The sequence below is a fragment of the Pseudoduganella sp. GW821-FHT12E03 genome, assembly GCF_058807115.1.
Map to the genome: position 1 here is coordinate 283,502 of NZ_JBXAQJ010000006.1, position 55,624 is coordinate 339,125.

The window sequence follows — 55,624 nt, forward strand, 5'->3', positions numbered from 1 at the left end:
GCCAGTCCGACCAGTTCCACGGCAGCTTGCTGGTAAAGGGTTCGGCCGGGATATCTTCGAAGAAGGAAAAGATCTTCACCATTTCCATTTGCACTTGCGGGTCCGAGTGCACCGGCGCCACGGAAAAGCCGCAATTGCCCATGATGCAGGTGGTGACGCCATAGCCCGGCAGCGGGTCCAGGTCCGGCTGCCACCACATGGTGCCATCATAGTGCGTGTGCGATTCGATAAAACCCGGCGTCACGCAGCAGCCCTGCGCATCGATCACTCTTTCGCCCTGCCGCGGCAAATCGCGCCCGATTTCCGCAATGATGCCGGCCCGTACCCGCACGTCCGCCACATACCCTGCATCGCCCGTGCCATCGATGACCACCCCGCCCCGAATCAGAAAGTCCGTCATGTTGCTGTCTCCTCGTTGGTTGTTGCCGCTGTTTTGATGAAGTGCCAGGCCATGGTATTTCGGCCACTTTTTCCGTGGTAAATTGCTTGAAAAGGATCACGGATTGATCCTTATTTGTTCACGACATGAAAAAACGCGGGGAGGAGTCGCAGATGGTGCAGCAGGAAAGCCACAGTCAGATGCCGTTACTGGTCAGTTCCCTGAAGCGCATGCTGCGCATGCGCGGCATTGGTTACCGGGATATCGCACACACGCTGGGCGTCAGCGAACCGACCATCAAGCGCTGGTTTGCCGGCAAGGCATTGACGGTGGAACGGCTGGAGCGGCTGTGCGCCTGTGCCGACGTCAGCCTGATCGAGCTGGTGGAATTCGCCACCCGCGACGCCGATGCCCGCCTGCGGCAACTGACCCTGACGCAGGAACAGGGATTGGCGGAAGACCATGAACTGGCGTTCATCTTCGTCATCATCCTGCGCGGCTGGTCGCCCGCCGAACTGTGGGCCGAACAGGGACTCGATCCCGCCACCCTGGTGCGCTTCCTGGCGCGGCTGGACAAGCTGCGGGTGATCGACCTGCTGCCCGGCAATGAAGTGCGGCTGCTCACGGTGCGCAATGTCGAATGGCGCAAGGATGGCCCGATGCGCACGCAAATGGCGCAATGGCTGAAAGCCCGCTACTTCGCCCACGACAGCGCCAGCGCGCCGTGGAGCGCGGAAATGGTGAAACTGTCCGATGCGTCGCTGAACCGCATCGATGACATGAGCCGAGAATTCATGCGCAACATCCGCCTGCTGGGCGAAGTGGACCGCGCCACGTCGGCCGACCAGAAGGCGTGGTATACGGTGCTGGTGTCAGCCGACCAGGTGGACATGCGGGGTTTCCACCAAAAGCTGAAAATCAAGTCCTAGCCACGCTGATGGATCAGATGGCAACAAGGCCAACGTAGGGCGGTAAGCCGCAGGCTTGCCGCCATTGCCTGCGGACCAGTGCTGCGTATATCAGCGGCAGCGCATGCACGGCGGCTGCCGCCACGCGGAATCCGCCCTACGCGGCTGCCGCCAGGTCCGGCGACATCACCAGCGCCTGGTCCGGCGCCCACACCTGCCGGAAGAATGCGCTGCGTTTGGCCAGTCCCGCATAGCGCGCCGGGGCATGGGTACACTCGGGGCACCAGTGGCCGCCCATCAGCACCAGGTTCGGGCTGGCGCGGAAGCGGTGGCCCTGGCCGCAATCCCAGTTGCGCGGAGTGTCCCAATCCCCTTTCGCCATGTCCGCATCGGCCAGCTGGCCGCCACGGAACGCGGCCGCGTCGCGCAAGTCCGCCAGCGATAACGCTTCGCGCGGCTGGGTTTCATCGTAGCCATGCGACAGCAGCAGCGGCGTGGCGGACGGACGGGTCAACGCCACGTCGCCCCACCCGCCGATGCGGCTGTGCGCGGCGCGGGAACCGAAATACGCGCCGATATGCTCATCGTCGCCATGCGCCAGCCAGTGCAGCGGCCCGCCGGGCCCCGCCGCCAGCGCGCCAATGCGTTTTTTCACCGCACCCGGAAAATAGCCGCCCAGCTTGATGTAGAACGGCACCGAGGCCGCCATTTGCAGCATGAAGTCGTCCAGCGACTCGCTGCGGAATGGCACTAGTTCATGCAGGCGGTCGGAGTCCGCATACCACTGGCCGTGAAAATTGCGCAGCGCGAACCAGTCCGGGTCGAACACCTTGCGGAAGTCCGGGGTGCCGGTGGCGTTGAACATCTTCGCCATGAATTCATGGTTCACCACGCGGCAACTGGCGCCGCCGCCCACGTTATAGATACGGTTCCAGAACGCTTCCGGCACCGCGTCTTCGCAAACGTTGGCCAGCAACCGTCCCGAGTCGCGCGCGGTGACCCATTCCAGTACGCCATTCAACGGATTGTGGAACAGGATGGGGTCGAAAATACGCCACAGGTTCACGTGCGCCATCCCGGTCTGGCGCAGCGAGACCCAGTACTTCAAACCGGAATCGACGACGATGCTCTCGGCAATGTTCTTGCTGACGGCATAGTTATCGAACATGCTGATCTTGACCGGGTCTCCGACACGGCCCCAGTGAATCGGCGCCATCCGGTTGCCGGTCTGCGCCACGGTGCCGATGTACACCAGTTTCACGCGGTCCGGATCGGGCTGCGCCTTGATCGCCTGCACGATATTGCGGATCGAACCGACATTGACCTTGGTGGTCAGCGCCGGCTGGTGGTCGGCCATCGGCGACACCATGCCGCCCACGTGCAGCACCACATCCGCGCCATTCACGCACGGCAGCACATCCTCATAACGGGTCAAGTCGCCCCAAATAACTTCGACATCGCCGCGCTTCTGGTAGGGGGCGATGCGCTCGCGGTCGCCCGGCGTGGGGAGCACCAGCGCCACGATCCGGTAGCGGTCGCGCCGCTGGCGGAAAAACTCCAGGGCGGCCATGCCCATGTTGCCGGTGGCGCCGGTTAAGAAGATAGTTTTCTTGCTGTTCATGTGGTGTGCTCCGGATGGGCGACGTGCATGCGGGGAGATTACGGGTTGCAGGCACAGTAGCACCGCGCCCCCCTCCCCGGCATCATGCAAACAGACTAGGAGCCCGAGACGGCGTGCACCGGTGGCTGCACCACCGGCTGTGGCGATGTTTGCTGGCCGGTTTGCGCCGAGGCCAGTGTGCAGACCGCGTTGTCGAACACGGCGCGGTTGCGGCCCTGTTCCTTGGCCCGGTACAGCGCCGCGTCGGCGGCCCGCACCAGGCAGTCCGGCGTATCGCCCGCGCCGGGAATGATGACTGCCACGCCAATGCTGACGGTAACGTAGCCGAATTCCGACAACTGGTGCGGGATGGCCAGCGATTGCAAGGAATTGCTGATTTTTGTGGCCAGGTTGCGCGCATGGCGCTCATCGCAATTGGGGGCGATAAAGGCGAATTCCTCGCCGCCATAACGCGCGCCCAGGTCGCCCGCGCGCCGCATGCAGCCAGCCAGCACCAGCGCCAGGCGGCGCAGGCAGTCGTCGCCGGCCTGGTGGCCGTAATGGTCGTTGAATTTCTTGAACCAGTCGACATCGAGCAAGGCCAGTACCAGTGGCGTGCGCAGGCGCGCCGCCCGGCTCCATTCGGACGCCAGCGCTTCGTCGAAGCGGCGGCGGTTGGCAATGCCGGTCAAGCCATCGGTGGCGCTCAACTCGGCCAGTTTGCGGTTCAACACTTCCAGTTCGCAGGTATGCAAGTCCGCTTCCCGCACGCGGCGCGACAGCTGCACTCCCATGTCATTGAAGCTCAGGGCCACATAACGCAATTCATCTTTGCTGGCCAGCAGGATCGGCGTCACGAAGTCGCCATGCGCCATGCGGTCGGCGCCATCGCGCAGCGATTTGATCGACGACATCACCGCCAGGCAGGCGCCGGTCGCCAGGTAGATGAACAGGATCATGAAGGCCGGTCCCGCCAGCACGGCGCTGCGGAAAAACTGTTGCTCCACCTGGCTGATGCGCGCGGCCAGCAATTCATCGAGCAGCGGCAGCAACACGTCGCGGGTCTGGTCGAAACCGCGGTCGATCGCCGCCGTGGTCTTGTCGACATAATGCACGGGATCGGCCGCATAGCGGCCGCCAAGGATATCGTCCTCCACTTCCGCCAGCACTTCCTTCAGCGCTTCGCTGAACTGGCGGGAAAACCTGGCGATGCGCTCCGCCACTTGCGGGTTGGTCTTTTCCGCCTTGCGCAGCACGGCTTCCAGCTCATCGAGCCGGGCCTGCAGCACCGCCACTTCGCCGATGAATTGCCGCTGTCCTTCCGGTGTGATTTTCTTTGCCGCCAGCACTTCGGCGCCATGGGCGCGGATCCGTCCCACCATGTCCAGCGCTTTGGGCAATTTGTCGGTGGCCGCCAGCATCAGGTAATAACTGTTGGCGTCCGGATCGAGCACCAGGAAACTGGTGTCGCCAACCTGTTCAATCACCGCCATCAATTCCCGCGACAGCGCCGCATGGGCGTCGCGGCTGGCGGAAGCGCCGGCCTGCAAGGCCCGCCAGCGGTCTTGTACGGCGGCCCAGTGGGTCGCGATATCGAGCTTGGCGCCATGCGTGGCGACGGCTTGATTGGCCGCCGCCAGCGCCCGTTGCACATCCTGCAAATTATCCCGGCGCCGCGTCTCCAGTTGCGGCGCGCCGCCTGCCACGGCCGCCAGCAAGCCCTGGTGCTGTTGCACGGCCTGCAGCAAGGTCAGCAGAGGCAGATCCGCCGCCAGACCGGCCTGCTCCTGGCGGGCAATATCGGCGGCACGCTGCAAGTTCATGGTCAGCGCATAAAACAGGTAGGCAATCGCGATCCCGCCCAGCAGGCCGATCGCGGCAAACTTATAGGGGTAACGCAAGCGGTGCATTAAGTTCACCGCGGGCGTCAGCAACATGCGCAGGAATTTCATGGCCAGCCCGGCTCTTACAAGCGTATCCGCTGATTCTACGCTTGTATGGCTGGGTTGGCTCAGGTAAAAATTTTACTGCTGAAACAATTACTTGCCTGAAACGGAGGGCCGGCATACCGGCCGGCCCCGCCTGGATGTGTCAGCGTGGCGCCAGCCGGTAGGAAGCGCCGCTGCGGGTGGCGAACGTGGTCAGGTAATAGCGCTGGCCATCCTGCACCACCGTGCGGACCGACGCCTTCGCGCCCTGGACGGTCAGCGGCACGCGCGTGCGCACCACCGCCCGCTTGCCGCCTTTCGACACCAGCACGGCGTGCGCCAGCCGGCCGTCGCGCCAACTGAGCGACACCTCGAACGCGCCGCGCGCCAGCAAGCCGTGCACGTCGCCGTCGCGCCACGCGGCCGGCAGCGCCGGCAACAGGTGGATGTCGTCAAGGTGGCTTTGCAGTAGCATTTCCGCCACGCCGGCGGTGCCGCCGAAATTGCCGTCGATCTGGAACGGCGGGTGGGTATCGAACAGATTGTTCAAGGTCGAATGCTTCAGCAATTCCTGGTACACCTTGTACGCATGGTCGCTATCGAGCAGGCGCGCCCAGAAGTTCACTTTCCACGCCTTGCTCCAGCCGGTGCCGTCATCGCCCCGCACTTCCAATGTCTTGCGCGCCGCTTGCGCATAGCGCGCATCGAGCAGCGGCGAAATCTGGCGCCCCGGGTGCAGCGCGAACAGGTGCGAGACATGGCGGTGACGCGGGTCTTCATCGTCCCAGTCCTCCTGCCATTCGACCAGGTTGCCGCGCCGGCCGATCTGCAACGGCTTTAACTGCGCCCGCTTCTGCTCCAGCAGGCGCGCGTAATCGTGGTCGACGCCCAGGATGCGCGACGCTTCGATCACGTTGGTAAACAGGTCCCAGATGATTTCCATGTCCATGGCCGACGCCACGGTCACCGTGCCTTTGAATCCTTTCGGGTGCAGGTAGACGTTTTCCGGCGACGTCGATGGCGCCGTCACCAGCCGGCCATTGTGCTGCACCAGCCAGTCCAGGCAGAAAGCAGCCGCGCCCTTCATCAGCGGATAGGCCACGCCGCGCAGATACGCGACATCGCCGGTGTAGCGGTATTGCTCATACAGGTGCTGCGCCAGCCACGGACTGCCCAGCGCCCAGTTGGCCCAGTTCGGGTCGCCCTCGCCGGCGCCGACCGGATTAGTTTTTGCCCACAGGTCGCTGTTGTGGTGCACCGCCCAGCCCCGCATGCCGTAGTAATGGCGCGCCGTTTGTTCGCCATGGCGCGCCATGCGGCCGATATGGTCGACCAGCGGCTGCGCCATCTCGGCCAGGTTGGCCGGACCGGCCAGCCAGTAATTCATCTGCAGGTTGATATTGGTGGTGTAGTTGCTGCGCCACGGCGGCAGCAGCAACTGGTTCCAGATACCCTGCAAATTGGCCGGCATGCCACCGGGGCGCGACGATGAAATCAGCAGGTAGCGACCAAACTGGAAATACAGCGCCTCCAGTTGCGGGTCCGGCGCCCCTTCCTTGTAGCGCCGCAGGCGTTCGTCGACCGGCAGCGCGGGCGCCGCCGCGCCGCCCAGCGCCAGGCCGACGCGGTCGAAGTAGCGCCGGTAATCGGCCACGTGGCGCGCTTTCAGCTCGTCATAGCCTTTGCCCCGCACGCCATCGAGCGCGGCCTGCACGGCTGCGGTTTCATCGCGGCCGTCCTTGTCGGGGCAAGTGTCGACACCGTTGAAACTGGTGGCGGCCGCCACCGCCAGCGTGACCTCGGTGGCGCCGTGTACCCGCAGCGCATCGCCGCTGGCGGACAGTTCGCCATCGTGCGACAACACCTTGCCGCGCCACTCGAAACGCATGCCGTAGCACTTCCGCGCATCCGTGAAGGCAACCGGCTTGTTGCGGTAATCGTCATTGCCGACGCGCGCCTTGCCGCGCAACACCAGTTCGCTGGCGCCGTTGACGGCCACCTGGTGCGCCAGTTCATGCGCCTGGCGCAGCGTGATATCAAGCGCACCGGCCTTGCTGGCGGTCAGGCGGATCACGATCACCTGGTCCGGCGCCGACGCGAACACTTCGCGCTGGTAATGCACGCCATTGACATCGAACGAGGTGGTGGTCACCGCGTTGCCGATATCGAGCGCGCGGCGGTATCCGGTGACATCGCCGGTGAATGCCTGCTGCAGCCGCAGGTCACCCAGTGGCTGGTACAGTTGCGTATCTGGGCCCTGCATTTTTTTCAGCAGCGGGACGACGCCGTCGACATCGTCGGCAAACAGGCGCTCGCGCACCGGCTGCAAATACTGTTTCGCCTGCGGATTGGGTTGCAGGTCGGGTGGGCCACCGGTCCACAGGGTCTGCTCGTTCAGCTGGATCAACTCATCGCCGGCGCGGCCATACACCATCGCGCCCAGCCTTCCATTACCGACCGGCAGCGCCTCGTTCCACTCGGCGGCGGGCCTGGCATACCAGAAGCCCAGGTCCGCCTGCGGTCCGGCCAGCGCGGACGTGGATGGCAGGACCGCTGCTGCGGCGGCGATGCGGACGATGACGGTGATCCATTTCATATTGTTCCTGTCGGCGGATGTGGGTTCGCCGAGTGTACGAGGGGTACGGATACGAAACAAATATGATTTATGGACTTTTCTATATCATTTTTGAATAGCTGGATCCGGCTCGATCGCCGAGCCACATGGCCGGGTTATTTGACTGAGACCGACAGCATCTATAACACCGATATTTTTGCAAGAAATCTCTCATATCCTCCCAGAGGAGGACCGCATTTCCAATGCAGAACACTACCTTCCGAGATCTTAGAACCTATGAAATATTTTTTAACTGAAAATACGTTGCGAGAGAAATAAAATACAGCGCCAAGAAAAATAGGCCTATTTTAAAAAACTTAGATTGACTTTTTGCTGGATTGGCAACTTGGGGCGAAGTTATCGATGGCCAAGTTTCATTAGTTGCGTCCTCGAGCAAAAAAGCCAATCCCTTCAAACATCTAACGCCATACATTATTGAAGCAATAAACATTAAAAGTGCCATGAGCAAAATAGCTCCTTGAGCGCCTTGAATCCAATTTTCACTCGATACATTTGGAAATAGTTTCTCCTTAAAAGTAAGAGCCAAAGCAACAATTCCAGTTCCCAGGTTTATTAATTGCTTTACTGACTCAGACGCAAGCGAATATTGTTGCTTAATTTGCTCAGACATAATAAATCACCCCCATTGGCAAAATTTTTGAGTGAAATGTAGTGTATATCTTGAAAATTTAATAGATTCTTCATTTCTCTGAAACTCTGCATTTCCCATATGGGACAAATTTTCATCGAAAACCATATACCTTGCCCCTTCCCGTAAGGAAAAGAACCCTTTTATTGGGTCACTACCGTAACGAGGTGTAAACGTGTAACTATTGTTAGCACGTATAACTATCCGATCACCTTGTTTTGAACAATATTGCACAAACCTCATGGTAGTTAGAGGACTCTGCTGCATTTGAGCTGAAACATTGCTGATCTGAATCTGAAGCAAGAGCGCAAGAATGGCCAATTTTTTCATGTCTGCCACCTCAAGTATGGAAGGGATTGATTGGCTCAACGAGCATATCAGTCAGTTGGTTGACAACAATTTATGCCCGTTACTAATACCTAAGTAGTGCCATGGTCCCATGGCACCACTCTCTGAAATATTAGTGCCAGCTGGAAATATCATGCCCTGAAAGCTTGTGTTCCAATCGCGTAAGGCAGACCGAATCAGCTTCCTACCAACATATCCACCGATGCCTCCCAAGCAAGAACACGCGGCATCGAACGCGCCAGCAAGTCCCTGTAGAGACTATGCGCGTAAGCGATGTCCTTACCACATTCGCACGCGCATAGCGAGACCATTCGTGGTTCAATCTCTAGGAACAAGTAACTTGCAACCGCCGCTGCTCCCGGTGCATCCGCAAGACATCTGGCGAACTCGCCCGCAACACGGCATCAAGGTGGAGCGACGACAGCACAGGACCGGTCGAGGCATTCAGATGCGTAACCGCCATCTCTAAATTACTCATCAACTTGTCCTTCTGGGCTGCCTCGTTCAAACCCGTCTACCAGGCCATCAACGCCGATGTGACTGCCGCAGCCCTGGATGACTTTTCGGCTGGCCCATGGGGCACCAAATTCCCGACCGTGACGGCCATGTGGAAGCGCCAGTGGGAGCAGGTGATTCCGTTCTTTGCCTACCCACCGGAAGTGCGCACCGTCATTTACAAGACCAACGCCATCGAAAGCTTGCACATGCAACTGCGTGAAGCCGTCAAGAACCGGGGCCATTTCCCCAGTGACGATGCGACCACTGTCCGGCGACAATTAGAAACGCCGGCGTTTCTAATTGTCGCCGGACAACCACTTAGCATTCGTTGATTTAGTTATAGTCATCTGCCGTCCTGATACATGGTTTTGACCTTTACGTGGCGTCAGCAGAATAGTACAGTCATCAAGCAATCGACAACAAATCTCATCCCCAGCCTGTAACCCGGCTGACTCCAAGATAGCCTTCGGAATTCTTACCCCTGACGAGTCACCCCAGTGTGTCAGCCCTGCCATGACGTCCTCCAGTGAAAAGTATATGCAAGGTGTGCACTGCGAAATTGGCTCAACCCAGCTGCATCTGACACGCTAAAACTGGCAGGGGTACGTTTGCGCAGCGGCATTTAGGCACACAGTCCGCAGTGTGCGTTGCCACTTCGCAACAATATTAATTTTAAAGTTACTGGATCCGTTACTCAGCCAGCCCCTTGATTACGCGCTCTTCTTTAAAGTGCACTTACTAAGCAACCTTTTAGATGTGGGAATATGGCAGGCTACACATTTCTCAGCTGAAATCATTCAATGCTCGAGCCCAACTTCTCCGAATCTCAGCTTCAGGCCGCTGCAAACCTGGCGTTTGCGAACGAAGTACGCCAAAGAGCCGGTTGCTTCCCGTTCCCATTTGTTCCTTCGCTACCAGCCGAATTTCTACTGGGCTGGGATACGGCATTTGATCTGGAGTGGGTGCGTCATCGATTAGCAGGGCCTTTCGCCGACCTTCACAAGGGATGTAATTTCTTCCTTCAGTACAAGTTGTCGGGAATGGTAGAGCGCGCGGGCAGGTCAAAGGAGTGGGATTCCTGGCAATCCCCTTACTTTCGATTTCGTATCCCCCACAGAAAAAAGGTCAAGGATCGCCTCGTAAATGACTTTCATCAGTGGGAACGGTTGAAGGAGATTGCTGTCGCTGGCGTACCTACTTGCTATGCAACAAATACCATGCTGGAGGAGTCCGAGCTACGGCAATTATTTGAAAGTGGGATGCTCCTGAATCGGGTCGTACTTCTTGATGTCGCATCTGTCAACAGTAAGCACGTCCATGCATCGTTCGCAGATCCGTATACAAGCTTCATGCTTCATAGCGTACCCGAAGAGGTCAGCCTTATCACGCTCGCTGGGTTCATGGACAAACTCTCCAATACTGCCTACAAATCGTATGAAGCAGGGCTAGAAGAACTAACTATGATAGCCGCCCGACTCTCCGAAGAGGATCACACCGGCACTGATACTCCAGGTATCCGGCAACAGCTTTCGGATTTTCAGCAGCAATTCGTTACATACACAGGGCGGCGCCCCTCGGGACTACCGCTGCTGAAACGAGCTATCCTTGAAGCATTTTTTATGCGGCGTTTTGGCCTGATGCCCTATTGGTACCTAACCAGTCGTTACCCGACGTGATCCAACCGCAGTGGAGCTTCCGCCCAGTACAGGTTATTTTCGTCAACGAACTTTTTCGGCTTGCCAATGACGACAAGCGCTTTGATGGTTTTATCCGTCAGTTTGACGATATTTTTTGGTGGCGCCGTACTCATATCGCTAACAATACCGTCGCACTTTCATTGGATTAACATGTTTAATAGTGTCTAGCCAAAAATCTAAGTTATTGATCTAGATAAGTATTTATTAGTACGATTTATTTAGCTGACACCGACAGCATCCGCTCCACATACCGCGCAATCAAATCCACTTCCAGATTGACCCGGCTGCCCGCCTTCAAGTGCTTCAGGGTGGTCACGGAAATCGTATGCGGGATCAGGTTGATAGAGAACTGGCTGACCAGCGCATCGCCTTCGCCGAGGTCGTCGACGCGGTTGACCGTCAGCGACACGCCGTTGACGACGATCGAACCCTTGAAGGCCAGGTATTTCGCCAGGCTTTTCGGCGCTTCGATCACCAGTTCCCACGACTCGCCCACCGGCTCGAACTTGCGCACCACGCCCAGACCATCCACGTGGCCCGACACCAGGTGGCCGCCGAGGCGCTCGGCCAGGGTCAGGGCTTTTTCCAGGTTGACTTCATTCTGGCCATCCAGGCCCACGGTGCAATTAAGGCTTTCGCGCGAAACATCGACCTTGAACGCGGTGTCGGTCTTTTCAATCACCGTCATGCAGGCGCCGTTCAGCGCAATCGAGTCGCCCAGCGCGACATCGGCCAGCGGCAAGCCGCCCGCATCGACCGACAGGCGCACGCCCGCGTCGAGGCCACCGGCCAAAGGCTGTACATCCGTGATTTTGCCGACAGCGGCAACGATACCTGTAAACATAAGGAGTCTTTCTGATTAAGAGGTGAATCTTGCAAGGATACGCAAATCGTCGCCGACTTGCGTGACCTGGTGGAATTTCAGGGCGTGTTTGCCGGACAGTTCGGTCAACGCCGGCAGGGCAAACATGCCTTGCGCGTCGCCCAGCAAGGAGGGCGCGAGGTACACCAGTAATTCATCGACGCAGCCTTCGCGGATCAGCGAACCATTGAGTTTGCCACCGGCCTCCACGTGCAATTCATTGATCTGGCGGCGGCCCAGTTCACGCATCAGTTCCGGCAAATCGACTTTGCCGTGCGGGTTCGGCAGCGTGATGATTTCCGCCCCCACCGCGCGCAACGCGGCTTCCTTGTCCGGATCGTGGATGGCCGCCACCACCCAGGTGCCGCCGCCTTCCAGCACCCGCGCCTGTGGGCTGATATCGAGCCGGCTGTCGACCACGATCCGGCGCGGCTGGCGCGGCGTATCGACGGCGCGCACCGTCAGTTGCGGATCGTCCGCCTTCACGGTGCCGATGCCGGTCAGGATCGCGCAGGTGCGGGCGCGCCACGCGTGGCCATCGGCGCGCGCTTCCGGGCCGGTGATCCACTGGCTCTGGCCATTGTGCAGCGCCGTCATGCCATCGAGGCTGGCGGCGGTCTTCATGCGCACCCAGGGCAAGCCGCGCGTCATGCGCGAAAAGAAGCCGATGTTCAGTTCATAGGCTTGCTCAGCCATCAGGCCGGTCGCCACTGCAATGCCGGCGGCGGCCAGCTTGGCCATCCCCTGCCCCGCCACCAGCGGATTCGGATCTTCCATCGCCGCCACCACACGCCCCAGGCCCGCGCGCACCAGCGCATCCGAGCACGGCGGCGTGCGGCCATGGTGGTTGCACGGCTCCAAGGTCACATACGCGGTCGCGCCGCGCACATCGTGGCCACGCGCCTGCGCGTCTTTCATGGCCTGGATTTCCGCATGGTCCTGGCCGGCCGCCTGCGTGACACCGGCGCCGATGACGTTGCCGTCCCTGACGATCACGCAACCAATGCGGGGGTTGGGCGACGTCGTATACAGTCCCTTCGCGGCCCATTCCAGGGCCAGTTTCATGCCATCGGCGTCGTTCGTCATATCCACGTTGTTCCTTTATCCTGTGCAGGCGCTGCCGTCCTTCTTCGGGTCGCACACACGCGTCCTGCCCAGCATGTTAATCCGTACCAGGTATTGCTGCGGTCCCGCTTCCACCGTCAAGGTGCCCCAGCGGGCGGTCTGGCTTTTATCTGCACGGCAACTTCGCCCTGCGGAATTATATGCAATATAGCTCTGGCTGGCGCTGCCTGTGAATTTCATATGGATATGGATGCCATCGGCCAGCGCGCCTTGCTCGAAGATGATTTCATCGTCCGCTCCCGGCTTGCCATCGCCATCGCGGTCGGAAAACATGATCCAGCCCTGCTCCCAGCCGCCCGCCCGGGGCGCCAGCACCACCACGCCGCCGCGCGCGATGGCCAGCGAGCGGGTGGTATCCAGCGCGGCATGCAAGTCCGCCACCGTGGTGCGCAATTGTTGGCGTTGCAACAGCGCGCGGCCCGCAGGCAAGGCGCCACACAGCAGGATGGCGGCAATCGCCAGCGCCACCATCAATTCCAGCAGCGAGCGCCCCCGCTGCCTGTTGCCGCGATTGCAGGGCCGATGCCGATAGCCGGTCAGGGATGCCATGATCAGTCACCTCCAGCAATTCGGCGATGGGCCGGTCGCCAGCCGCAATCCTGTACTGGTCAGTATCAGGTTTTCACAGGCATCGTCGCGGAACTTGCCGTCCACCCGTGACGTACCGGGCCGGGCAATCAATTGCACGCAATCGGTGATGGCGGCATCGTCACACGCCTTGCCTTCCACCTCATAGGCGCTGGTCGACGCGCTGGCGCCGCTCCACCAGTTGAAGCTGCGCGCATCGTCGCCGCTGGCGTCCGCATCGAAGGCGATATAGCTGCCACGGCGGCTGTAATAGCGTTCCTGCTGCTGCATCAGCAAATGCAGCACCGCTTGCGCTTCCGTGCGGCGGGCCCGTACGGCGAATTCCGTGTAGGCGGGATAGGCGGCGGCACACAAAATCATCGCCAGCACCAGCACGATCAGCAATTCAAGCAGCGTAAAGCCATTGGACCGGTTGGCCCCATTGGATGATGGCATGGCCGTCTCCTATGGTTTGGCGGCGCGCCGCAGTTCGCGGTAGTTGGCAATCTCGCGCCAGGCGACGCGGGCGCCCTTCGCTGCCGCACCACCGGCAACACCAGGCTTCGGTGCGGGCCGGTAAGAGCTTTGCAGCACGACTTCCGTACCTTCCCGCGCACCGAAGCCGATGGCCGTCACGCGGTATACATGCTCCGATCCGGCCGGCGCACCGGACGGCAGCGGCAACTGTTCAATCACATAGCGCGGCTTGCGGAATGGCAGGAAACCTTCACCGGTTTCCATCTCCGCACCGGTATACAAGCCGAACGGCACGGAGCGGGATGCCGCGCTGTCATCGGCGAGATCGACTTCTTGCCAGGCGGGCGCCGTATCCGCGTCGTCCGCCGCGCACAGGCCCAGGTCCGGGGCGGAAGCGCCATTGCCACACGCTTCCACATACGCGCCGCTGGCTGCCAGCAGCGCATCGCGGGCCGCATCGCTTGCGCCGCCAGCCAGTTCCCGCTCGGCATCGGCCAGCGCATCTTCCGCCGCCTGCATGGCAACGTCACGGTCACGCAAACCGCGCGCGGAACGCTCCCCCTGAATCGCCAGGCGCGCCCCCGAGACGCCCATCAACAACAGCATCACCATCACCAGCAACGCCGCCATCAGCACCATGCCTTGCTGAGGCGTTACCAGGACCGCCGCTTTGATCATGCCCATCATGCACCTCCTAGTTGCGAACGAAGACCGTGGCGCCAACCACGCGCCGCACCCGCTGCCGCTGCAGCACCGGCAGCACCTTTTCATCGAACACCACCCCCGCGTCGCGGCCACCCGCGATGGCGGTATAGCCACTGCCAAACAAGTCATGACTGGATGCCGGCGCGCCGGGATCGGAATGCCACTCGCCATGCAGCAGCAACGCCATGCGCACGCTGGCCACGCGGCTCCAGCCCTTGCCGCCCGCGGCATCGAGCGCGGTGACCTCCGTGGCGTTGAGATAGCGGTTCGGCACACCGTCAGCAGGATCGTCCGTGTCGATGCCGTACAGGATTTGCAGGGAATCGACGCCGCGTACGATGGCGTCCGCGCCCCAGCCGCTGCTGCCCTTGTATTTGCAGCGCAATTCGCCTTCGCCATCGGCCCCGGTGGCCACGTGGAAGATGCTCCAGCCTTCGTCGCCCGCGCCGATGGCAAAGCCCGCGCAATCGGTCATGCTGCCATCACCGCTGCCAGCGCCGGCGCCGGCATGGCGCACGGCCAGCACGTCGCTGCCATTGACGGCGGCCGGCCAGGGCCCGTCAATGCCGTGGCTGTTTTGCGCCACGCCGGACGCATCGAGACCGGTAATGGCGGCGGGCCATGGCAGCGGCGCGCCGGCGCCCGCATAACCGGCCTGGCGCACGGCCCGCGCCATCATGGCCAGCGCCTGCCGCCCGCTGTCATCGAGCCGCGCGCCTGCGCCGTGGTGCGAATAGGCGGCATGGGCGCCCGCCAGCATGGCCGATGCGGCCAGCGCCAGCAGCGCACCAATGGCCAGCGACAGCATCAATTCCACCAGGCCGAAGCCGCGTGCGTTCATGGCGCCACTCCCGCCAGCGCCAGCGCAACACCCGGCGCATGGTCGCCCGCATCGGTATCAGGCCGTCCGTCAGGCAGCCGCCCGCGCCAACCGATCTTGATGACGAGGGGCGCATCCGCCCCACCGTCGCATGCCCAGCGCAAACGGCCGCCTTGCCACATGTGCCGGTCGCGGCAAATACGCACGCGCCCGGAGGGCAGCGCTTGCGCCACTTGCTGTTTCAGTTCGGCGAGGTCGGCCTGGGCCAGTTGCGCACTGTCACAAGGGGATGTACCGCAAGCAAAGGAAGGATCGGGAACAGGTTCGCGCTGCGCGTCGTAATCAAAGCCGGCATACACGGCATCGGCCTGCGCCGCGTTGGCGCGCAGCCGTCCGGCAAAATCCGCCGCCAGACGCGACGACGACGTCAGCCATTGCGACTCCAGCCGCACGCGCTGCGCCGTCAATTGCATCGCGCCCGCGCCGAGCACGCCGAGCGCCAGCACCACCAGCGCCACCAGCACTTCCGGCAGCGTAAAACCTTGCACATGTCGGGAATGCATAGTCGCCCTCCGCGTCAGGTTCGAAGAACCCGACGTTACGCGCCGAGGCGGTGGACGGCATGCGGAAGATCAAGGCCGGGCGGGGCCGGCCAGACAAATTGCGGCGAGTTTTGCCCTGCTCACAGGCCGGACAAATTGAAGTGTGATCAGGAAAGATTGGCCGGCGGCTTGTCGTGGTCGGCGTGCCCGGCTTCTTCGATGGCATCCTGGAACTCGGCCAGGCATTCGAAATTCTTGTAGACGGACGCGAAGCGAATGTACGCCACCGTATCGAGCGCCTTCAGTTGCTGCATCACCAGTTCGCCAATCGCGTGCGAATCGATTTCACGCTGGCCGGACGTCAGCAGTTTTTCTTCAATGGCCAGCACGGCCAGGTCCACCGCTTCGGCCGAGACCGGCCGCTTGCGCAAGGCCAGCGCCAGGCTGCCGCGCAATTTGGTGGCCGAGTAGTCGGCGCGGCTGCCGTTTTTCTTGACCACGTACGGCATCGTCAGTTCGATCCGTTCGTACGTCGTAAAGCGCTTGTCGCACTTGCCGCAACGCCGGCGGCGGCGGATCGCATCGCCCTCTTCCGACATGCGGGTGTCGAGGACGTGGATTTCTTCATGCTGACAAAACGGACATTTCATTAGGCAAGTGACTTATTAATGTGGATGCCCGGCCTGAAGGCCCGGCACCCATAGGTAAATTTAAAATTAAAAAGCGCCGCCCCAAAGGGACGGCGCTCTCGATGTTACCAAAGCAGGTGATTATGCGTAAACCGGGAACGCGTCCGCCAGTACTTTTACGGCTGCCTTCACGCGCTCGATGGTGGCGGCGTCATGCGGGTTGTCCAGCACGTCGGCGATCAGATTGCCAACTTGCTCAGCCTGCTCTTCCTTGAAGCCGCGGGTGGTCATCGCTGGCGAGCCCAGACGGATACCGGACGTCACGAATGGCTTCTGCGGATCGTTCGGGATACCGTTCTTGTTGCAGGTGATGTGCGCGGTGCCCAGGATGGCTTCGGCTTCTTTGCCGGTCAGGTTCTTCGGACGCAGGTCCACCAGGAACACGTGCGACTCGGTGCCGCCCGACACGATGCGCAGGCCGCGCTTGATCAGGGTCTTCGCCAGCACGTCGGCGTTTTTCACCACTTGTTTCTGGTACTCAACGAACGCAGGCTGCAGTGCTTCCTGGAAAGCAACCGCTTTACCGGCGATCACGTGCATCAGCGGGCCGCCCTGGATACCTGGGAAGATAGCCGAGTTGATGATTTTTTCGTGTTCGGCTTTCATCAGGATGATGCCGCCACGTGGGCCGCGCAGCGATTTGTGCGTGGTCGAGGTGACGAAGTCAGCGTGAGGAACCGGGTTCGGGTACAGGCCGGCGGCGATCAGGCCGGCGTAGTGGGCCATGTCCACCATGAAGTACGCGCCAACGGCTTTGGCCACGGCGGCGAAACGCTCGAAGTCGATTTTTTTCGAGAAGGCCGACGCGCCGGCGATGATCAGCTTAGGCTTGTGTTCCTTGGCCAGCGCTTCCATCGCCGCGTAATCGATGTCTTCTTCCGGGGTCAGGCCGTACGACACGACGTTGAACCATTTGCCGGACATGTTCAGTGGCATGCCGTGGGTCAGGTGGCCGCCTTCGGCCAGCGACATGCCCATGATGGTGTCGCCTGGTTTCAGCACGGCGAAGAACACGCCCTGGTTGGCCTGGGAACCGGAGTTCGGCTGCACGTTGGCCGCTTCCGCGCCAAACAGTTTTTTCACGCGGTCGATCGCCAGTTGCTCCACCACGTCGACGTGTTCGCAGCCGCCGTAGTAGCGCTTGCCTGGGTAGCCTTCAGCGTATTTGTTGGTCAGCTGCGAGCCTTGCGCTTGCATCACGGCTGGGGACGTGTAGTTTTCGGAAGCGATCAGCTCGATGTGGTCGTGCTGGCGGACGTTTTCATCCTGGATGGCGGAAAACAATTCCGGGTCGATGCTGGCGAGGGTGTGATCTTTGGCGAACATGAAAAAAACTCCGTGAGAGTAGTTACTGGCAGGTTAGGATCGAATGAGGAAAGCCGGAACAACGGGACAGGCAGCCTCGGTCGTGCAATTCCACTTCGGCTGCCCAGGCGAACGGCTATTGTATTTTGTGCAGTCTCACGCTCCCCGGTGGATGCCCACCTTTCGTAGAAGATCCGCGGGTATCCGCGATCATTCAACTTTTCGCCAGTCACGTGAGACGTAAATGGAAGCCAGATTGTAGGGCAAGACCGGCCTCAGGGCAAGGAAACCCATGACAAGATATCAAGAAGCACGACCGTTCCATGCCAAAAAGGGGCTGTTAGGCTAGAATCTTTGCAATTGCGTTAATATCGGCACAATTGCACGATTGTTATGTGCAGTAGCCGCAACATAAGGAAATTCCATGATCGTCTTCATCACCGGCGCCAGCGCCGGCTTTGGCGCCGCGATGGCGCGCGTCTTTGCAAGTAACGGCCACAAGGTCATCGTCAGCGCGCGCCGCGTCGACCGCCTGCAAGCGCTGGCCACCGAACTGGGCCCGAGCATCCTGCCGATCCAGCTCGACGTCAGCGACAAGGCCGCGATTGCCGCCGCACTGGCCGCCCTGCCCGCCGAATGGCAAGCCATCGATGTGCTGGTCAATAACGCCGGTCTGGCGCTGGGTGTGGCGCCGGCGCATGAAGCGTCGCTCGACGACTGGGAAACCATGATCGACACCAATTGCAAGGGGCTGGTGGCGGTGACCCGCGCCATCCTGCCGGACATGGTCAAACGCGGCAGCGGCACCGTGATCAACATCGGTTCCACCGCCGGCGCTTACCCATATCCGGGTGGCAACGTGTATGGCGCCACCAAGGCGTTTGTGGAACAGTTCACCTTGAACCTGCGCGCCGACCTGGTGGGCACCGGCGTGCGCGCGACTAACCTGGCGCCCGGCCTGTGCGGCGGCACCGAGTTTTCCAATGTACGACTGAAGGACGATACGGCCGCCTCCAAGGTGTACGAAGGCACGGTGCCACTGACCCCGGACGACATCGCCAATACCGCGTATTGGATCGCCACCCTGCCACCGCACATCAACATCAACCAGATTGAAATGATGCCGACTTGCCAGGGCTTTTCACCGTTTACCATCAAGCGCAATCCGGCCTAAGGGCTTTACTTATTTTTTCAACAACTCCCGCTAACACCGCCGAATTGTTGGCATTGACGGGAAATTCGTAAGCGGATGTTACAAGTGTTGGTAATTTGACTCGAATCCGCTCTACTGGGCGCGGTGCAATGCCGCGCCTGTGATTTTCCGTGACTTTTCTCCCTGTTTTGCGCAACCACGCCCGCGATTTCGCGTAGAATGTTGCCCATTCTCATTAGTAGTCAAATTAACATGCCATCAGACTTTATCTGGAATGTCCGTGTCTATTACGAGGACACCGATGCCGGTGGCATTGTCTATTATGCAAACTATCTGAAGTTCTTTGAACGCGCCCGCACGGAATGGCTGCGCGCCATCGGCGCCAACCAGCACCAGCTGTTACAAGAATATGACGCAATGTTCGTTGTAAAGAGCGTCAGCGCTGACTATCATGCGCCTGCGAAGCTGGACGATGTACTAAAATTAACGCTGAGAATCGAAAAACTGGGCCGCGCCTCCATCCAGTTCGTGCAGGAAGCCTGGAACGGTGAACAATTGCTCAATTCGGCGCGCGTCAAGGTCGGCTGCGTCGATTCTTCCCTGCGCCCGCGCGCCGTGCCGGAAACGGTAGCGTCGCGCATGCGCGGCGCCGCCTGACTCAGCGCCTGAATCAGTACCACCTGAACCGATAATAATGAACGTCACTCAAGACCTGTCCTTTTTCGCCCTCATCGCCAATGCGCATTTGATCGTGCAATTGATCATGGCGCTGCTGGTGGCCATTTCGCTGATCAGCTGGACCTATATTTTCCGCAAGATGTTTGCCGTCCATGCCGCCCGCAAGCAGACGGGCGAATTCGAGCGCACCTTCTGGGCCGGCGGCAACCTGCACGCCCTGCACCAGAGCGCCGGCAGCAACCGCGAACAGAGCGGCGCCCTGGCGCGTATCTTCGAGGCGGGCATGGGCGAATTCATCAAGGGCAAAGCCGCGTTTGCCGCCAGCCGCGAACAACTGGACGTCGGCGTGGTGCTCGACGGCGCCCGCCGCGCCATGCGCGCCGCGTTCCAGCGTGAAATGGATGCACTCGACAGCCACTTGGCGTTCCTGGCGTCGGTCGGCTCGGTCTCGCCGTACATCGGCCTGCTCGGCACCGTGTGGGGCATCATGAATGCGTTCCGCGGCTTGGCCAACGTCCAGCAAGCCACTCTGGCGGCCGTCGCGCCCGGCATTGCCGAAGCGCTGATCGCCACCGCCATCGGCCTGTTCGCGGCGATTCCCGCCGTGGTGGCGTACAACCGCTTTTCGCACGACATCGACCGCCTGGCCATCCGCTTCGAAAGCTTTGTCGAAGAGTTTTCCAACATCCTGCAGCGCCAGTCGCGCTAACCGGCCATGGGATCCTCCTTTACCAGCAGCATGCGCGGCAGCCGGGGCGGCCGCAAGCTGAAGTCAGAAATCAACGTCGTGCCGTATATCGACGTGATGCTGGTGCTGCTCATTATCTTCATGGTGATGCCGTCGTCGAACAATCCGTCACAGGTGGAATTGCCGCAGGCGGAGCGGTCGACGCGCCCGCCGGACAGCTACATCCAGATCATCATCAAACCAAACAGTGCGATTTCCATCGGCATCCAGGGCAAGGGCCATGAGGCGCCGGAAACCGTGCCGAGCCGCGATGCCGTGGTGAAGAAACTCAAAGCGATGCATGACCAGTTTCCGGATTATCCCGTCATGATCGCCGGTGACAAGGAAAGCAAATACGACGACGTGATCCAGCTGATTTCCGAGTCGAAGAAGATGGGTATCAGCCGGGTGGGATTGGCAACCAAGTAATGATGTATTGATGAACCCCGCGAAACCCGCAACAGCAGGTGGCCCGTACAGGGTACCGAAGGATGAGCATGGCATACGCTCGCTTGCCATGGCTGCGGCCATGCACGCGGGCTTGCTGTTCTTCCTGTGGATCGGTGTGTCCTGGCAAAACAACGAGCCGGTCGCGGTCGAGGCGGAAGTCTGGGACATGACGGTGCAGCAAGCCGCACCGCCCCCGCCACCGCCGGAACCGGAGCCGGAACCCGAACCGGCGCCGCAAGTGGCGCCGCCACCGCCGCGCCCGGCGCCGCCGGTGGAAGCACCGCCGCCAGTAAAGGATCCGGATATTGCGCTGGAAAAGCGCAAGGCGAAGGAAAAAGCGGAGAAGGAACGCCGGGAAGAAGAAAAACGCCTGGCCAAGCAAAAGCAGGAAGAAGACGAGAAGAAAGAGCTCGAAAAGAAAAAGCTGGCCGAGAAAAAGGCTGAAGAAAAGAAAAAGCTCGAAGAGAAAAAACTCGCTGAGGATAAAGCCAAGGAAGAGAAGAAGCAGGCCGAGAAACTCGCCAAGGCCAAGGCCGAAGCGGAACAGAAGAAGCTGGACAAGCAGCGCGAGGCGGAAATGCGCCGCATGGCCGGCGTGCTGGGCGCCACCGGCGTCACGGGTACCGCAGCCAAGTCGACGGCGCCACGGATGGACGCCGGCTACCAGGCGGCGATCCGGGCCAAGGTGCAAAGCAACCTGTCGTACTCGGGCGCCAAGCAGGATGTGGAAGCGGTATTCCGCGTCGCACAGTTGCCCACTGGTGAGATCATCTCGGTTCGCAAAGTGAAAAGCAGCGGCAATCCGGCGTACGATGCCGCCGTCGAAAACGCCATCAACAAGTCGAGCCCGCTGCCGAAGAAAAAAGACGGCAGCGTGGACCGCGACCTGGAACTGGTGTTCAACCTTAAAGATTTGCATTGAACTGCATTGAAAGACCTATGAAGACTCTGCACAAAATCATGCTGTACACCGGCCTGCTGGCCGGCCTGAACGCGCACGCACAATTGCGCGTGGAAATTTCCGGCATCGGCAGCAACCAGATCCCGGTCGCCATCGCCACCTTCGCCGATGAAAACCTGTCGCCGGCGCAAGTCTCGTCCATCATCAAGTCGGACCTCGAGCGCAGCGGCGCGTTCAAGATCATCGACGCGGGCGTGATCGCCAATCCGATTGACGTCGACTTCAACCAGTGGAAACAGCGCGGCGCCGATGCCCTGGTGATCGGTTCGGTCCAGGCCCTGGCCAACGGCAGCTACGACGTGCGCTACAAGCTGCTCGATACCGTCAAGGGCGCCAAGCTGTCGCAACTGGACCAATCCGCGCTGCCGCAGCATTCGCGCCTGGCCGCCCACAAGATCGCCGACGACGTCTACGAAAAGCTGACCGGCGTCAAAGGCGCCTTCGCCACCCGGATCGCCTATGTCAAGCAGATGGGCCGTTCGTACCGGCTGGAAGTGGCCGATGCCGATGGGGAAGGCGTGCAACTGGCGCTGGGTTCGAACGAGCCGATCATTTCGCCAGCCTGGTCGCCGGACGGCACCCGCGTGGCTTATGTCTCGTTCGAACAGAAAAAACCGGTCGTGTACGTGCACAACCTGATGACCGGCCAGCGCAAAGTCGTGGCCAACGAGAAAGGCAGCAACTCGGCGCCATCGTGGTCGCCGGACGGCAACAAGGTCGCGGTGGCGCTGTCGAAAGACGGCCACACCCAGGTGTATGTCGTCAACGCCGAAGGCGGCGGCCTGCGCCGCGTGTCGAACAGCGCCGGCATCGACACCGAACCGCAATTCTCGGCTGATGGCCAGCACATTTACTTCACCAGCGACCGCAGCGGCGGTCCGCAAATTTATCGCATGAGCGCCAACGGCGGCGATGCGCAGCGCGTTACCTTTGGCGGCAGCTACAATATCAGCCCGCGTATTTCCTCCGATGGAAAAACGCTGGCGTACATCTCCCGGCGCGATGGCAACTTCCAGCTGTATGTACTGGATCTCGCCAGCGGCCAGGAACAACGCCTGTCCGACACCACCAGTGATGAGTCGCCCTCGTTCGCGCCCAACGGCAAGTTCCTGCTGTATGCGACCGAATCGGGACGGACCAAATCGCTGGCCGTGGTGTCGGTCGATGGCCGCGTTAAGCAACGCTTGACCGTTCAAGCGGGCAATATCAAGGAGCCCACCTGGGGTCCTTTCATGAAGTAAAGCAGTACTTTTTCAACGACCAGGAGAATTACAAATGCGTAACGTTAAAAGCGTAGCAGCCCTCATTGCCGGCGCAGCCCTGCTGTCCGCCTGCTCGACCCCGGTGAAAGAATCCGCACCGGCCCCAGTGGTAGAAAAGCCAGTTGAACAGGCCAAGCCAGTTGCGGACACCCGCACCGTGGCTCCTGTGCAAACCGCGTCGATCGACCCGCTGGACGATCCAAAAGGCGTGCTGGCTGCTCGCTCGGTCTACTTCGACTTCGACAGCTACGTGGTGCGCGAAGACGGCAAGCCAGTGGTACAAAACCACTCCGGCTACCTGACCAAAAACAAGCAGCGCAACATCCTGATCCAGGGTAACACCGACGAACGCGGCGGCGCCGAGTACAACCTGGCCCTGGGCCAGAAGCGTGCTGAAGCTGTGCGTAAATCGATGTCGGCACTGGGCGTACCAGAAGGCCAGATCGAAGCCGTATCGCTGGGCAAAGAAAAGCCAAAGGCTGAAGGCCACAACGAAGAAGCATGGGCGCAAAACCGCCGTGCTGACATCGTCTACAAGTAATCTTTACTTCGTAGTAGCAAGCGATGAGCTACACCCGGGGCGGCGCGCAGTTTATACTGCGCCCTGCCCCGTTTTTTTTGAAAGCGCATAGATGACGACATTCACCAAAGCCGGCCTGGCCGCCGCAGTGCTGGCCGCATTCTCTTACCTGCCGCTGCAGGCAAACGCCGCCCTGTTTGACGATGACGAAGCCCGCAAGGCCATCATCGAATTGCGCGCCAAAGTCGAAGCCATGCGTGCCGAATTCGGTACCCGCATCGACACCAAGAGCGACAAGAGCAGCACGCTGGACCTGGTCAACCAGCACGAACAGACCATGGCGGAAATTTCCAAGCTGCGCGGCCAGATCGAAGTGCTGGCCAATGAACTGGCCAACGTGCAAAAGCGCCAGAAGGATTTGTATATCGACCTCGACGCCCGCATCCGCAAGCTGGAACCGAAACAGGTGACCCTCGACGGCAAACAGGGCGCCGTCGATCCGACCGAGCAAAAAGCCTATGACTCGGCTGTCATGCTGCTCAAAGGCGGCGACTACAAGAATGCCGCGATGGCGCTGGGCGACTTCGTGCGCATGTACCCGGATTCGATTTACGCCGCCAATGCCCAATACTTCCTGGGCAATACGTTCTATGTGCAAAAAGATTGCAAAGGCGCGATCCTGGCCCAGCAACTGGTGGTGAAGAATTATCCGGACAGCCCGCGCGCGGCCGATGCGATGCTGAACATCGCCACCTGCCAGACCGAACTGAAGGCCCTGCCGAACGCCAAGAAAACCCTGACCGAATTGATCAGCAAGTATCCGGACACGCCGCAGGCACAGGAAGCGCGCGACCGCCTGAAGGGCAAATAAGTGCCACTAGGCATTTGACAGGGTCGCCAAGCTTGCCTATAATCTTGCTTCTTTCGAGGGGTCGTTAGCTCAGCTGGTAGAGCAGCGGACTTTTAATCCGTTGGTCGCAGGTTCGAATCCCGCACGGCCTACCATTCGAAAGATGCTTGAAAAGTTCACCTTGGGTCGTTAGCTCAGCTGGTAGAGCAGCGGACTTTTAATCCGTTGGTCGCAGGTTCGAATCCCGCACGGCCTACCAAGAATTCAGTTGTACAAAAAAAGGTTATCCGCTTCGGCGCATAACCTTTTTTTACTTTCGAAAGAACTTCATGAAAAAGACCGACCTGGCAAAAAGCGACGCCAAAAAGCTGATGGGCAAAATGGCGCCCGCCGGTGGCGCCGAATTCGGCAAAGCCGCCGTCGTGGTCGACCGCCGCGAACAGCGCCGCCGCGACCAGGCGCTGGGCCTGGTACCGTTTGCCGTGAAACTCAACAGCGGCCTGGTGGCGCAAATCAACGCGCTGGCGGCTGAACAGGGTGGCGACGTCAACGCCGTGGTCGCGGCGCTGCTGCAAAAGGGTTTGGCGGACTGAGCGGCTTGACCGCGCCGGCCAGCGCCGGCGCTATTCCCTGGTCCCCGCCTCCAGGGTAATCCGCACCGTCAATTCATCCGACACCGACGGCACGAACTTGTCGACACCAAAGTCGGAGCGCCGGATCATGACATCGGCGTCGAAACCGGCCTTGACCGCCTTGGATACCGGGTCGGTGCCGATCTTGTTGATCCGGGCATTCAGCACCACCGGCCTGCTCACACCACGCACAACCAGATTGCCAGCAATTTTCAGCCGGTCCATGGCGCCTTTTTCCACCGCAGTGCTGGTGAACGTAATGTCGGGATATTTGGCGGCGTCCAGAAAGGACGCGGTTTTCAAGTTTTCATCCAGCGCGTCAACGCCGGTCCGCAACCCGTCGAGCGCCAGTTTCACGGTCACCGAGGATTTCGTCACATCCTTTTCGTCCAGCATCAGTTGGCCTTCGATCTTTTCAAACCGCGCCACGGGATTGGAATAACCAAAATGGTTCCAATGGAAGACGACCGCGCTGTGGCGGGAAACGATATGCAGGCTTTCCGCACAAAATGCCGGCAAGGCGGATAATAAAAACAACGGCAATACGAGATATTTCATTTCACGCTCCGTGAGAAGGATTTACATCGATGCCGGGGCCTGCACGCACAATGCGCGGGCGCCATGCGGCATGAATTTGAAGGTCTGGGTGCGCCTGCCATTGACCAGCAAGACACCCCACGCCAAAGCATGGGCAGGCGCCGAGGCGTCTTTACTGACTTCGGTATCGCTCCAATACCAGTTGCCGCTCAACTTGAACAAGGGCGGGACATTGCACGTGGCATTACCGCAAGCCGCGCTGTCGCCGTTGCGCTGGGCGGTGGCGTGCAGGTTCGCCAACTCATCCGCATGGGGCAAGCGCCAGTGCGCGCCAAGGGTGGCGCAATAGGCCCGGGCCTCGTCCCAACTCATTTCTTGGCCGCTATCATTTTTTGTCCAGCGTAATGACGTTTGGCCATCCGCCAGTACCGCACCACCCATCTCCTTCCAGCCCCCCATTCCTTCCGCCTGGCTGCTGTTCGCAATAAAAACAGTTGCCAGGCTGAGACAGACCAGCCAGCGGGGAAAATCATCAACAGACATATCAGGCTCCATTTCATGTCAATCGCCCATCGAGATGACGAGGCGAGGTGAGCCGTACGATGCCGCCCGGGGAACGGAAAGTCCTGAAATCACCCTGAATAGTTCTGAAATCACCCTGAATAGTTCTGAAATTTCCCTGAATTTCTCTGAAATTGGCATGCCAGGGGTGGGCTATAATCGTTTCCTGCCAAAAATACAAGAAACCCGGATGGAGACTTCAACCACAACCAGGCTGCGCGTCGGCGCGTGGTGTATCGATACGGACCGGAGCGAAATGTCGCGCGCCGGCAAAACCGTGCGCCTCGACCCGCGCACTTTGCGGCTGCTGTTGTGCCTGACGGCGCGTGCGGGCGGGATCGTCAGCGCGGACGAATTGCTCAGCGAAGTCTGGCCGGGCGTGGTGGTCACGCCGGATTCCATGTACCAGGCCATTGCATCGCTGCGCCGCCTGCTGGGCGACGATCCCAAGCAAGCGAGCTATATCGCGACCGTCCCGCGCCAGGGTTATCGCATGGTGGCCGAGGTCGGCCCATGGGAAGAGCCGGCGGCGCCAGCCGTACCGCCAGCGGCAGCACCACGGCGTGTCCCACCGCGTGGCCGCCGCGCCATGCTGCTGGCAACGTGCCTGCCAGTCATCGCGGCCATTGCCTTCTGGCTGCATGGCATGCAAGCCACCAGCGCCGTTCCGGCCAGCACTGCGCAGACAGCGCCATTTCAACAATCCATCGCCGTACTGCCATTTTCCGATTTAACGGAAGGCATGGGCCATGAGGTATTCGCCGATGGCATAACCGAAGAATTGATTAACCGGTTCAGTAAAATCCCCGGGTTTAAAGTTCCCGGGCCAACCTCTTCCTTTTATTACAAAGGAAAACAAACCGCGGTTGCCAACATAGCGCAGGAACTGGGCGTCAACTATATTGTCGATGGCAGCGTGCGCAAATCCGGCGGCACCCTGCGCATCGCGGCGCGTTTAATCAAAGCCGATAACGGTTTTATTATCTGGTCTGAAACCTACGACAAGCCGGTGGGCGACTTATTAATGGTGCAGGACGATATTGCCGATGCGGTCGCCAAGGCGTGCATGGCGGCTCGCAAGTGACAATGTCAGGGCGAAGTCGGATGAAGGTCATCATGGCCCCCGCAGCCTCAGAGGTCGCGGCTCCAGCCATGGCGGCATTTCATGCGACGCCACTCTGTTGCATCGCAGCAATTTCTGTTTTATAATGGCAGTCCTCCCTCGGATCCCCAGTTGCCAGAGCAACAGGCTTTTTCCGCAGCCGTGACGCAGAGTCCTTCGCCAGTCCGGCCTTTCAGCAGCAATCAGCAGTCATCAGAAACAGCAGCGCCGCACCATGCAGGCGTACTGTTTTTTGCGTTACTCCGTCTATTTTTAATTGAGAGAATATCTATGTTCAGCTTATCGAAGCGGATGATCCGCCGTGTCGCCTTTGTTTTCGCCGTTGCCGCCGTGTCGGCGTGCAGCACCACCCAGGTTGCCGTGGCGCCAGCCGCCGCCGGCCTGCCAGAGTCGGCCACCGCCACCCTGCACATCGCGCCGGACAATACCGCCGAAAGTATCGCCGCGATTTATGACCACGAAGGCAATCTGGTGCGCCGTGCCAGCTACTGGACGGAAAACCTGCGGGAAGTCACGGTCCGTCCGGGCCTGTATGAAGTCGTGCTGCGCGTCGATGGCACCTACCCGGAACTGGCGGCCTATCCGCGCGTCATGGTCAATGTTGAGTCCGGCGGGAAATATGAAGTCGCGGCAGTCCGCACCACTGCGGGTAACGCCCCGGGTACGGCGCAACGCGACTTGCGGCGCCAGGCATACCTGGCCCACCAGGCCTGAGCGCACAAGGTTTCACCGTAACGTCACAGCTTCACGGTATCGTGGCGGGAGCCGCAAATCGCGGCCCCGCCCTGCTCTTCCCACTCCGCCAACGGCAGGCGCAGCAAGCGCCGCAAGCCCTCCGCATCGCGCACGTCCACCGACGTCACGCCATACCAGCCATTGCGGCCGCTGTTCTTCACCACATACAAGGCGGCATCGGCGATTTCCGTGACCGCCTGCCAGTCCGCGCCCTGCGGCGCCTGGCGCGCGGGCGGGAAGCAGGCATAGCCGATTGAACAGGTCTTGGGCAGCGCCGTTCCATCCGGCAGCATGAACGGCACATCCGCCACCGCCGCGCGGGCCCGCTCCGCCAGCTCCGCGGCTTTCCTGCGATGGGTGCCGCGCGCCACCACCAGGAATTCCTCGCCGCCCCAACGGATCACGAAATCACTCTCACGGAACGTGGTCAGCAGGCGGCGCTGCATCTGGCACAGCACAGCGTCGCCTGCCGCATGGCCATACTGGTCGTTGACCTGCTTGAAATAGTCGATATCGATGAGGAAGAAGATCAGGTCGGCATTGTCGGCCGGCGCCATGCCGTCGCGCAGGCAGTCCTCGTGGCGGCGTATCGATTGCGCGATGTCGGACTCGATGTGCTCGGACAGGAAGCGGCGGTTGTGCAACCCGGTCAGCGGGTCGGTCAGGCTGGCCAGTTCCAGCGCCTGCGACTTCACTTCCAGCGCGGCCGATACTTCCTGCAACTGCATGGTGCGTTCCGCGACACGCAACTCCAGCTCTTCTTCGCGCAAACGCAGGCGCAGCGTGCGCCATTGCACCACCCCCATCACCGCGGCACAGGCCAGCGCCAGCATGCCCAGCCTGGCCCACCAGGTTTCCCACCATGCCGGCAAGACGGTAATCGCGAGCGACGCCGTCGCATCGCTCCACGCGCCATTGCGGTTACTGCCCTGCACCTGCAAGGTGTAATCACCGGGCGGCAGGTTGTCATAGCTGGCCACCCGCAAATTCGCGCCGGCTGCGCGCCAGGCCGGATCGTACCCTTGCAGCCGGTAGCGATAGCGGTTGCGCTCCGGGGCACTGTAGTCCAGCGCGGAAAACTCGGCGCGCAGGGATCGCTGCTGCGGCGCAATACGCAGCGCTTCCCTCAACGGCAACGCCACCGCCTGGCCGCCGACCGATATTGCCGTGAATACCACCGGCGGACGGTAAGTCCAGCCGGCATATTTGCCAGGCTCCACCAGCAGCAGCCCGGCCGCGCCACCGAACAGCATGCGGCCATCGCGCAGCTGGGTATAGGCGCGGAACCAGCCGGTGCCGAAATCGACCCCGTCCGCGATACTGAACTCGTCATAGCGCTGCTGGTCCGGATAGTGCAAGCCGCGGTGGGTCCAGATCCGGCCCTGGGCGTCGCGCAGCAGATTGGCGCCGATCGCATGGCCTTCCACCCCTTTGCTGTCGATCGCCAGCGTATAGCGCGCCTGGCGGCCATCGAACTGGTCGACACGGAAACGGCCGCCGTCGCTGTCGATCCACAGCCCGCCGGCATCGGCCAGCATGCCTTTGACCGCGAAACTGGCGTCGGCCGGCACAGGTGTGGCATCCACCTTATGTGCGGCGCCGGTGGCGCCATCGATCCAGAACAGCCCTGCCGCATTGCCGATCCAGATCCGCCCCGACGCATCCTCCAATACCGCGTCCACACTGCCCTGCAGCGGGCCGCCGGTGGCCTGCATCACCGGGACCAGTTCGGCCGCGCCCGGGGCGCGGCGCAGCAAGCCGTTGCGGGTGCCGATCCACAGCACGCCATCCCGGCCGAACAGCAGCCGGCGCAAGCGGCCGCCGGGCGCATCGTAGGCGCGGATAAAGCGGCGGTTCGCCTCGAATTCATACAGGCCGTCGTCCGCGCCGACCCACACGTGGCCATCCGGTCCCTGCGTCACGGCGCCGACCGGTACGGCGGACGCGCCGCCAACGAGCAACTGGCCGGGCAGCGCGACTTTGCCCGTCACGTTCAGCGCCTGGTCCACCACGGTCACGCCACGGTCGGCGCGTCCCAGCCAGATGTCGCCATCGCGCATTTCAGCGATGCTGCGGATGCTGATGTCGGACCAGGGGTCGCCCAGCGCCGGCGCGTGGATGGAAATACCGGGTAAGGGTGGCACGTAGCGCTGCACGCCGCCGCCATAGGTGCCGACAAACAGCACGCCGGAGCGGTCGCGCGCAATGCCGCGCACGTCCGATGCCGCCAGCGAACCTTCCTGTCCCCGCATGTGGCGCACTTGCCGCAACAAGGCGCCGCTGTCCAAGGCGCGGATCTCGATCCCGTTCGAGCGTCCGATCCATACCTGGCCGCCGCCCGCTTCAACGATGGCGTGAACCGCGCCGACCTGCCCGCTCGCGCCATCAGTCAGCCATTGCACCCGGCCCGATGCCGGGTCCACCACCAGCAGCGCGCCGCTCGACGTCCCGGCCCACACCCGGCCGCTGCTGTCTTCCTGCAACTTGACCACCATTTGCGGCGCCAGCCGCGCCTCGTCCGCCGGATCGCGCAGCACCCGGGTAAAAGCGCCGCTGCCGCGCGCCATGCGCGCCAGCCCCGTCTGCCCGCCGATCCACAAGTCGCCACGGCTGTCGAGCAGCAAGGCGTTAATCCGGTCATCCGGCACACCGCCGGTAGCGGCGCGCCGGTGCTCAAACGTGCGTGTGGCAGGCTGGAAGTGGTCGAGGCCGCCTTCGGCTAGCGCAATCCAGAAGCCATCGGCACCATCGGACACGATCGTCCGCACCAGTCCGGCGCCCAGCGATTTCGGGTTGGCCGCATCATGCCGGAAGAATTCCGATCGCCCGGTGCGCGGGTCCAGCGCCACCAGTCCGGCCGACACCAGCCCCAGCCACAGGCGGCCATCCCGTCCCGCCGCAATGGCCGTGACGGAGCTGATCACCTCGAGATCGGAGGGATGCTTCCTGAGCGGGAAACGGACAAAGTCGTAGGCGTCATAGCGCGCCACGCCGGTGGTTCCTCCGGCCCAGATATAGCCTTGCGCATCCTGGGCCACCACCGTCACCACGCCATCCATGATGCTGTTATTGGTCAGCGCCTGGATGAACTTCAGTTCCGGCTGGTGCGGGCCGGCGGCCAGGGCCGGCGCGGCATGGAGCAATATGGCATGGCACAGCAGGTGGATCCAATGAACCACCCTGATCCTGATCGCGGCAACATGCAACTGGTTTGCACTGTTCACATTTACTCCGCAGAGTCGGACGACGCCCCCTATCTTACAATGGGTCAGGCTGAGACTGGTGTGTTTGTGACAATGTGTGAATTTATGGATGCAAGTGACGTTGTATAGTGTCCGCCCTCGTTTATTTTTATTGGCACTATCCGTGGTTAAACTGCATTGCATCGCGGCCCTGGCCGTACTTCCGTTGTTCGCTGGCGCCGCACCGGCCACCGAAACACCCGCCCCCCAGGAGGCGCCCAAACTTGCGGCCACCGCACTGCCACTGGCACTCGATTACATCAGCCGTGAAATGGATGCCCGGCTGCTGTCACCGGTCAAGGGAAAGCCGGCGCGTCCCGATTTGCCCAGCAGCGTCACATACACACCAGCCCACAAGGATGCTCTGCGTACCGTGTTCGGCACAGAACAGCCACTGGACATCAAACGCTTGCCGGGCAACGGTCCCGCCACCAGCTACAGCGTGGCGATTCCAGGCCATCGCCATGAAGAAGCCGATACACGCTACACCTGGCAAGCCGTCAGCGGCAAACTGTCGATCGGCAGCAAGGGCCAGCTCACGACCGTTGCCACCTGGCCCGGGATGGAAATGGCCGGCAAGGAAGGGACGTTCAAGCTGCAGGGCATGCGCATCAGCGGCGTGCGCCAGCGCGACCTCCTGACCGGTAAATCGCAGGTGGATCTCGACCGGCTGGTCTTCACCTCGGCGGACGGTGCGGAGGCCGCCATGGTGCGCAACGTATACGCCAGCAGCAATGTCACCCGCGAGGGCAAACGGATCAATGCCAGCCTGGACATGGGCGCCCGGCAGTTGGTGGCCGGCGGTGAAACCATCAACGATCTGCACATCGCCATGCGCGGACGTCACCTGGACCAGGAAACCCTGGCCGCCATGCGGACCATCATGGAATCCATGCGCGGCAGCGGCGATGCGACTGCGGATAGGGCCAAGGCGATGGCTGTGATCGGCGACTTCAAGCATCTGTTTCAGAAGCTCGTGCTGCGCGGCGCCACCATCGATATCGACGACATCAGCGCTGTCTACCAGGGCAACAAGGCGGCGCTGAAGCTCAGCCTCGGCATGCCTGGCGCCGTGGCCGCCGACTTCGATTCCGTGGACCGCATGGTGCAAAAGCTGGCCTTGCGCATGCACTTGCGCATCCCGCTGCCGATGCTGCGCGACTTCGCCGGTGTGGCGGCGGAACGCAGCAACCGTGGCAAAAGCAAACCGGAGGTGCCAACCGCGCAACTGGCTGGCCAGATCTATGATGTCATGCTGGGCAAGGCGGTCGGCAGCAACTTCGCCAAACTGGACAAGAATGCGCTGGTGTCCACCATCGAACTGAAAGGCGGCAACCTGTTCGTCAACGCGCAAGCGATCCCGATCGAGCCGCTGCTGGCGTTGCTGAAAGGGCCGGACATCAAACTGCCGCCACCAGACACCAGCCAGCCCGTGGCGATCGGCATGGCAGACCGGGGGCTGGAAGCGGCACGCCTGTTCGCACTGAATGGCAATTCCGACGGCCTGTATGAAATGTGCCGCCGTTATATCGAAGGACACGGCGTGCCGAGAGACCATGCCGAAGCGTTGACATGGTGCGCCAAAGGCAGCGACAGCGGCTCCACCCGGAACCAGGTGCTGCTGGCGGAGTTGCATATCGATGGCGATGCCCCGGTACGCGACCACGCTGCGGCCCTCAAGCTGTTGCAGCCATTGGCCGGAGATAAGCTGGAAGCGCGTGCGCAATACCTGTTGTCCCGCATTTACGATAAAGGACTGGGCATTGCCCAAGACCGGCAGAAAGCGCTGGAATACTTGCGTCTTGCGGCCCAGGGCGGCGACTGCGATGCGGTCAAGGCCATCAAGGCGATTGACAACACATTCGAAGCACCGGACGACGATGGCGCTGAGCAGCCTGATCCCTGGACCTTCATCAACAATGTCCCTGGCGGACGGTATGTGGCGTGGACTTACCGCTTCGATACCAGCAGGCATCGCCGTGTGCAATTCACCTTTGGCGAATTCAAGGAGCATGAAAAATGGGCGCCGCTGCAATCGTTTTGCCTGTCCGCGGTAAAGCCCAGCGATAACGCCTGCCTCAAGCTGGTCCGCACACGTGACGGCAGCGGCAAAAGCCAATTCGCCGTGACGAGCGAGGTGTCATCGACTGATGGCGAAACCCGCCGCGGCATGGCGGTGCTTCCAACGCTGTTCAAGGAAGGCGACTCGATCGACGTGCGCGTGTACGCCACTGGCGGCAAGGCTTACTTCCTCGTGAATAACGAAAAGCCGCTGGTCCAGTCCATCGACTTTCCCGCAGAACTGCTCTACACAACCTGCTCCACCGGCAAATGCGCATTCAAATTTGAGCAGCCGCCGGCAGCGCAGCCAGGCACAGCTTCAACCGGCACGCATTAAGCGCAACAGCATTCCTGGCTATGGCCGCCTCGGCGGCCAGCCAAAGCGCTCCGCCGCACGGGCCTGCACTTCGAACCAGTTATCCCAATAGTAGTGCCGGCCCCGCATTATTTGCCACAGGCTCGACAGCGGATACGCCACGAAGAACGCCACGCCCCAGCGCTCGTATTGGCGCACATGTTCCCGCTCGTGCGCCCGCAGGCGGTCCTGTTCCCGCCACGTCACCGCGATGACGGTATGGCCGAAGGTGATGGCGGTAAATGGCAGCCGCCGCGCCAGCGGCCCCGGCCGCCCGGCCGGCCACAGCGCCACTTCCACCACACCAGCGACCAGGCGCATACGGGCGCCGCACAAGAATGCCAGCGCGGCCAGGGCCAGCCCCACCGCCGTACCGGGCGCGGCCCACGCATAGGCGACGAACGCCCGCCACGCCGGCCGGCCATCATGGTAGTTGTTATCTAGAAGTTTCAATCCGCCGCTCCACATTGCCATTCCGCCAGTGCGGACAGCAGTGTACAGCGGCGTTACCACTTACCGCTGAGCTGCACCACGAACGCCCGCGCATACACGGGGATATCAAACGGCAGCGCCAGGCCCGGCGCCAGGCTGGGCTCGCGCGCATCGGCATTGAACAGGTTGCGCACCGACGCGGACAGGATCCAGCCGCCGGCGGCATGGTGAGTCAAGGTGGTGTCAAAGGTCTTGTAATCGGCAATCGGCGCCCGCGCATCCCCCACTGCGCGGCGCCGCCCGGCCACCCAGTTCAATTGCGGGCTGACACTCCAGTCCGGGCCAAAACGCCAGTCCAGGCGGGAATTGGCATGGTGGCGCGGCGCATAGCCCGGGTCGGCTTTGGAGCCCTGGTCCACCGCGCGCTGGTGCGCATACCCCGCTTCCCAGTGCACATTGCGGCTGATATCCCACACCAGTTCCACTTCGCCGCCCTTGCCCCGCACACTGCCGACATTCTGGTAACTGGCGCCCGGCGCCGGCGCGGGGTTCGGCACCGTGCGGAGGATGTCCGCCATCGAATAGCGGAACAGGCTGAGGTTGAGGTTCAAGTCGGGACGGGCTTGCCACGACACCACGCCTTCGGTGGTGCTGATCCGTTCCGGCCGTACGTTGGCATTGCCGTTATTGACGGGATTAATGCCGAACAATTCATTAAAGCTGGGCGAACGGAATGCGCGGCCATGCAACAGCTTCGCCGTGACATTGAGGCTGGCGTCCCACACCATGGCAATGCGGGGATTGGTGGTGCCGCCGAAATCCGAATAGCGGTCATGCCGCACCCCGGCCGTCAGCGTCCAGTCCGGCGCAAATTGCCATTCATCCTGCACATACACGTAATTGACATTGCGGCGCTGCGGCTTGATATGGGGCTGGATCGCATCGTAATTCTTGACCGGGCCGCTCGGCACCGGCACCCCGGCCGGCGACAGCAGGAAATTCTTGAAGGTATGCACCTTGTACAAGTGCATATCGTCGTGCCCGACGCCGACCCGCAGCGAATGCTGGCGCCAGCCGCTATAGCTCGCATAGGCCGATGCGCGCAAATTGCGCTCCCAGCGGAATGGTCCGCCGATCATGCCGTCCGGGAACAGGTTGGGGCCTAAACGCGCACCGGGTGGGAACAGGCCGATGCCGTCCGGCGACTGTTCGGTGAAAAACATGTAGCTGGCCGATGCACCCAGGCCCCAGTTTTCAGCAAAATGATGGTCGGTCCATGACAGGTCCGTGATGGCATTGCCGCTTTGCGCCTTGTGGTTCGGGTCCAGCGCGGAATTCACGCCCGCCCCGAAGCCGACGTTGTCACGCCACTTCACGCTGTTACGCCAGCGCCAGTTCTTGTACGTCAATTCCAGGCTGGCATCGAGCGCATCATACGACAGGGCCATGCGGCCCGGCGCCAGGCTGGCCCGGGTGCCGAAGCGGCTGTCGTTCAGGGTTTGCGCATCCGCTTTAATGATGCTGCCGGCGCCGGCGGTGGTGCCCACCTGCAGGTAAGCGGCAATGCCGACCGGGCCATCATTGCGGCCATATTCGACCCAGCTCTCAAGCGTACGGTGGGAGCCGGCTATCGCGCCCACGCGCAATCCCTGCATTTGTTCAACGGTCTTGGTGATGATATTGATGACACCGGCAAACGCATCGGCGCCATACAGCGCGGAACCGGGGCCACGGATCACTTCGATGCGGGCCACGTTGGTCAGCGGCATGCTGACCCACATATTGCCCTTGTCGCCATTAAAATCCGTGGTCATCCGCATGCCGTTCAACAGCACCAGGATTTGCGGGTTGCTGGGGCCGCCGCCACCGATGCCGCGGATGATGTAGTTCGGCGGATTGGTGGTGGCCGCGCGCGTCACGTGGAAGCCAGGGACGGTTTCCAGCACCTGGTCCAGGTCGGTCGCGCCCATGGCGGCAATGTCGTCAGCGGTAATGACCGTCGCCACAGCCGGGGCGCGGCGCAGCAATTGCTGCGAGCCTGTCGCCAGGCTGATGGTCGACTTGCTCATGTTGTACAAGGCCATGTCTTCCTCGTCGGGCGACGACGTGGCATGCGCCCCGATATGCGGTCCAGCCAGCAGCAAGGTGCTGATGGCGGCGCAGATGGCCGGCGACGGCCTGGAAAACACGTTTGTCATATTGAAACGGCAACATACTTTTCGTTAAATCCCATCCACCTTACCTGTTGCTAGCCACTATGGCAATTTAGTTGTTGTCAATCTGCATCGAAGCAGTATTTGCAGATTATCAAGGAATACAATCTAACGGCACCACCCGCCCCGTCGTCGTCTTTGACCAACTCTAAGGAATTGACCATGAAAAAGCGTGTTGCAGCCGCCCTCCCCCTGCTGGCCGTCCTGGCCTTCTCCGCAACCATCGCCACCTCCGCCACGGCCGCTGAACTGTGCCGCACCGGCCAGAATGTCGACGCGCTGTGGGAAGGCAAATGGTACAAAGCGTCCGTGACCGCCGCGTCCGATACCCAGTGCAAAGTCACCTATCCCGGCTATGGCAAGGAATATGACGAATGGATTGGCCCGGACCGCCTGAAAATCAAGGTCATGTGGAAAGGCGACTGGTTTCCCGCCAAGGTGGTGCGCCGCGAAGGCGCCAATTACCTGATCAGCTATGACGGCTACGGACAGGACGACAACGAAATCGTTCCGGTATCGCGCATCCAGGCGCGCTGATCAAGGGCCTGAGTGTTTTGACTGTTGGTGATTTCTTTAGAACGAAAGCGCATATGATCCTCGTACCCAGAGGGGGCGCGCGCCGATTTCCAATAAAGAGAACCAGAGGAAACAGTCAATGAAGACACGGCATCACCCTGGCCGCCTTGCGGCCGGCCGCAGCTCGTCCTTTAATTTCAACAAGACCGCATCCACCCCGATTGCCTTGGCCGTGCTGGCGTTGACCAGCGCGGCCCCGGCATGGGCCCAGCAAGCCACCGGTGGCGGCGACAACGGCAATATCGAATCGGTTGTCGTGACGGGCTTTCGCGCCAGTTTGAACAGCGCGCTCAATACCAAGAAAAACAGCGATGGCATCCTCGACGTCATCAAGGCTGAAGACATCGCGAAATTCCCCGACGCCAACCTGGCCGAATCCTTGCAGCGCGTGCCCGGTGTCTCGCTGTCGCGCGGCGATGGCGGCGAAGGCAAGCAAATCACGGTGCGCGGACTGAACGCGGGCTTTACGCGGGTGCGCATCAATGGCATCGAGGGCGTGGCCGCCACCGGCGCGTCCGATATCAATGGCAGCACCAACCGTGGCCGGGGCTTCGACTTTTCCGTGTTCGCCTCGGAATTGTTCAACAGCCTTGAAGTACGCAAAACATCGGAAGCCGGCGTCGAGGAAGGCTCGCTCGGCGCCACGGTCGACTTGCGCACCGCGCGCCCGTTCGACTTCAAGGGCGAAACGTTCAGCGTGGGCGGCCAGGCCAGCTATAACTCGCTGGTGCGCCAGGCCGAACCGCGCGTGACGGCGCTGTATTCGAACCGCTGGGATACCGGCATCGGCAAGTTCGGCGCCCTGATCTCGCTGGCGCATTCGCGCCGTACCGTGCAGGAAGAAGGTTATGAGGCGGTGGAACTGCTGTCGGCCAGCGCCGATGGCGGATTCTGTTCGCCGGCCGGTTATGCGCCGCAAAACCCGGCCAACAGCGCCGTCAAAGGCATCGATGCGGCCAATTGCGGCTTCGGCGTGCCGCGCACCTCGAGCCTGGGCGCTTACACCGACGTGATGGGCCGCACCGACAATTATGGCGGCACCGTGGCCAATCCGGCCGCCGGTTCCGGCGCGTTCGCGCCGCGCATCCCGCGCTACCGACGTTCGCTCACGGATTACCAGCGCACCGGCGCCACCGGTTCCCTGCAATGGCGCCCGGACAGCAAGACGGAACTGAACCTCGACCTGTTGGGCGGCAAGTTCGACAACAAGCGCTACGACAATTACATTTCCGCGATTTCGTTTGGCCGCAGCCTGGCGCAATCGAACGGCAAGCCGCAATCGTCGATCCTGGAATCGCACTTCGACAGTAACGGCAGCTGGGACTATGCGAAATTCAACGCGGTCGACATCCGCACCGAAGGCTTGCTGGACGTGTACACCACGCTGTTCCGCCAGCACGTGATTTCAGGCCGCCACGATTTTTCCGACCGCTTCAAGATGGACTTCCTGACCGGCGTCTCGAATTCCGATCTCGATGAACCGATGCGCGCCACCGTGCAATTCGACGCGCCGAACATCAACGGCTTCTCGTGGGACTTCCGCCAGAACCGCAACGTGCCGGCCCTGAATTTCGGCATCGATGTGGCCGACCCAAGCAAGTTCACGTTCGCGCCGCAGGAAGCGGACGGCACCTTCCACGGCCAGTTCGTGGGCCGCTACCTGCACACCAAGAACAAGCTGAAAACCAACGCCGTCAACGCCAGCTTTGAAGTCAACGACAACATCACGTTGCGCGGCGGCCTGTCGGCCCGCAAGAACACGTGGACCAACGTGGAAATCGGTTCCGGCGGCAACGGCCTGGCGCTGCCGGCCGGCGTCACCATGGCCAGCATCACGCGCCAGATCGATGGCTTCGGCCGTGGCCTGGGCGGCAGCGGCGTGCCGACTTCGTGGGCCGCGGTGGACCTCGATAAATTCCGCCAGGTGTATGACATCGAATGCCACTGCTCCAAGGTGCCCGGGTCTGAATACAACCTGCTGGGACAGGCCAACCGGGGTGTCGAAGAATCCATCAACGCGCTGTATGCGATGGCGGACTTCCGTTACGACGTGGGACCGGTTCCCGTGCGCGGCAATGTCGGCGTGCGCGGCGCGGAAACCAAGGCGACCTCTTATGCACTGGTGAACGCCAACGGCACGCTGACGCCGGCTTCCTATACGCACAAATACCGCGACTGGCTGCCGGCGCTGAACGTGACGGCGCAAATGCCGGCGGATGTCTTGCTGCGCTTCTCGGCCGGCAAGACCCTGTCGCGTCCAGAGTACACGGACCTGGCGCCATCGACCACCCTGTCGTCGCAAAGCCAGACCGTCACCATCGGCAACCCGAACCTGGACCCGATCCGCGCCAAGACCTATGACCTGCAGGCCGAGTGGTATTACGCGAAGAACGCCATGGTATCGCTGGGCGCTTTCCGCAAGGAGATCAACACGTTCATCCAGGGCGTGTCAGAACGCGCCGTGTTCTCGTCGCTGGGCTTGCCGGATTCGATCCTGCTGGGCGGCGGCTGTTCGATCACGGGCGGTACGCCGGCCTGCGCGACGTTACCTGGCACCACCGTGGTAGTGAACCGCAAGGTCAACACGCCGGGCGGTCCGTTGAATGGCCTGGAATTCAACTGGCAGGCACCGTTCACGTTCCTGCCGGGGCCCTGGAGCAATTTCGGCGCGCTGCTGAACTACACCAAGGTGAAGTCGAGCATCACCTACATCACGCGGGTCGACAACCCGAACACGGCGGCCAACGAATTGCTGAGCCAGACCGCCAACTTCACGGGCCTGTCGCCGAAAGCGCACAACATCACGCTGTATTACGAAGATCCGAAGTTCAGCGCGCGCGTGTCGAAAGCGTACCGTTCAGCGTACCTGCAAAGCGTGCTGGGGGATGTGGCGGGCCACGACTACACCATCGTCGATGGCTCGTCGAACGTGGACTTCAGCGTGTCGTACAACATCACGCCAAAGCTGCGCGTGACGTTCGAAGGGCAAAACCTGACGGACACGCCGCTGCGCTATGGCCGCGATTCGCAGCGTAACGACACCTTGCTGTATGTGCATTCGGGGCGGACGTTTGTGCTGGGGATGACGTACAAGTACTGACGCTGAGGCGCAGGCAATGGCGGTTTCCGCTACGCGGAGGCCGCCCTATTGCGCAGATCCCGTTGACCGAGATGTTATGCGATTGGCCACGACAAATGCTAAATAGAGCGTTAGAAAATACCATCCAAAGACACATAGGTCCGTCCAGACGATGCGACCGAACTTACTCTGTGCAACCAAACGTAATTCTGGGCTGGAACCGGACGTCGACGAATTAGCCAGGTAGCCAAGTACAGCATTTCCGAGCGGCACCCACAGCGTTGTATAACAAAATATCCGTTTGAACCTCACTTTATAGAGGAAGATCCCAGAGAGAATGCCAAGGACAAGGCTAAAAGGCAGGGCCCGCATTGCGATGGCGATCATTAAGCCCCCCTCGCCACCTCGCGATTGAAGTGCATATTGGCCGAGCGGAGACTGAATGATGTATACAAAGAGATCGCTAGTAGGAAGGATGCCCGGCAACGCATAGCCCAGCTTGATTACAACGGCTACGGCTGCACCCAAGAACACGGCAACCAGAATTGAGAAGATGGTCTTAAATCGCATAACGTTTAACAGTCGTCAAATTGACGTTTTAACAAATTTTACCACTCCCATTCCCAGCCAGAGCAACCCAAACTGCTGAAGCAAGTCCGCGCCTTGATCCGCACGATGTACTACAGCATCCGCACAGAACAGATCGACGTCGATTGGACGCGGCAGGTACCTCCCCGATTTTTTCGATCTTACTAATTCGCGCGATCCGCTAATACCGGCCGCTTTCTGATTCCCTCTCGATCTTTCATCCCGGCGGGAACTTATTCCTGCGACGCCTGTCCAAGTTTTAGTAACCGTTATAGCGAAGCCGCGCGGCTTCATATTGGGTAGCAATCGATAGCGAGATCGGTTTTTGGGGAGGAGACCACCATGTCCTACATTCACCGCCATATTCACATGCCCACGGATTTGCTCATGGCATTCAGCAAGCACACCGGCTTGTTCTGGAGTGGGATTGAAATCGAGGGGGCGATTTGCGATGTGCTTGCCGCTACGATGCAGCCGCAGCAGGCGCAGGAACAAACGCCGGAGGTCGACGTGGCCAACGGCTACCAATGGAAACAACTCTTTCTGCCGGAAGGTACAGTACTGCGCGCCAGCTTCGGGCGTCAGTCTTACTACGCCGTGGTGGAGGGTTCCGAGATCAAGTATGGCAAATTCAGCCTGTCACCGTCGGCTTTCGCCAACCTGCAAGGCAGTGGCAACCGCAACGCTTGGAAGGCGGTCTGGCTGCGTTTTCCGGGATTTAAGGATTGGGTGCGCGCCGATGAGTGCCGCGCTGTGCGGCGGGCAGTGACTGCGCGGATGTTCGCGCCGGAACAGGCGGCGGGATCAAGCGAACCGGAGGCAACACCGGCTGTTCCGATTGGACCTCACCAGCAACGCTACACCGAAAAGCCTCCGATGCAGCATGAGGTCACTCCCCTGTTCCAATTGCTTCGCGACTTCCCCGAAGACGAAACCGTTCCCACCGATCCAGCCCCGGCAAGCGATGAACCCAGCCGACAAGCACTTCCTGCGCCAGAAGCTTCCCAGTCCGGCAAGAACAGCGCAAAAAAGCGTCGCGGAACGACTCCCGCCAATCCGCGATGAACTTCGTAAAGCCGCGTTACCTGGCAGTGCAAATGCCCGGGCGTGCTGGCAGGTGTCGCTGATGCTGGTGCTATTGCATGCATGGCGGCGTCCCCCCGGGACTACTGCAAACTGATCCCGCGCGAATCAATCCGCACCCGCTCCGGGTCCAGGCCCACGGTGCGCAAATTCTCCCGCGCGGCATTGCGCAAATTCGCCTGCTGCAATGCCGGTTGCGGATTGGTCTGCTGCGACTTGTAAGCCAGCGCCATGAAGGTGCCCGTCATCGCGCTTTGCTCGTACAGGTTGCGCAGCGCGGACGGGCTTTGCCCTCCCAACGTGCTGCGCAGCGATGGCTGGTGCCGCAACTGTTCCACGACGGCGCCAAATTCCTCGTCCGACACTTCCTTGTTCATCATCACCATGTAATTCCCGACCAGGAATGCGGCCAGCGCACCGCCAACGTCGTTGCGCGGCAATCCCAGCTTGCTTTCCAGCTTGGTCCAGAAATCCATGCTGTCGGCAAACGCCTTGGTCATCGTGGCGCGATGCTCGGGCGGAAAGTGCTGTGCAAGGCCGGCCGCATTGCGCTGCACGGCGGACGGGGCATCGGCGCGCAAGTTCACGGCAGTTTCAGCACCCTGCCGCCCACCGCCGCTCCGCTCTTGCTTCGCCTGGCCACTGGCGGCATTAATCATCGTCAAGTTGTTCACCACCGACTGGTGCATGAAACTGTTGAGTGGCGCGCCATAGACCGCATAATCCTGCCCCAGCCATTGGGCCTGCGCCGGCAGCAACGCCGCGCCGCACAGCGCCGCTACCGCGCATTGCCGCTTCCATTTGAGTACCCTGCCCGCCTTCGCCGCCATGACCGCCCCCGTGAAGAATCAGCGGATCAGGTTAGCAAATCGTCATCGGATACGCCGCACAATTCAGCCTCCTGCGCGCAATGCGGGATTGCACGATAATCATCGATCCTGCAACCTGGATAATTGAACCCATGAGCAACCTGTCCGAATTCCCCATCACCGCCAAATGGCCCGCGCAATACCCTGAACGCCTGCAACTGTATTCGCTGCCGACGCCCAACGGCGTCAAGGTCTCGATCATGCTGGAAGAAACGGGACTGCCGTATGAAGTGCACCTGGTCAGCTTCGACAGGAACGACCAGATGTCGCCGGAATTCCTGTCGCTGAACCCGAACAACAAGATTCCCGCCATCCTCGATCCGGACGGCCCGGGCGGCAAGCCGCTGCCGCTGTTCGAATCCGGCGCGATCCTGCTGTACCTGGCGGAAAAGACCGGCCAGCTGTTGCCGCAAGACGCTGCGGGCCGCTATGAAACCATCCAGTGGCTGATGTTCCAGATGGGTGGCATCGGCCCCATGTTCGGCCAGGTCGGCTTCTTCCACAAATTCGCCGGCAAGGAATATGAAGACAAGCGTCCGCGCGACCGCTACATCAACGAATCGAAACGCCTCTTGGGCGTGCTGGAGCAGCGCCTGCAAGGCCGCGACTGGATCATGGGCGACCAGTACACCATCGCCGACATCGCGATCCTGCCGTGGGTGCGCAACCTGGTCAGCTACTATGGCGCCGGTGAACTGGTGGGCTTCGACAATTTCCCGAACGTGCAGCGGGTGCTGGCGGCGTTCAGCGCGCGCCCGGCCGTGGCGCGCGGCCTGAATATTCCGCCACGCGGTTAAGCGCTACGGCTTTGGGGTTGCCGCGTGGCCTTCCAGCGGCAACTCCGGCAGGAACAGCAAGATCATCAACCCCAGCATCACCATCACCGCCCCGCCCGCGAACACGCCGGCAATCGCTTGCCGGTACACCGCGACAGTCGCCGCCGGCAGCACCGTCCCCGGCAACACAGCCGCCGCCTGCAAGCCATGCGTATGCAGCGCATGCGCCAGCATGGCGCCGGACCCTGTCACACCCAGCAAGCCGCCCAGTGAACGGAAGAACGCCAGCATCGCCGTGCCGACACCGCGCCGCGCCAGCGGCAAGGCGTTTTGCACCGCCACCGTCATATTCGGAATGATCAACCCCAGTCCCGCGCCCAGCAGGAAGATGGCCGGTTCCAGCAACAAGTAGCCGGCGCTGTTGGACACACCCCACGCCAGCACGGCAAAGGCCACCATGGCGGCCGACAAGCCCAGTATCTGCGGCTTCTTGTAATTGCCGGTGCGTGACAGCCAGCGCCCGCCCAGCGGCGATGAAATGATCATGCCGGCCATCATGGCCACCGTCGCCAGGCCGGACTTTGCCGGACTCAGTCCCATCACCAGCTGGAAGAACAGCGGGAAGAACACGGACGATCCCATCAGCCCCATGAAGGTCAGCGCCATCACCACGCTGCCAAGATTGAACACCCGGCTGTGGAACAAATCCGGCGGCAGCACCGGTTCCGGCACGCGCCGCACGTGCAGCGCCAGCCACACGCCGCCCACCACCGCCAGTGCCGCGCACACCGCGACCTGCGCCGAATCCCACGCCCACTCGGTGCCGCCCAGCGCCAGCACCAGCAAGCCGGACGTGATCGCGCCCGTCATCAATACGGAACCCAGGTAATCGATGCGGTGCGCCGGGCCGTGGCGATCGGTGTGCAGGGTGCGGGCAATCACATAAAACGCCGCCGCGCCGACCGGCAGGTTGACATAGAAAATCCAGTGCCACGACAGCGCATCGGTGATCACGCCGCCCAGCAGCGGACCGAGGATACTGGTGACGGCAAACACCACCGGCACCAGTCCCATGCGCTTACCCCGTTCCGCCGGCGGCACCACGTCGGCAATCACGATTTGCGCCAGCGGCATGAAGCCCCCTGCCCCGATGCCCTGCAGCGCGCGGAACGCCACCAGTTGCGTCATATCCTGCGCCAGCCCGCACAGCACGGATCCGGCCAGGAAGGCCCCCATGGCGGCAAAGATCACCGGGCGGCGGCCAAACTGGTCGGCCAGCTTGCCATACAGCGGCATGGTGGCGGTGGACGCCAGCACATAGGCGGTCACCACCCACGACAAATGCGCCATGCCGCCCAGTTCCGCCACAATGCGCGGCAAGGCGGTGGCGACAATGCTCTGGTCCAGTGCGGACAGGCCCAGCAGCACCATCATGCCCAGATAAATGGCGCGGATTTCGCGTTCGGTCGCGGGTATGGTGGTGGTCGTCGTCATGGCTGCGCAATCTCGCTCAAGGGGCCGATGGCGTCGGCCAGCGCCGCCATCTGTTGTGGGGACAGGCGGGCGATGCGGCGCGCCAGCCAGTCGCGGCGGCGGTCGCGCAGCGCGTCAATGGCTTGCTGGCCGCGCGCCGACAACAGCAACCCGGAGCGGCGCCGGTCTTGCGGATCGGGCGCGCTGCGCTCGACCATGCCGGCCGTTTCCAGCGCCTTGATATGGCCGCTCATGGTGGCGCCCTTGACGTTTTCCAGCCGCGCCAGTTCCGCCACGCCGATGCCCGGCTGTTCCTGGATCACCGCCAGCAACATCGCCTGCATCGGGGCCAGTCCCTGGTCGGTGCCGCTGCTTTCACGGCGGATTTCCCGCACCAGTTGTTTCAGCACCACGCGCAGGCTGTCGGACAGGGCCAGTGCTTGCGGTGTCACGGGATGGTCAGTTGTCATGGTCACAAATATAGATAGGCTACCTATCTATATTACCCCAATGCCGCCAGCTTTGCTGTGAGGATGTGCGCATTTCCTAATGGCACTTTCTTGGTACACTGGGCGATTCTTATCATAATGACAGGCCCCATCCTGCACGCCAGCTCCGATGAAATTCCGTGATTTCCTGTTTGCCCTGTCCGCATTGGCCGCACCATTTGCCATGGCGGCCCCTCCCACAGAATACTTTTTCGACGCACCGCAATTCAGCGGCGCGCAACTGTCCCCGACAGCCCGTTACCTGGCGGTCCGGGCCGGCGAACCGGGCAAGCGCCTCGGGCTGGCGGTGATCGATCTCGAGAAAATGGATATCCAGCCGGTGATCGGTTATTCCGATGTCGATATCGGCGAGGTCCAGTGGATCAACGACCAGAGGCTGGTGTACGACACCATCGACCTCCGGGCCGCACGCGGCAGCGTGCACCGGGCGCCCGGCCTGTTTGCCATCAACCGCGATGGCGGCAAGCCGGTACAACTGGCGGAGCGCGACGGCGATGGCCGGATTGTCAGCACGGAGCAACGGCACAAGGCGGAGATATTGTCGTGGAATCACTTCCTGATTCCACAACAGGGAAAGCAGGATAGCGACTGGGTGTACGTGGTCAACCCTGTCTATGCCGGGCCGCGTGAAGTCCGCCACGTGGACCTGAAGCGCGTTCACACCTATAACGGGACGGTACAAACCGTGCCGCGCCCGCCCCATACGCAGTATTGGCTGCTTGATTTCAAGGGCGAACCACGCCTGGCCATGGCGAAGGACGGCGGCAAGGATCTGGTCTATTACCAGGACCCGGCCACCGACCAGTGGCGCGTGCTGGCCAGCTTCCAGGCCTACACCGACCGTGCCAACGGTTTTTCGCCGCTGGCATTCGGCCCCAATGGCACGCTGTACGCCTCCGCCCACGTGGGCCGCGACAAGGCGTCGATCCACACGGTCAACCTCGGCACAGGCGCGCTCGACCCGGAGCCCAAGGTCAGCTCCGACGAATACGATACGAAGGGAACGTTCATCAACGGCAGCAACAAATTGCTGGGCGTGCGCGTGACCACGGATGCCCATGCCACGGCCTGGTTTGACAGCGGCATGCAGGCGGTACAAAAGGCAGTCGATGCACTGCTGCCGGATAACGTGAACCTGATCTCGGTGGCGGCCCGGCCTGAAACACCGTGGGTGCTGGTGGAATCGTATTCGGACGTCATGCCAAGGACCTACCTGATCTACAACACGGCGACCCGGTCCTTGAAACGGATCGGCGGTGCTTATCCCCGCATCGACCCCGCCCAGATGGGACACCAGCAAACCCTGCGCTACAAGGCGCGCGACGGCCTGAGCATCCCCGCAACACTGACCCTGCCGCCAGGCGTACCGGGCAAAAATTTGCCGCTGGTGGTAATGGTGCATGGCGGCCCCTATGTGCGCGGATCGACCTGGGGCTGGGATGCGCACGCCCAATTCCTGGCCACGCGCGGCTATGCCGTACTGGAACCGGAATACCGCGGCAGCACGGGTTTCGGCTATCAGCATTTCCGCGCGGGATGGAAGCAATGGGGCCTCGCCATGCAGGATGACATTGCCGATGGCGCCAAGTGGGCCATCGCGCAGGGCATCGCCGACCCGAAACGCATCTGCATTGCCGGCGCAAGTTATGGCGGCTATGCCGCGTTAATGGGACTGCTCAATGACAGCGATTTATACCGCTGCGGCATCAACTGGGTCGGTGTCACGGACATCGCCTTGCTGTACAACGGCACGTGGACCGAAAACAGCGATGTCTCCGACCGCTGGCGCCAATATGGGATGCCGGAACTGGTCGGAGACTTGGTCAAGGATGCCGCCCAACTGAAGGCAACGTCGCCACTGCAGCAGGCAAGCCGCATCAAACAGCCACTGCTGCTGGCCTATGGCGGCTCGGACGACCGCGTGCCTATGCACCATGGCAAGCAATTCTTTGAAGCTGTCAAACATACGAATTCACAAGTGGAGTGGCTGCTGTACCCATCCGAAGGCCATGGCTGGAAACTGCAAAAAACCAATGTCGATTTTTGGGAGCGCGTGGAGCGTTTCCTGGCACGCCATATCGGCCCGGACGTGGCCAAATAACACGGTAGAATGCGAGACAAACGCCCACCTACAACAATACGGAGATGGCCATGACGCCACGCAGGCTGCATTTACTTGCTGTCATACTGCTTGCCGCCGTTGGCAATGGCTGTGGCGGAGGAGGCGGCGGCAGCACCCCGGTCACCACCGCGCCGCCTGTCATCGTTGACCCGCCGCCCTCGTCCGGCAGCCTGGCCGTGCTGATGATGGGGAACAGCCACACCGCCTTCAACGACTTGCCCGCGATGCTGGCCGCCATGCTGCGCGCGGGGCGTCCCGGCAAAACCGTGGACGTGGTCAACGCGCCTGGCATCCTGTTCCTCGACCAGCGGCTGACCGATGCGGAAACCCAGCGCCTGTTCAACAGCCGGAAATGGAATGCAGTGATGTTCCAGGCGCAGCAATACAGCTTGTCCGGCCAGTTCACTTATTCGACCGAGGAAGCCGTCGAGTGGGTGCGGCTGGCGCGCGCGCAGCAATCCGTGCCGGTGATGTTCCCGGAATGGCCGCGCCTCGGCATCGATGAAACCCAGCGCATCCTGGACGTGCATGTGGGCATCGCGCAGCGCCAGCCCGCTTGCGTCGCGCCAATCCCGCAAGCGTTCGACCTGGCGAAAAAACGCACACCGGACCTGGTGCTGCATGCGGCGGACGGCAACCACTCTGCTCCGCCCGGCGCCTTCCTGGCCGCGCTGGTGCTGTATGGCACCTTGACCGGCAATGCGCCGCAAGGCTTGCCGGCGCTGTCGCCGTTCAATGTCGATGCCGCCACGCAGGCGCGCCTGCGCGCGGTGGCCGACGAACAATTAAAGCTGACCAACGGGCGGCAGTATTGCCCGAACGATGTGCTGTTATAGGACCTCGCGTGATCGCTTGCATGATTGCAGCAAGGTCCGTATAATGCGGGCCCTTCGGGTCGTTAGCTCAGCTGGTAGAGCAGCGGACTTTTAATCCGTTGGTCGCAGGTTCGAATCCCGCACGGCCTACCACGAATACCGCAGTACCAGATCAGGCTCACCCGCTTCGGCGCGTGAGCTTTTTTCTTTTGCGCCAGCCAATTCCCCTGTCAGAATTTTCCTTTCAATCGTGACATTGTGCGTAAATTGCGCAGCACTCCATTTGCTACACTCCGCCGACTTCGCGCAACACTACGAACATGAAAGAAAATCATGCTGCTTGTCTGGGGAAAGCGTCCGTACGGCGCCGCTGAATGAAGACTGGTACAAGTCTGTCATTCGCGACCAGTTCGCGGACAAACAGCTGCTGGAACTGGCCCTCCTGCGTGCACGCTGCGACCAGCGTGACGAGCCATTGCAACTGCAGGTATTTCAGCGACTGGCTGAACGGACGCAGTGACCGGCTCATCCAGCATCCAAACGATTTGATAACGAAGGAGAAAAATACATGGGCATGATAGGCTACTTCGCTGCAGTAAGTCCGGCAACGCTGGCGGAACTCCGCAACAACCCGGACGATATCGAAAACTACCTGTATCCCAATGACGGCGATGACGAACCGCCGAATTCACTCGATGTCGACAAGGCCTGGCACGGCATTCATTTCATGCTCGCCGGTGCCAGCGATGACGGCGAAGGTCCACTGACCATGGCGGTGCTGGGTGGCGAAGCAGTCGGTGAAGACATGGGTTATGGCCCTGCCCGCTTCCTGGCGGCGGACGAAGTGAAGGCTGTGTCGGATGCGCTCCAATCTCTCGGCGAAGAAGCGTTCCAGCGCCGCTATGCGCCGCAGGCCATGGAAGAAGCCCAGATCTATCCCGACATCTGGGTTCGCGATGGCGATGAAGCGCTCGATTACATCATGGACAATTACCGCCGGATGGTCGTCTTCTATTCCGACGCGGCACAACGCGGCGACGCGGCGCTGCTTTGGCTAAGCTGATCTAATGTTGCGGGCAAGCACTAGAAAGATCCATTCATGGCAACTCTGTTCCTATCCGATGCCTTCGACAGCAAAGTGATTTGCGCAGGCGATTACCACGCCGCGCAGTCTGAAGAACTCTATTTACGGCTGCGGCTGCAGTTCCTCATGATGATTCTTTTTGGGCGGAAGCTGTACATCACCGAAGGCTGGGCGCTTGATTCAGTACCGTTCATCAAGGTTGCGGGAGAAGCCATTGCCGCCATCAAGGAACTGCGCGATGGCGGTACGCGCCGCCTGGAGTTGGACAGCTTTTCGCCAATCATCATGGAAAAGCGGCGGGACGGCAGGTTCGGTAATATTTTTCAGTCTTATGCCGACCGCAAGGATGTGCGCTGGTCCGGCTTCATGCCTTATGTCGATCAAGCGGATTGCCGCGATTTCATTGCCGGGAATTTGCGCGCCAAGGCCCAGCTCGGCGTCAGCACGCCAGACGCGATCTATCAAACTTTCTCGCAAATCATTCCCGGTGCTTCTTTCGCCACCGATATGGCGTGCGTCGCGGAATACTTCTCCCACGAAGAAGAGAAACGGATGCTGCGCGTTCATCCCGCCCCCCACGACTTCTATGGACATTTCGACAGATTTCTGAGGGAGGCAGCAGCAAAGCAGCATACGGCCTTGGGCAGGACGGCGATCTCCGCACTCAACCGAAGTATGGCCTTTTCGACGTCATCGCTGGCCATGCAATTCGCCACTCAGCAAGAAGATCCGTGCGTGCGCGCTGACTTAATGCATGGAATCAATACTGCATACATGAAAGTGAGTAGCGACGCCGCCAACGCGCAGATGTCAACGCCAGCACGGCCAATTGGACAAGCCGGCGCGGATATCGATGAGATTGTTGTCGGCGCATTCGAGTCTTCGCAACAAGGCTACGATCAATTCTTCCTGCACGGGTATCAAAGCGAACACGATCTTTCCAGCCAGCTTGCCGCACTGGAAGCGGAAAACTGGCGGCCCATCTGGCAAAAAACCATCCTGTTGGCACTTTCCGATGAATGGAAACAGGCAGTCAACGGCTTTTCACAGCACACCGCTCAGCATGGGGAGACGGCAACTATCGACTCCTCATCCTATGAAAGGCTGGAGACCCTGCTGAACAAACACGTACCGGAGCTGGTGATTTCTTACAGCCCGATCACACGACTGTTTGGATACCGCGGATCTGAGAGGGTCAGGAAGGCCTTCGGCAGCATCTCCGGCGGCGGCATTGCCTCTTTCGCCAGCATATTCGGTATGCTGCTGATTCAGAAGGAACTGAGCGCAGCCCATCTTGCTGCGAGCGCAATCGAAACCGCTGGAATTCAAACTGCCATGAAGTTCGCCGAAAACACATTGAAGGAAAGTTTTCCCGAACAGCTCAACCTTCTGGCGCCGAACAGCTGGGGGGCCAAGCGCAGTTCCATTCTCGATCCGAAAATGCGCCTCTGAAAGTGGTGAGCCCGGCAGCATCCGGAATTTCACATCGTCTTCACAAAGGTTCAGCCAAGCTGGCGGCGCCCCCCCCTGAGCGCCGCCATCCATGCCCAAAACCGCCACACTGTTGAAGTACACCCTCGCCGCAACCGCCGCCATGGCCACGGCATTCGCCATCGGCATCTGGCTGCCGTTGCAGGAATTCCCCCCGGCGCCCGGCAACGCCGCCCCAACCGTGATCGACGACGTGACACTGATCGACCCGCGCAGCGGCACCGCAACGGCGCACCAGACCGTCATCATCGCCGGCAACCGCATTGCCTACACCGGCCCCTCGGCCGATACGCCGCAGGCCGATGGCGCCCGCCGCATTGCCGGCAGCGGTAAATACCTGATCCCGGGATTGTGGGACGCGCACATCCATACGCTCAAGCTCTCGCCTCAATTGCACTTTCCACTGCTGCTGGCCAACGGCATCACGGCGGTGCGCGACATGGGCGATGGCTGCTCATGGAGAGGCAATCCGCGGTGCGTGCCGGACGCGCCCGGATGGAAAGCCCGGATCGCGCAAGGCATACTGCTGGCGCCACGCCTTGCCGCGACGGCCAGCTTTCACGTCGAATCGCTGGGTGATGGCGACACGCGCGATGACGCTGCCATCGATCACGACAGCCGCCTGCTGGTTGCCGCACTTAAGGCGCGCGGCGATGATTTCATCAAACTGCAACTGGACCAGCGCATCGATCCCGCGCTCTTCCAGGCCATGATCCGGCAGGCGACAGCGCACGGCATGCGCGTCGCGGGGCACCTGCCTTTCACGGTCGATGTGCTGGACCCGTTGTCCGCTCCGCTGCACAGCATCGAACATGACACCGGCCTGTTGCCGCAGTGCGCCGCCCTGCCCGGCACATTCGATGGCCGCAACCGATCCAAGGCCGCCCTGCTTGCCAGCATTGACGCGAAGCGCTGCGACGCCGTGCTGGCGGCCATGGCCGAACGGGGCACGGCCTATGTGCCAACCCACACCGCATCGGCGGGACAGGACTGGCAGTTGCTGTCAGGCGCCTATGCCGGCGATGAGCGCGTGGCATACGTGCCTGCGCCGCAGCGGTGGATCTGGCGCGTTTATGCCAGCATGGCCATTGCCGGGACCGACGCCGGCCATCGCCCGGTGCTTGAAGCTTACTACCGGGCGGCACAGCAACTGACGCAACGTGCGCAAGCGCGCGGCGTGCCGGTACTGGCCGGCAGCGATGCCCTGGACCCGTATGTGACGCACGGTTTCGGCTTGCACGACGAACTGCTGCAACTGGTGCGGACGGGGTTGACGCCCGCCGAGGCATTGCGCGCCGCGACCTGGGCCCCCGCACGCCATTTCGGCCTGGAGCGCGACTTGGGCACCGTGGAGGCGGGCAAGCTTGCCGACATGGTTTTGCTGGAGGCCAACCCACTCGAAGATATTCGCCACGCGCGCGCCATCCATACGCTGATCTTCAATGGCAGAGTCTATCCCCGCAAGGACCTGGACGCGATGCTGGCGTACACGCGGGCGCAGGCGTCCAGCTTCGCGGTCGCCTGCCAATTCATCTGGGGCATGCTCAAGCCTGGTTAATTGCCGTCAGGGCCGCGCACCGATGTATTGCTTCACGATCGCGTCATAGGTGCCGTTCGCGCGGATCGCCTTCAGTCCGGCGTTAAAGGCGTCGCGCATGCGGGCATCGCGGAACACGGCGCGGCGTGGGCTTTCCGGGAAAATCCTGTGGTAGGTCAGCGCCTGCCTGGCGTCAATTTGCGGTTCCAGCTTGTCGATGTAATAGCCGAAAATCAAACGGTCGCCCACCACCACATCGACCCGCCCCATATACAGCAGCTTGTTCTGCGTGATTTGGGCCGGCAATTCCCGGTAATCCGAATGGCCGCTGGCGACCAGGCTGAAACGGTCTCCCAGCACCATGCTGGCGTTCTGGAAGGCCGCCACCGAGTAATTGGACAGGTCTTCGATCTGGTTCACCTTCAAGTTCCGGCGCGCCAGGGTGGTGGCGACGTTTTGATAAACGATGTAATTGTCCGTGAAGTAGTCCTGGCCGCCGATGCCTTCCGTGATCGACAGCAGGCCATCGAGCTGGCCGGCACGCAGCATGGCCAGCGCGCGCGTCTGCGGCAGCATGTGCGCCACGAGTTTGAAGCCCCCGGCAGCCATGGCCTGCCGGGCAATGTCGTAATCCAGGCCCGACGTGCCCGACTCCATGATGTACGGCGGCTTGGGCAAGCCCATGCCGACCTGCACTTCCTTCAGGACGGCATCCTGCCCATGCACAACGCCGCTTGCCATCGCAAGGCAGGCGATGGCAAGGCGTCGCGAAGTTCCATGTAGCGCCAGCATAATGCCTCCCTGTTCGTATCGCTCATCAATACGATACACCTGGCAATGCTGATTTCCTACGGCGTTATCAGCAGGTGTCGCGGGTTTGAAACGGGCATCAGCGCCGCAGTCACGTCATGCTATGCCGCCGTTCACTCGCCCTCCAGCGCATTGAGCAACTGCGACAGCCGCATATCCAGCATCGCCAGTTCGTCCGCGCCGATCGCCGACAAAATCCGCCGTTCGTTTTCCACATGCGCCGCCACCGCGCGGTCGATCAGTTTCAGTCCGGCGGGCGTCAGTTGCACCAGCACGCTGCGCGCATCGTCGGGATTCGGCAACCGCCGCACCAGTTCCCGCGTTTCCAGCCCTTTTAAGCGATGCGTCATGGTGCCGGAGGTGATCATCAGGGTGGAAAACAGCGCGGTCGGCGCCAGGCAGTGCGGCGCGCCCGAGCGGCGCAAGGTCGCCAGCACGTCGAATTCCCAGAAGCTCAGGCCGAACTTTTCAAACGTTTCATCGAGCTTACGCTGCAATAGCGCGGCGCAGCGTTTGATGCGGCCGATCGGGCCCATCGGGCTGCAATCAAGGTCGGGCCGTTCGCGCGCCCATTGAGCCAGGATGGCGTCGACCGCGTCTGGCGGGCGTTTTGCAGCCGCCTTGCCGCCGCCCTTACTGTTTCGCTTCCCATTCTCCATGCCGCCGCTCCGATTCACTGCACGATTTATCTTGAATTCAAATTATATGCTATGCTGAATTTATCTTGATTTGAAGATAAATTGCAGATGAATAGGAGGACCTATGCAGCAACGCAAACTGGACATCCTGCTGACCGCGCTGGCGCCCATGATCTGGGGTTCGACGTACATCGTCACCACGGAATGGCTGCCGCCTGACCGCCCGTTTATCGCCGCGCTGCTGCGCACGCTGCCCGCCGGCCTGTTGCTGACCGTGTTCGCGCGGCAGTTGCCACCGGCGGGACAGTGGGGCCGGCTGCTGTTGCTGTCCGCGCTGAACATTGGTTTCTTCCAGGCGCTGCTGTTTGTCGCCGCCTACCGCTTGCCGGGCGGCGTGGCCGCCGTGGTGGGCGCGATCCAGCCACTGCTGGTGATGGCGCTGGCTTGGGCGCTCGATGGCCGCCGCTCCAGCGGCGTGGCGATTGGCGCCGCCGTGGCCGGCATCGGCGGCATGGCGGCGCTGCTGCTGTCGCCGGGCGCCGTGTGGGACCCGGCGGGCATCGCCGCCTCGCTGGCGGGTTCGGCCAGCATGGCGGCCGGCATGTACCTGGCGCAGCGCTGGAAAACCAATGTGCCCGTGCTGGCCTTCACCGGCTGGCAATTGCTGGCCGGCGGCCTGATGCTGGCGCCCGCCGCGCTGGCCTTTGATCCGCCGCTGCCCGCGCTGACCATCGCGCAAATGCTGGCCTATGGCTACCTGTCGCTGGTCGGTGCGATGGCGGCCTATGTCTTGTGGTTCCGCGGCGTGGCGCGGCTGTCGCCGGTGGCGGTGTCGTCGCTGGGACTACTGAGCCCTTTGACCGCCGTGGTATTGGGCTGGGCGCTGCTGGGCCAGCGCCTCGATGGGATTTCACTGTTGGGCATGGCGATCGTCCTGGCCAGCATTCTGACGGTGCAGTGGGCCGCGCAACGTGCCACACCTGCCGCACAATTTGTTCAACGCCGTTCCGCCTGAGAAAGGGTACCTATGCAAAGCACGATTACTTCATTGATTGAATCCCGCGCCTCCGTCAACCATTTCGACGCCAGCCGCCCGCTCACCGACGTTCAGATCACGGAACTGGTGCGCCTGGCCACCCTGGCACCCACCGCCTACAACTTCCAGAACTGGAAATTTATCGCGGTGCGGGCTCAGGCAGCCAAAGAGCGCCTCAAAAGTGTCGCCTATAACCAGCAAAAGGTGGCCGACGCCGCCGTCACGTTCATCATTTGCGGCACCCTGGCCGCGCATGAAGGTTTATCAAAGGCGCTGCAGCCATCGGTCGACGCGGGCATTTTGCCGCAACCGGTGGTGGACAGCTGGGTCGCCATGGCCAGCGGCGCGCATCCGGGCAATCCCCAATTGCAGCGCGACGAAGCGGTGCGCTCGGCCTCCCTGGCGGCCATGACGCTGATGCTGGCAGCCGAAGGCATGGGACTGGCCTCGTGCCCGATGAGCGGGTTTGACGCGGAGGGCGTGGCGCGGGAATTCAACCTGGGATCGAATGACGTGCCGGTGATGCTGGTGACGGTGGGTTATGCGGCGCAGGACAACTGGCCGCCGAAGCGCCGCAAGCCGGTGCGGGAAGTGCTGGAGCTGGCGTAATCCGGCTGCTGGCAACGCTGTTCCGGACGGGCAGAGAAATGGGTCGGGGTTGTGAATATATCGCGGACGGCAACTTCGTAGGGCGGTTTCCGCCGGGGCGGAAGCCGCCATGCGTGCGCCATCGCCAACGCATGCAGCACCTGTCCGCACACAATGGCGGCAAGCCTGCGGCTTACCGCCCTACGATGTTTGGCAGACCGATTTATTCACAACCTCTACGGGGCGGACGCCTGCGGCAAGGCCGACGCGGCGGCCAGGGAGAACTGCCCCCGGAACTGGCGCGCCAGCACCAGCCATGTGACCGCGCCGATCCCGCTCAACACC

54 protein-coding genes, 3 tRNA genes, 1 pseudogene and 1 riboswitch (2 of these 59 cut by a window edge) are annotated in these 55,624 nt (G+C 61.4%); of the genes and pseudogenes, 29 read left to right on the forward strand and 29 right to left on the reverse strand.

Annotated elements, in window-relative coordinates:
- On the reverse strand, positions 1-400 hold the beginning of the coding sequence (locus AC1RRC_RS17400; protein WP_493056774.1) for an N-acyl-D-amino-acid deacylase family protein. 1,325 nt of this gene lie to the left of the window's left edge; 400 of the gene's 1,725 nt are visible here — the first part of the coding sequence; the start codon lies at positions 398-400; its stop codon lies off the left edge, out of view.
- A gap of 125 nt (positions 401-525) precedes the next feature.
- Here AC1RRC_RS17400 and AC1RRC_RS17405 point away from each other — a divergent pair, with 125 nt between their 5' ends.
- A complete protein-coding gene (locus AC1RRC_RS17405; RefSeq protein ID WP_493056775.1) occupies positions 526-1,308 on the forward strand; it encodes a helix-turn-helix domain-containing protein in 783 nt (260 codons plus the stop codon).
- A gap of 136 nt (positions 1,309-1,444) precedes the next feature.
- Here AC1RRC_RS17405 and AC1RRC_RS17410 read toward each other — a convergent pair whose 3' ends face one another.
- From AC1RRC_RS17410 to AC1RRC_RS17430, 5 genes are all read right to left on the reverse strand, one after another.
- Complete coding sequence (locus AC1RRC_RS17410) at positions 1,445-2,908, reverse strand: NAD-dependent epimerase/dehydratase family protein (RefSeq protein WP_493056776.1); 1,464 nt, start codon at positions 2,906-2,908, stop codon at positions 1,445-1,447.
- Positions 2,909-3,003: 95 nt separating this feature from the next.
- A complete protein-coding gene (locus AC1RRC_RS17415; RefSeq protein WP_493056777.1) occupies positions 3,004-4,839 on the reverse strand; it encodes a diguanylate cyclase domain-containing protein in 1,836 nt (611 codons plus the stop codon).
- 139 nt (positions 4,840-4,978) lie between these two features.
- A complete protein-coding gene (locus AC1RRC_RS17420) occupies positions 4,979-7,411 on the reverse strand; it encodes a glycoside hydrolase family 95 protein (RefSeq protein ID WP_493056778.1) in 2,433 nt (810 codons plus the stop codon).
- Positions 7,412-7,664: 253 nt separating this feature from the next.
- Positions 7,665-8,060, reverse strand: coding sequence for a hypothetical protein (locus AC1RRC_RS17425; RefSeq protein ID WP_493056779.1), 396 nt, complete (start codon positions 8,058-8,060; stop codon positions 7,665-7,667).
- 6 nt (positions 8,061-8,066) lie between these two features.
- The gene (locus tag AC1RRC_RS17430) at positions 8,067-8,408 is read right to left on the reverse strand and encodes a hypothetical protein (RefSeq protein WP_493056780.1); all 342 of its coding nucleotides are present in this window, start codon (positions 8,406-8,408) and stop codon (positions 8,067-8,069) included.
- 512 nt (positions 8,409-8,920) lie between these two features.
- Between AC1RRC_RS17430 and AC1RRC_RS17435 the strand changes: the two are divergent.
- Positions 8,921-9,190, forward strand: a pseudogene (locus tag AC1RRC_RS17435) (transposase); the annotation flags it as partial.
- Positions 9,191-9,220: 30 nt separating this feature from the next.
- On the opposite strand, the gene AC1RRC_RS17440 reads toward AC1RRC_RS17435, so the two are convergent.
- Positions 9,221-9,439, reverse strand: coding sequence for an AbrB/MazE/SpoVT family DNA-binding domain-containing protein (locus tag AC1RRC_RS17440; protein ID WP_493056781.1), 219 nt, complete (start codon positions 9,437-9,439; stop codon positions 9,221-9,223).
- Between the two features lie 285 nt (positions 9,440-9,724).
- Here AC1RRC_RS17440 and AC1RRC_RS17445 point away from each other — a divergent pair, with 285 nt between their 5' ends.
- Positions 9,725-10,600 carry a hypothetical protein gene (locus tag AC1RRC_RS17445; protein WP_493056782.1) on the forward strand — a complete coding sequence of 292 codons (876 nt, stop codon included), beginning with the start codon at positions 9,725-9,727 and terminating at the stop codon, positions 10,598-10,600.
- A 235-nt stretch (positions 10,601-10,835) separates the two neighbouring features.
- Here AC1RRC_RS17445 and AC1RRC_RS17450 read toward each other — a convergent pair whose 3' ends face one another.
- The 9 genes from AC1RRC_RS17450 to glyA form a co-directional block, all read right to left on the reverse strand.
- Positions 10,836-11,465, reverse strand: a complete 630-nt coding sequence (locus tag AC1RRC_RS17450) for a riboflavin synthase (RefSeq protein ID WP_493056783.1) — start codon at positions 11,463-11,465, stop codon at positions 10,836-10,838.
- 15 nt (positions 11,466-11,480) lie between these two features.
- Positions 11,481-12,569 (reverse strand): bifunctional diaminohydroxyphosphoribosylaminopyrimidine deaminase/5-amino-6-(5-phosphoribosylamino)uracil reductase RibD, encoded by a 1,089-nt coding sequence (gene ribD, locus AC1RRC_RS17455; protein ID WP_493056784.1) that lies wholly within the window; start codon positions 12,567-12,569, stop codon positions 11,481-11,483.
- Between the two features lie 15 nt (positions 12,570-12,584).
- Complete coding sequence (locus AC1RRC_RS17460; RefSeq protein WP_493056785.1) at positions 12,585-13,157, reverse strand: GspH/FimT family pseudopilin; 573 nt, start codon at positions 13,155-13,157, stop codon at positions 12,585-12,587.
- A gap of 6 nt (positions 13,158-13,163) precedes the next feature.
- Positions 13,164-13,631, reverse strand: a complete 468-nt coding sequence (locus AC1RRC_RS17465; protein ID WP_493056786.1) for a type IV pilin protein — start codon at positions 13,629-13,631, stop codon at positions 13,164-13,166.
- A 9-nt stretch (positions 13,632-13,640) separates the two neighbouring features.
- Entirely contained in the window at positions 13,641-14,339 is a 699-nt protein-coding gene (locus tag AC1RRC_RS17470) for a pilus assembly PilX family protein (protein ID WP_493056787.1), read from the reverse strand.
- A gap of 7 nt (positions 14,340-14,346) precedes the next feature.
- Complete coding sequence (locus AC1RRC_RS17475; RefSeq protein WP_493056788.1) at positions 14,347-15,198, reverse strand: PilW family protein; 852 nt, start codon at positions 15,196-15,198, stop codon at positions 14,347-14,349.
- Positions 15,195-15,740 carry a type IV pilus modification protein PilV gene (pilV, locus tag AC1RRC_RS17480; RefSeq protein ID WP_493056789.1) on the reverse strand — a complete coding sequence of 182 codons (546 nt, stop codon included), beginning with the start codon at positions 15,738-15,740 and terminating at the stop codon, positions 15,195-15,197. Before pilV ends, AC1RRC_RS17475 begins: the two co-directional genes overlap by 4 nt.
- 146 nt (positions 15,741-15,886) lie before the next feature.
- Positions 15,887-16,369 (reverse strand): transcriptional regulator NrdR, encoded by a 483-nt coding sequence (gene nrdR / locus AC1RRC_RS17485; protein ID WP_493056790.1) that lies wholly within the window; start codon positions 16,367-16,369, stop codon positions 15,887-15,889.
- Positions 16,370-16,489: 120 nt separating this feature from the next.
- Positions 16,490-17,734 carry a serine hydroxymethyltransferase gene (gene glyA, locus AC1RRC_RS17490; RefSeq protein ID WP_493056791.1) on the reverse strand — a complete coding sequence of 415 codons (1,245 nt, stop codon included), beginning with the start codon at positions 17,732-17,734 and terminating at the stop codon, positions 16,490-16,492.
- 94 nt (positions 17,735-17,828) lie between these two features.
- Positions 17,829-17,956, reverse strand: a riboswitch (ZMP/ZTP riboswitch).
- Positions 17,957-18,137: 181 nt separating this feature from the next.
- On the opposite strand from glyA, the gene AC1RRC_RS17495 reads away from it, so the two are divergent.
- From AC1RRC_RS17495 to AC1RRC_RS17545, 11 genes are all read left to right on the forward strand, one after another.
- Entirely contained in the window at positions 18,138-18,887 is a 750-nt protein-coding gene (locus AC1RRC_RS17495; RefSeq protein ID WP_493056792.1) for an SDR family NAD(P)-dependent oxidoreductase, read from the forward strand.
- A gap of 231 nt (positions 18,888-19,118) precedes the next feature.
- On the forward strand, positions 19,119-19,523 hold the full coding sequence (gene ybgC / locus AC1RRC_RS17500) for a tol-pal system-associated acyl-CoA thioesterase (RefSeq protein WP_493056793.1): 405 nt from the start codon (positions 19,119-19,121) through the stop codon (positions 19,521-19,523).
- A 37-nt stretch (positions 19,524-19,560) separates the two neighbouring features.
- The gene (gene tolQ / locus AC1RRC_RS17505) at positions 19,561-20,253 is read left to right on the forward strand and encodes a protein TolQ (RefSeq protein ID WP_493056794.1); all 693 of its coding nucleotides are present in this window, start codon (positions 19,561-19,563) and stop codon (positions 20,251-20,253) included.
- Positions 20,254-20,259: 6 nt separating this feature from the next.
- Positions 20,260-20,700 (forward strand): biopolymer transporter ExbD, encoded by a 441-nt coding sequence (locus AC1RRC_RS17510; protein WP_493056795.1) that lies wholly within the window; start codon positions 20,260-20,262, stop codon positions 20,698-20,700.
- 88 nt (positions 20,701-20,788) lie between these two features.
- Entirely contained in the window at positions 20,789-21,643 is an 855-nt protein-coding gene (tolA, locus tag AC1RRC_RS17515; RefSeq protein WP_493056796.1) for a cell envelope integrity protein TolA, read from the forward strand.
- Positions 21,644-21,660: 17 nt separating this feature from the next.
- Positions 21,661-22,923 (forward strand): Tol-Pal system beta propeller repeat protein TolB, encoded by a 1,263-nt coding sequence (gene tolB / locus AC1RRC_RS17520; RefSeq protein ID WP_493056798.1) that lies wholly within the window; start codon positions 21,661-21,663, stop codon positions 22,921-22,923.
- Between the two features lie 34 nt (positions 22,924-22,957).
- Positions 22,958-23,485 (forward strand): peptidoglycan-associated lipoprotein Pal, encoded by a 528-nt coding sequence (pal, locus tag AC1RRC_RS17525; RefSeq protein WP_493056799.1) that lies wholly within the window; start codon positions 22,958-22,960, stop codon positions 23,483-23,485.
- 91 nt (positions 23,486-23,576) lie between these two features.
- Positions 23,577-24,335: a tol-pal system protein YbgF gene (gene ybgF / locus AC1RRC_RS17530; protein WP_493056800.1), complete on the forward strand. Its 759-nt coding sequence runs from the start codon at positions 23,577-23,579 to the stop codon at positions 24,333-24,335.
- A 58-nt stretch (positions 24,336-24,393) separates the two neighbouring features.
- Positions 24,394-24,469, forward strand: a tRNA-Lys gene (locus AC1RRC_RS17535).
- A gap of 28 nt (positions 24,470-24,497) precedes the next feature.
- Positions 24,498-24,573: transfer RNA gene (locus tag AC1RRC_RS17540), tRNA-Lys, on the forward strand.
- Positions 24,574-24,643: 70 nt separating this feature from the next.
- Complete coding sequence (locus AC1RRC_RS17545; protein ID WP_493056801.1) at positions 24,644-24,907, forward strand: hypothetical protein; 264 nt, start codon at positions 24,644-24,646, stop codon at positions 24,905-24,907.
- Between the two features lie 30 nt (positions 24,908-24,937).
- On the opposite strand, the gene AC1RRC_RS17550 is transcribed toward AC1RRC_RS17545, so the two are convergent.
- Both AC1RRC_RS17550 and AC1RRC_RS17555 read right to left on the reverse strand, forming a co-directional pair.
- The gene (locus AC1RRC_RS17550) at positions 24,938-25,504 is read right to left on the reverse strand and encodes a YceI family protein (RefSeq protein ID WP_493056802.1); all 567 of its coding nucleotides are present in this window, start codon (positions 25,502-25,504) and stop codon (positions 24,938-24,940) included.
- Between the two features lie 21 nt (positions 25,505-25,525).
- Positions 25,526-26,026 carry an Lcl domain-containing protein gene (locus tag AC1RRC_RS17555; RefSeq protein ID WP_493056803.1) on the reverse strand — a complete coding sequence of 167 codons (501 nt, stop codon included), beginning with the start codon at positions 26,024-26,026 and terminating at the stop codon, positions 25,526-25,528.
- A 208-nt stretch (positions 26,027-26,234) separates the two neighbouring features.
- On the opposite strand from AC1RRC_RS17555, the gene AC1RRC_RS17560 reads away from it, so the two are divergent.
- Both AC1RRC_RS17560 and AC1RRC_RS17565 read left to right on the forward strand, forming a co-directional pair.
- On the forward strand, positions 26,235-27,128 hold the full coding sequence (locus AC1RRC_RS17560; protein WP_493056804.1) for a winged helix-turn-helix domain-containing protein: 894 nt from the start codon (positions 26,235-26,237) through the stop codon (positions 27,126-27,128).
- 309 nt (positions 27,129-27,437) lie between these two features.
- Positions 27,438-27,881: a hypothetical protein gene (locus tag AC1RRC_RS17565; RefSeq protein ID WP_493056805.1), complete on the forward strand. Its 444-nt coding sequence runs from the start codon at positions 27,438-27,440 to the stop codon at positions 27,879-27,881.
- A 23-nt stretch (positions 27,882-27,904) separates the two neighbouring features.
- On the opposite strand, the gene AC1RRC_RS17570 is transcribed toward AC1RRC_RS17565, so the two are convergent.
- Complete coding sequence (locus AC1RRC_RS17570; RefSeq protein ID WP_493056806.1) at positions 27,905-31,126, reverse strand: diguanylate cyclase; 3,222 nt, start codon at positions 31,124-31,126, stop codon at positions 27,905-27,907.
- Positions 31,127-31,268: 142 nt separating this feature from the next.
- On the opposite strand from AC1RRC_RS17570, the gene AC1RRC_RS17575 reads away from it, so the two are divergent.
- Entirely contained in the window at positions 31,269-33,542 is a 2,274-nt protein-coding gene (locus AC1RRC_RS17575; protein ID WP_493056807.1) for a DUF945 family protein, read from the forward strand.
- Between the two features lie 18 nt (positions 33,543-33,560).
- Here AC1RRC_RS17575 and AC1RRC_RS17580 read toward each other — a convergent pair whose 3' ends face one another.
- On the reverse strand, positions 33,561-34,013 hold the full coding sequence (locus AC1RRC_RS17580) for a signal peptide prediction (protein WP_493056808.1): 453 nt from the start codon (positions 34,011-34,013) through the stop codon (positions 33,561-33,563).
- A gap of 53 nt (positions 34,014-34,066) precedes the next feature.
- On the reverse strand, positions 34,067-36,190 hold the full coding sequence (locus AC1RRC_RS17585) for a TonB-dependent receptor plug domain-containing protein (RefSeq protein WP_493056809.1): 2,124 nt from the start codon (positions 36,188-36,190) through the stop codon (positions 34,067-34,069).
- Between the two features lie 177 nt (positions 36,191-36,367).
- Here AC1RRC_RS17585 and AC1RRC_RS17590 point away from each other — a divergent pair, with 177 nt between their 5' ends.
- Complete coding sequence (locus tag AC1RRC_RS17590; protein WP_493056810.1) at positions 36,368-36,742, forward strand: agenet domain-containing protein; 375 nt, start codon at positions 36,368-36,370, stop codon at positions 36,740-36,742.
- A gap of 118 nt (positions 36,743-36,860) precedes the next feature.
- Positions 36,861-39,881, forward strand: coding sequence for a TonB-dependent receptor (locus tag AC1RRC_RS17595; protein ID WP_493056811.1), 3,021 nt, complete (start codon positions 36,861-36,863; stop codon positions 39,879-39,881).
- Positions 39,882-39,926: 45 nt separating this feature from the next.
- On the opposite strand, the gene AC1RRC_RS17600 is transcribed toward AC1RRC_RS17595, so the two are convergent.
- Positions 39,927-40,430 carry a hypothetical protein gene (locus AC1RRC_RS17600; protein WP_493056812.1) on the reverse strand — a complete coding sequence of 168 codons (504 nt, stop codon included), beginning with the start codon at positions 40,428-40,430 and terminating at the stop codon, positions 39,927-39,929.
- Positions 40,431-40,790: 360 nt separating this feature from the next.
- Here AC1RRC_RS17600 and AC1RRC_RS17605 point away from each other — a divergent pair, with 360 nt between their 5' ends.
- Positions 40,791-41,513 carry a hypothetical protein gene (locus AC1RRC_RS17605; protein WP_493056813.1) on the forward strand — a complete coding sequence of 241 codons (723 nt, stop codon included), beginning with the start codon at positions 40,791-40,793 and terminating at the stop codon, positions 41,511-41,513.
- A gap of 101 nt (positions 41,514-41,614) precedes the next feature.
- On the opposite strand, the gene AC1RRC_RS17610 is transcribed toward AC1RRC_RS17605, so the two are convergent.
- Positions 41,615-42,361: a DUF6683 family protein gene (locus AC1RRC_RS17610; RefSeq protein WP_493056814.1), complete on the reverse strand. Its 747-nt coding sequence runs from the start codon at positions 42,359-42,361 to the stop codon at positions 41,615-41,617.
- A 131-nt stretch (positions 42,362-42,492) separates the two neighbouring features.
- Here AC1RRC_RS17610 and AC1RRC_RS17615 point away from each other — a divergent pair, with 131 nt between their 5' ends.
- A complete protein-coding gene (locus tag AC1RRC_RS17615) occupies positions 42,493-43,197 on the forward strand; it encodes a glutathione S-transferase N-terminal domain-containing protein (protein WP_493056815.1) in 705 nt (234 codons plus the stop codon).
- 3 nt (positions 43,198-43,200) lie between these two features.
- On the opposite strand, the gene AC1RRC_RS17620 is transcribed toward AC1RRC_RS17615, so the two are convergent.
- Both AC1RRC_RS17620 and AC1RRC_RS17625 read right to left on the reverse strand, forming a co-directional pair.
- Positions 43,201-44,670 (reverse strand): MDR family MFS transporter, encoded by a 1,470-nt coding sequence (locus AC1RRC_RS17620; RefSeq protein WP_493056816.1) that lies wholly within the window; start codon positions 44,668-44,670, stop codon positions 43,201-43,203.
- Entirely contained in the window at positions 44,667-45,119 is a 453-nt protein-coding gene (locus tag AC1RRC_RS17625; protein ID WP_493056817.1) for a MarR family winged helix-turn-helix transcriptional regulator, read from the reverse strand. Before AC1RRC_RS17625 ends, AC1RRC_RS17620 begins: the two co-directional genes overlap by 4 nt.
- 148 nt (positions 45,120-45,267) lie before the next feature.
- On the opposite strand from AC1RRC_RS17625, the gene AC1RRC_RS17630 reads away from it, so the two are divergent.
- From AC1RRC_RS17630 to AC1RRC_RS17640, 3 genes are all read left to right on the forward strand, one after another.
- A complete protein-coding gene (locus AC1RRC_RS17630) occupies positions 45,268-47,259 on the forward strand; it encodes an alpha/beta hydrolase family protein (protein ID WP_493056818.1) in 1,992 nt (663 codons plus the stop codon).
- A 50-nt stretch (positions 47,260-47,309) separates the two neighbouring features.
- Complete coding sequence (locus AC1RRC_RS17635) at positions 47,310-48,116, forward strand: hypothetical protein (RefSeq protein ID WP_493056819.1); 807 nt, start codon at positions 47,310-47,312, stop codon at positions 48,114-48,116.
- A gap of 56 nt (positions 48,117-48,172) precedes the next feature.
- Positions 48,173-48,248, forward strand: a tRNA-Lys gene (locus AC1RRC_RS17640).
- Between the two features lie 178 nt (positions 48,249-48,426).
- Here AC1RRC_RS17640 and AC1RRC_RS17645 read toward each other — a convergent pair.
- A complete protein-coding gene (locus tag AC1RRC_RS17645; RefSeq protein ID WP_493056820.1) occupies positions 48,427-48,624 on the reverse strand; it encodes a hypothetical protein in 198 nt (65 codons plus the stop codon).
- Between the two features lie 39 nt (positions 48,625-48,663).
- Between AC1RRC_RS17645 and AC1RRC_RS17650 the strand changes: the two genes are divergently transcribed.
- The 3 genes from AC1RRC_RS17650 to AC1RRC_RS17660 all read left to right on the forward strand — a co-directional run bounded on the left by AC1RRC_RS17650 (position 48,664) and on the right by AC1RRC_RS17660 (position 52,228).
- The gene (locus tag AC1RRC_RS17650; protein WP_493056821.1) at positions 48,664-49,158 is read left to right on the forward strand and encodes a YfbM family protein; all 495 of its coding nucleotides are present in this window, start codon (positions 48,664-48,666) and stop codon (positions 49,156-49,158) included.
- A gap of 36 nt (positions 49,159-49,194) precedes the next feature.
- Positions 49,195-50,631, forward strand: a complete 1,437-nt coding sequence (locus AC1RRC_RS17655) for a hypothetical protein (RefSeq protein WP_493056822.1) — start codon at positions 49,195-49,197, stop codon at positions 50,629-50,631.
- A 91-nt stretch (positions 50,632-50,722) separates the two neighbouring features.
- A complete protein-coding gene (locus AC1RRC_RS17660; RefSeq protein ID WP_493056823.1) occupies positions 50,723-52,228 on the forward strand; it encodes an amidohydrolase family protein in 1,506 nt (501 codons plus the stop codon).
- A gap of 6 nt (positions 52,229-52,234) precedes the next feature.
- Here the strand turns inward: AC1RRC_RS17660 and AC1RRC_RS17665 are convergent, their stop codons facing one another.
- Together AC1RRC_RS17665 and AC1RRC_RS17670 are read right to left on the reverse strand one after the other, a co-directional pair.
- Entirely contained in the window at positions 52,235-52,948 is a 714-nt protein-coding gene (locus tag AC1RRC_RS17665; protein ID WP_493056824.1) for a substrate-binding periplasmic protein, read from the reverse strand.
- 182 nt (positions 52,949-53,130) lie between these two features.
- On the reverse strand, positions 53,131-53,676 hold the full coding sequence (locus AC1RRC_RS17670; protein ID WP_493056825.1) for a MarR family winged helix-turn-helix transcriptional regulator: 546 nt from the start codon (positions 53,674-53,676) through the stop codon (positions 53,131-53,133).
- 103 nt (positions 53,677-53,779) lie between these two features.
- On the opposite strand from AC1RRC_RS17670, the gene AC1RRC_RS17675 reads away from it, so the two are divergent.
- Positions 53,780-54,670 carry an EamA family transporter gene (locus AC1RRC_RS17675; RefSeq protein WP_493056826.1) on the forward strand — a complete coding sequence of 297 codons (891 nt, stop codon included), beginning with the start codon at positions 53,780-53,782 and terminating at the stop codon, positions 54,668-54,670.
- A gap of 12 nt (positions 54,671-54,682) precedes the next feature.
- The gene (locus AC1RRC_RS17680) at positions 54,683-55,300 is read left to right on the forward strand and encodes a nitroreductase family protein (protein ID WP_493056827.1); all 618 of its coding nucleotides are present in this window, start codon (positions 54,683-54,685) and stop codon (positions 55,298-55,300) included.
- Positions 55,301-55,515: 215 nt separating this feature from the next.
- Here AC1RRC_RS17680 and mdtH read toward each other — a convergent pair whose 3' ends face one another.
- On the reverse strand, positions 55,516-55,624 hold the 3' portion of the coding sequence (gene mdtH / locus AC1RRC_RS17685; RefSeq protein WP_493056828.1) for a multidrug efflux MFS transporter MdtH. The gene runs 1,112 nt beyond the window's last position; only the last 109 of its 1,221 coding nucleotides appear in the window; the start codon falls outside the window, past its right edge — the gene reads right to left on this strand; it ends in the stop codon at positions 55,516-55,518.

What these genes read in the sequence shown, in the direction of transcription:
- AC1RRC_RS17405 (WP_493056775.1), top strand. Translation starts at nt 526, where the DNA reads ATGAAAAAACGCGGGGAGGAGTCGCAGATGGTGCAGCAGGAAAGCCAC.
- AC1RRC_RS17410 (WP_493056776.1), bottom strand. Translation starts at nt 2,908, where the DNA reads ATGAACAGCAAGAAAACTATCTTCTTAACCGGCGCCACCGGCAACATG.
- AC1RRC_RS17415 (WP_493056777.1), bottom strand. Translation starts at nt 4,839, where the DNA reads ATGAAATTCCTGCGCATGTTGCTGACGCCCGCGGTGAACTTAATGCAC.
- AC1RRC_RS17420 (WP_493056778.1), bottom strand. Translation starts at nt 7,411, where the DNA reads ATGAAATGGATCACCGTCATCGTCCGCATCGCCGCCGCAGCAGCGGTC.
- AC1RRC_RS17425 (WP_493056779.1), bottom strand. Translation starts at nt 8,060, where the DNA reads ATGTCTGAGCAAATTAAGCAACAATATTCGCTTGCGTCTGAGTCAGTA.
- AC1RRC_RS17430 (WP_493056780.1), bottom strand. Translation starts at nt 8,408, where the DNA reads ATGAAAAAATTGGCCATTCTTGCGCTCTTGCTTCAGATTCAGATCAGC.
- AC1RRC_RS17440 (WP_493056781.1), bottom strand. Translation starts at nt 9,439, where the DNA reads ATGGCAGGGCTGACACACTGGGGTGACTCGTCAGGGGTAAGAATTCCG.
- AC1RRC_RS17445 (WP_493056782.1), top strand. Translation starts at nt 9,725, where the DNA reads ATGCTCGAGCCCAACTTCTCCGAATCTCAGCTTCAGGCCGCTGCAAAC.
- AC1RRC_RS17450 (WP_493056783.1), bottom strand. Translation starts at nt 11,465, where the DNA reads ATGTTTACAGGTATCGTTGCCGCTGTCGGCAAAATCACGGATGTACAG.
- ribD (WP_493056784.1), bottom strand. Translation starts at nt 12,569, where the DNA reads ATGACGAACGACGCCGATGGCATGAAACTGGCCCTGGAATGGGCCGCG.
- AC1RRC_RS17460 (WP_493056785.1), bottom strand. Translation starts at nt 13,157, where the DNA reads ATGGCATCCCTGACCGGCTATCGGCATCGGCCCTGCAATCGCGGCAAC.
- AC1RRC_RS17465 (WP_493056786.1), bottom strand. Translation starts at nt 13,631, where the DNA reads ATGCCATCATCCAATGGGGCCAACCGGTCCAATGGCTTTACGCTGCTT.
- AC1RRC_RS17470 (WP_493056787.1), bottom strand. Translation starts at nt 14,339, where the DNA reads ATGATGGGCATGATCAAAGCGGCGGTCCTGGTAACGCCTCAGCAAGGC.
- AC1RRC_RS17475 (WP_493056788.1), bottom strand. Translation starts at nt 15,198, where the DNA reads ATGAACGCACGCGGCTTCGGCCTGGTGGAATTGATGCTGTCGCTGGCC.
- pilV (WP_493056789.1), bottom strand. Translation starts at nt 15,740, where the DNA reads ATGCATTCCCGACATGTGCAAGGTTTTACGCTGCCGGAAGTGCTGGTG.
- nrdR (WP_493056790.1), bottom strand. Translation starts at nt 16,369, where the DNA reads ATGAAATGTCCGTTTTGTCAGCATGAAGAAATCCACGTCCTCGACACC.
- glyA (WP_493056791.1), bottom strand. Translation starts at nt 17,734, where the DNA reads ATGTTCGCCAAAGATCACACCCTCGCCAGCATCGACCCGGAATTGTTT.
- AC1RRC_RS17495 (WP_493056792.1), top strand. Translation starts at nt 18,138, where the DNA reads ATGATCGTCTTCATCACCGGCGCCAGCGCCGGCTTTGGCGCCGCGATG.
- ybgC (WP_493056793.1), top strand. Translation starts at nt 19,119, where the DNA reads ATGCCATCAGACTTTATCTGGAATGTCCGTGTCTATTACGAGGACACC.
- tolQ (WP_493056794.1), top strand. Translation starts at nt 19,561, where the DNA reads ATGAACGTCACTCAAGACCTGTCCTTTTTCGCCCTCATCGCCAATGCG.
- AC1RRC_RS17510 (WP_493056795.1), top strand. Translation starts at nt 20,260, where the DNA reads ATGGGATCCTCCTTTACCAGCAGCATGCGCGGCAGCCGGGGCGGCCGC.
- tolA (WP_493056796.1), top strand. Translation starts at nt 20,789, where the DNA reads ATGGCTGCGGCCATGCACGCGGGCTTGCTGTTCTTCCTGTGGATCGGT.
- tolB (WP_493056798.1), top strand. Translation starts at nt 21,661, where the DNA reads ATGAAGACTCTGCACAAAATCATGCTGTACACCGGCCTGCTGGCCGGC.
- pal (WP_493056799.1), top strand. Translation starts at nt 22,958, where the DNA reads ATGCGTAACGTTAAAAGCGTAGCAGCCCTCATTGCCGGCGCAGCCCTG.
- ybgF (WP_493056800.1), top strand. Translation starts at nt 23,577, where the DNA reads ATGACGACATTCACCAAAGCCGGCCTGGCCGCCGCAGTGCTGGCCGCA.
- AC1RRC_RS17545 (WP_493056801.1), top strand. Translation starts at nt 24,644, where the DNA reads ATGAAAAAGACCGACCTGGCAAAAAGCGACGCCAAAAAGCTGATGGGC.
- AC1RRC_RS17550 (WP_493056802.1), bottom strand. Translation starts at nt 25,504, where the DNA reads ATGAAATATCTCGTATTGCCGTTGTTTTTATTATCCGCCTTGCCGGCA.
- AC1RRC_RS17555 (WP_493056803.1), bottom strand. Translation starts at nt 26,026, where the DNA reads ATGTCTGTTGATGATTTTCCCCGCTGGCTGGTCTGTCTCAGCCTGGCA.
- AC1RRC_RS17560 (WP_493056804.1), top strand. Translation starts at nt 26,235, where the DNA reads ATGGAGACTTCAACCACAACCAGGCTGCGCGTCGGCGCGTGGTGTATC.
- AC1RRC_RS17565 (WP_493056805.1), top strand. Translation starts at nt 27,438, where the DNA reads ATGTTCAGCTTATCGAAGCGGATGATCCGCCGTGTCGCCTTTGTTTTC.
- AC1RRC_RS17585 (WP_493056809.1), bottom strand. Translation starts at nt 36,190, where the DNA reads ATGACAAACGTGTTTTCCAGGCCGTCGCCGGCCATCTGCGCCGCCATC.
- AC1RRC_RS17590 (WP_493056810.1), top strand. Translation starts at nt 36,368, where the DNA reads ATGAAAAAGCGTGTTGCAGCCGCCCTCCCCCTGCTGGCCGTCCTGGCC.
- AC1RRC_RS17595 (WP_493056811.1), top strand. Translation starts at nt 36,861, where the DNA reads ATGAAGACACGGCATCACCCTGGCCGCCTTGCGGCCGGCCGCAGCTCG.
- AC1RRC_RS17600 (WP_493056812.1), bottom strand. Translation starts at nt 40,430, where the DNA reads ATGCGATTTAAGACCATCTTCTCAATTCTGGTTGCCGTGTTCTTGGGT.
- AC1RRC_RS17605 (WP_493056813.1), top strand. Translation starts at nt 40,791, where the DNA reads ATGTCCTACATTCACCGCCATATTCACATGCCCACGGATTTGCTCATG.
- AC1RRC_RS17610 (WP_493056814.1), bottom strand. Translation starts at nt 42,361, where the DNA reads ATGGCGGCGAAGGCGGGCAGGGTACTCAAATGGAAGCGGCAATGCGCG.
- AC1RRC_RS17615 (WP_493056815.1), top strand. Translation starts at nt 42,493, where the DNA reads ATGAGCAACCTGTCCGAATTCCCCATCACCGCCAAATGGCCCGCGCAA.
- AC1RRC_RS17620 (WP_493056816.1), bottom strand. Translation starts at nt 44,670, where the DNA reads ATGACGACGACCACCACCATACCCGCGACCGAACGCGAAATCCGCGCC.
- AC1RRC_RS17625 (WP_493056817.1), bottom strand. Translation starts at nt 45,119, where the DNA reads ATGACAACTGACCATCCCGTGACACCGCAAGCACTGGCCCTGTCCGAC.
- AC1RRC_RS17630 (WP_493056818.1), top strand. Translation starts at nt 45,268, where the DNA reads ATGAAATTCCGTGATTTCCTGTTTGCCCTGTCCGCATTGGCCGCACCA.
- AC1RRC_RS17635 (WP_493056819.1), top strand. Translation starts at nt 47,310, where the DNA reads ATGACGCCACGCAGGCTGCATTTACTTGCTGTCATACTGCTTGCCGCC.
- AC1RRC_RS17645 (WP_493056820.1), bottom strand. Translation starts at nt 48,624, where the DNA reads ATGAGCCGGTCACTGCGTCCGTTCAGCCAGTCGCTGAAATACCTGCAG.
- AC1RRC_RS17650 (WP_493056821.1), top strand. Translation starts at nt 48,664, where the DNA reads ATGGGCATGATAGGCTACTTCGCTGCAGTAAGTCCGGCAACGCTGGCG.
- AC1RRC_RS17655 (WP_493056822.1), top strand. Translation starts at nt 49,195, where the DNA reads ATGGCAACTCTGTTCCTATCCGATGCCTTCGACAGCAAAGTGATTTGC.
- AC1RRC_RS17660 (WP_493056823.1), top strand. Translation starts at nt 50,723, where the DNA reads ATGCCCAAAACCGCCACACTGTTGAAGTACACCCTCGCCGCAACCGCC.
- AC1RRC_RS17665 (WP_493056824.1), bottom strand. Translation starts at nt 52,948, where the DNA reads ATGGCAAGCGGCGTTGTGCATGGGCAGGATGCCGTCCTGAAGGAAGTG.
- AC1RRC_RS17670 (WP_493056825.1), bottom strand. Translation starts at nt 53,676, where the DNA reads ATGGAGAATGGGAAGCGAAACAGTAAGGGCGGCGGCAAGGCGGCTGCA.
- AC1RRC_RS17675 (WP_493056826.1), top strand. Translation starts at nt 53,780, where the DNA reads ATGCAGCAACGCAAACTGGACATCCTGCTGACCGCGCTGGCGCCCATG.
- AC1RRC_RS17680 (WP_493056827.1), top strand. Translation starts at nt 54,683, where the DNA reads ATGCAAAGCACGATTACTTCATTGATTGAATCCCGCGCCTCCGTCAAC.